The organism is Streptomyces sp. NPDC037126, assembly GCF_055605965.1.
The window spans coordinates 228,209-272,109 of record NZ_JBVJTD010000015.1 but is presented as its reverse complement, the minus strand read 5'-3'; the positions used below and the strand labels follow the sequence as shown (position 1 = coordinate 272,109).

The window sequence follows — 43,901 nt, the reverse complement described above, 5'->3', positions numbered from 1 at the left end:
ACCGCCACGCCGGTGGCCGGGTCGGCGACCGCGGAGACGTCGGCCTCCATGCGCTTGGAGCAGCCGGTGTCGGTCTGCCAGCTCGGCTTCGGGTCGTAGGCGGAGCAGCCGGAGCCGGTGCCCTCGGTGGAGTTGGTGTGCCACACCGACTCGCTCCAACCACGGGAGTTGGAGGCGGTGGTGAGCGCGGTGCCGCCGACGGCGGTCACGTACTGGGAGGTCGCCGGGTACTCGGCGCCGTAGGCGGAGTCACCGGAGGAGACGGTGATCGCGACGCCCGGGTGCTTGAAGTACTGGGTGTCCTCGCTGGTCTGGGTGGACGCCTCGGAGCCGCCCCAGCTGTTGGAGACGAACTTGGCGCCGAGGGAGACGGCCTCGTTCTCGGCGGTGCCGAGGTCGGAGTCGGTGGCGGAGTTGGCCTCGACCAGGTCGATGCTGCAGTTCGGGCAGACCGCGCTGACCATGTCGATGTCGAGCATCTCTTCGCCGGCCCAGCCGCTGTCGTTGGTCGGCAGCGAGGTGGTGGAGCCGGTCTGGCTGACCTGCTTGAAGCAGCCGTTGGCCTTGGTGCAGGAGGACAGGCCGTAGGTGGAGCGGTAGGTGGCCAGGTCCGACTCGGCGTTGGGGTCGTTGTAGGCGTCGACGATGCCGACGGTCATCCCGGAACCGGCCGACGTGGGCAGGTTGTAGGCGCTGTGGAGATTGGCTGGGGAGAGGCCGGAGGGGGCCGCGGCGGCGAGCGCCGAGGCGAGGCGCTGCTTGATGTCGGTACGGCGCTGGGCGAAGCAGGACGCGTGGCCGGGCTCGGCGGTGGCGCACAGGTGCTGGGTCGGCACCTTCTGGCCGGCCTTGCCGGTCGCGTGGAAGGTCTGCCGCTCGGGAGCGGTCAGCGCCTTGTTGTTCTGCGTGACCTTGGAGGTCTGAGAGTGGGTCGCGGCAGGCTGGGCGCCGGCCGTCGGTGCGGCGGTGAATCCGGCGACGGTCAGAGTGAGGGCGGGGAAGGCGACGGCGACGAGTCTTCGCAGACTCCGTCTCCGCCCGCTCGGGCGTGACTCACGCATGGGGTGCTGCCTCCGGTTGACGTGGGGTATCGCACTGGATGGGCAGGCCCGTGATTGCGCGTAGCGGCGGTGGAACCGCGCAGTCAGGAGCATGACACTCGCACGCGCCCTGCACGCCGGGTGAGCGTGACATGACAGGACGCGAGGGGAACGTAGACCGGAACGGGGCCTACCGGGCAGTACCGGGCCGAATTCTTTGCTTCTCCATAGAATGCGATTGGTCCCCTCATGGGGGCCGGCGCGTGCTGGCCAGGCGTTGGGCCCAGAGTTGGCCCTGGTGGGTCTCGATAGCGTCTTCCGTGATGGGGCTCATTCTGCTGATCAGCCTGAACTCCCTTCCGGGCCGCACAGCAACCGCAAGCGCTCCTCTCACCGTTGTCCAGCGTCTGTGGCACCCGCGACGAGCCCAATGACCCGTGCTCTCCCAACGGCGACGGGAGTTTCGCGGCACGCACCCCGGGGGGCGGTGCGGAAGATGTGGCCGATGAAGAAGTTCATGATCCAGATGTAGTGAGCAGAACGCTCGATCTTCTGGCGATGGTCCGACTGAGACCACGGCACAACCGTTCCCGTACTCTTCCTCAGAGCCGCCGCGCAGGACCGGCTTCGGAGGGGGCACGGACAACCGCGAGGGAGACGGCATGGGACCCGCTGACCGGCAGAGCGCCGGGGACTGGAACCGGGTCGGCGACCCGCCCCGGCCCAGAGGTGGTCGCATGAGCGAGTACGGCCACGACTACGGGTACGGGAATCCTCCTGAGTCGATACCTCACCCCGGCTACGGGCCCGATGCCGGCGCGGGCCACCTTCCCCCCTCTCAGGAGACAGGCCACGGGCACGCAACTGCGACCGCCGCCGAGCACGGCTCCGGTCACGGCCCCGAAGCGGGAGCCGGCGGTCACGGACACGGCCACTCGCACGGCCACAGTCACAGCCACGGGCCCGCGGCGCCGGTCTCCCGGCACCTGCGCAAGGTCATCGCGGCGATCCTGATCCCCTTCACCGCCGCGGTCGTGGTGGGGCTCGTCGTGCTGTGGCCGGGCGGAGCCCCGCCGCACAAGCGCACCGGTGTCGGCTTCGACCAGCAGACCCAGCAGGCGACGGTCACACGGGTCGTCGAGGTGAGCTGCAAGTCGGTGAACGCCTCCGGCGAGACCCCGACCGGCGACACCTCCACCGCCGAGGGCAGCTCGGCGCAGCAGGAGGCGAACGGCACCTGCCACAAGGCGACGATCCGGATCGACACCGGCAAGGACAGGGGTCGTACCTTCACCGAGATCGTGCAGCCCGACCAGGCGCGGCAGCTGCACCAGGGCGAGAAGGTCGTCACCGCCTACGAACCCTCCGCGCCCAAGGACCTGCAGTACTCGGTCACCGACGTCAACCGCCGCTTCCCGATGGGCCTGCTGGCCGGCATCTTCGCGCTCGCCGTCGTGGTGGTCGGCCGGCTGCGCGGCGTCATGGCACTGGTCGCGCTGGCCATCAGCTTCCTGGTGCTGAACTTCTTCATCCTGCCGGCGGTCCTGCAGGGCTCGAACCCGCTGCTGGTCGCGGTGGTCGGGTCGAGCGCGATCATGCTGATCGCCCTGTACATGTGCCACGGCCTGTCGGCCCGCACCTCGGTGGCAGTGCTCGGCACCCTGCTCTCACTGGCGCTGATCGGCCTCCTGGGCTCGGTGTTCATCGGCTGGGCCGCCCTCACCGGCAACACGGACGACCAAACCGGCCTGATCCACGGCCTGTACCCGAAGCTCGACATGAGCGGCCTGCTGCTCGCCGGCGTCATCATCGGCTCCCTCGGCGTGCTCGACGACGTCACCGTGACCCAGACGTCGGCCGTCTGGGAACTGCACGACGCCAACCCCACGATGGGCTGGCGCGGACTGTACCGGGCGGGCATCCGCATCGGCCGCGACCACATCGCCTCCGTCGTCAACACCCTCGTCCTCGCCTACGCGGGCGCCGCGCTGCCGCTGCTGCTCCTCTTCTCCATCGCCCAGAGCGGCGTGACCACGGTCGCCAACAGTGAGCTGGTCGCCGAAGAGATCGTGCGCACACTGGTGGGCTCGATCGGCCTGGTGGCATCGGTACCGGTCACCACGCTCCTCGCCGCCCTGGTCGTCTCGGCAGACCGGCCCGGTCCGCAGACGGACACGGCCGCAGCGGGCGCGTCGGCCACTGGCCGAGCACCTGCCAGCCGGGGCGGACGTCGACGGAAGCGTTGAGACCGTGTCCTACATGGTGGGACAGAGGAGCACCGGCTCACCTTCGACTTCTCCGGCTTCGTCCTGCTGTGCCATGACGACCTCCAAGACGACATCGTCGCCCTGGCCACCTGGTGCACGGTCAAGACCCGTGGAGCCCTGAAGACGCAGTACCGGCACCTGGCAGCCTGCCGTTCACCGGTCACCTACCCGATCAAGCTCGCCGACATGATGCGGACCCCGCTGCCGCCGCACACCCCGCCGCAGCCCGCGGGCATCCCGCCGCTTCACGCGGCCGGGGCTTCCTCGAAGTGGCTCGGTCTGCCGTCCTGCACAATCAGGCGGCCCCTGGGGGCGGCTTGCTGGTGGGGCAGGAGGGTCCACGTGCCGTCCCTACGGTGGAGGGCCGTCGAGTGCCAGGGGGTCGTCCAGGCGTCCGGCGCGTCGAGGAGGCGGATGCCGAATTTCGGGGCGCCGGTGGGCTGGGGGTGGATGGAGAGGCGTACGGCGCGGGGGTGGTGTTCGGCGATCAGGGTGCCCCAGGCGCGGCTGCGCTGGATGACGCCGTACGCCCGTTGTCTGCATGCGCGTTGGAGGGCGGAGCGGGTGCCGGTCCAGCCGGCGGTGTCCTCGACGAGGAAGCGGGTGATGCCCCGGTAGAGGGCGAGGGCCTGGTCGTCGCCGCGGACCTCGGCGCGGAGGGCCTCCAGGGTGGGGGCGTAGCGCGCATGGATGTGGGTCCGTTTCGTGTCGTGCGGGAGATCGCCGAGGACGTCGCGCAGGTCGAAGACGGACAGTCTGTCCAGTCCCATCCGGTCCATCTGTATGCGTAGGTCGTCGGCGTAGGCGTCGATGTGCTCGTCGGGAACGCCGATGAGGTCGCCGAAGACGTGGCCGTCGGAGCAGATGATCACGCGGGCACCGGGTGGGTAGACCCGTTCGATCGTGGTGCACAGGGTGTTCAGGAAGGCCAGAGAGAGGCGTTCACCCTGGTCAGGCAGGTGGCCGAGGACTTTGGTCGGGTTGGGGGACTTGCACGGGAAGCCGGGCAGAGTGAAGACGACAGGGGCGCCGTCGCGGATGAAGCGGGCGATGCGGCGGACCTGATGAGGAAGCGCTTCCACAGGGGCGGGAAGAGGAGCGTGGTCGCGATCGGTCGTGCGGTGGTGGGGCAGGAGCAGGTTCAGGATCTCCTTGCCGATGCGGGTGGGGAGGGCGTCCGACGCGACCGTCAGTGGCATGTCGTTTCTCCGTGAGGACCAGGCAGTACGAGGGCACGTCGGCATGACGCCGTGGCGGGACATGCGAGCCAGGCGCCGATGCTCGGTGTGCGGGTGGGTCAGCTGGGGCCGGGCCGACTGGTGGAGCGGGACCCGGTCAGCGATACGTCGCTGTCAGAGGCGGCGGTCGTAGTCGGCGGGCAGGTGGTTGGTGCCGCGGCCGAGGACGGCCGGGATCCACTCGATGTCCTCGTCTCTGATGGTCAGATGGAGGCCGGGGAGGCGGGTGAGGAGGGTGCCGAGGGCGATCTGGAGTTCGGCGCGGGCCAGGGCGGCGCCGGGGCAGAAGTGGATGCCGTGGCCGAAGGCGAGGTGGGGGTTGGGGCTGCGGTCGAAGTCCAGGGTGTCCGGGTCGGAGAAGCGGCGCGCGTCGCGGTTGGCGGCGCACAAGGAGACGATCACGGAGTCGCCGGCCGGGACCTTCGCGCCGTGCAGGTCGCTGTCCTGGTCGAAGAAGCGCCAGGTGGTGAGTTCGAAGGCGCTGTCGTAGCGCAGGAGTTCCTCGACGGCGCGGGGCAGCAGGCCGGGGTCGTCGCGCAGGCGGGCCAGTTGGTCGGGGTGGCGAAGCAGAGCGATCAGGGCCGTGGTGATCTGGTTGGTGACCGGCTCCTGGCCCGCGACGAGCAGCTGGAAGATCATCGAGTCCAGCTCTTCCTGGGAGAGTTCGCGGCGGTCGCGGGCCACGACGAGGCGGCTGAGCAGGTCGTCGTCCCAGTGATCGCGCTTGTGGGCGACGACGTCGGCGATGTAGCTCTGCAGGCCGTGCAGCCGGGTTTCGTACAGCGGGCGTCCAGGGTCGGTGGGGCCGACCGGCTGGACGACCTTGCCCCAGTCGCGGTCGAAGCGGGCCGCGAGGTCCTGCGGGAGGCCGATGACTTCGGCGAGGGCCTGGAAGGGGAAGTGGGCGGCGAAGCCGGTGACGAGGTCAGCGGGGCCCTGCTCCGGCAATGCGTCGACGAGGGAGTCAGCGAGGTCCTGGAAGCGCGGGCGGAGCTGCTCGATGCGCCGCGGGGTGAAGGCGTCGGTGACGAAGCGGCGCATCCGGGTGTGCTGGGGCGGGTCCTGGTGGAGGAGGTGCACCTGGAGTTGGGAGTGCTGGGGCTCGGGCATGATCGAGGCTCGGGCCAGCCAGCGGTCGTTGCCGCGGTCGTGGTTCTTGCCGAGGCGGTCGTCGTTCAGCGCAGAGTACGCGGCCTCGTAGCCGGTGACGAGCCAGGCTTGGACGCCGCTGGGGAACAGGACCCGGTGGACCGGACCGGCCTCGCGCATCTGCTCGTACAGAGGGTAGGGGTTGGCCTTGTAGGGGCAGCCCATCAGTGGGACCGGGTCGGGCAGCACGTCCGCATCGGTGGCGGGTATCGGTTCCTGGAGAGTCACGGAAAGGCTCCTCAAAGGGCGAGTTCGGGCTGGTAGTGGTCCAGCCACAGGGCGAGGTCGACGACGCGTTCGAGGCGCAGGCGGTGGCCCCACTCCAGCCGGTCGGGCGGGGTGTCGAGGCAGGGCTTGATCCGGGTCTCGTCGGCCAGGGCACGGACCTGTTCGGCGGCGAGGGCGTCCCGGGCCATCTGCTGAAGGCCGCGGTTGTAGTCGGGGTGATGGGTGGCCGGGTAGTGGTTCTTCGGGCGGTGCAGCACCGATTCCGGGGCGAGGCCGGCACCCATCGCGCGCAGGAGGCTCTTCTCGCGGCCGTCGAAGCTCTTCAGCGCCCAGGGCGTGTTGAACGCGTACTCGACGAGCCGGTGGTCGCAGTACGGGACACGGACCTCCAGGCCCTGCGCCATGCTGAGGCGATCCTTGCGGTGCAGGAGCTGGCGCAGCCAGCGGGTCAGGGACAGGTGCTGCATCTCGCGTTGGCGGTGTTCGGCGGGCGTCTCGCCTTCCGTGTGCGGTACCGCGGCCAGGGCGGTGCGGTAGGTGTCGTCGCGGAACTCGGCGATGCACAGGTCGAGTTCGGGGTTCAGCGGCACGGCGGCCTCGTCGCCCGTCACCAGCAGCCACGGGAAGGTCTGTGCGGCCAGCGCCTTCGGGTTGTGGAACCAGGGGTAGCCACCGAAGACCTCGTCGGCCGCCTCGCCGGAGAGGGCGACGGTGGAGCGCCGACGGATCTCGCCGAACAGCAGGTACAGCGAGGTGTCCATGTCGCCGACACCGATGGGTGAGTCGCGGGCCACGACGACGGCCTTGCGGTGCTCCGGGTCGAGCAGGGCGCGCGGGTCGAGTACGACGGTGCTGTGGTCGGTGCCGATGAAGGCGCCGGCTTCGGTGGCGTAGGGCGTGTCGTGGCCGGTGCGCAGGACGTCGCCGGTGAACTGTTCCGCCTGGTCGCTGTAGTCGACGGCGTAGGAGCGGATCCGGGCGTCCGGGCCTTCGCGCCGGCGCAGTTCGTCGGCGAGCAGGGCGGTCAGGACGGTGGAGTCGATGCCACCGGAGAGCAGGCTGCACAGCGGGACGTCCGCTTCGAGCTGGCTGCGGGCCGCGGTACCGACCAGGGCGCGGATCCGCTCGATGGCAGTGTCCTGGTCGTCGGTGTGACCGGCGGCCTCCAGCTGCCAGTAGCGGCGTTCGCGGATGCCGGCCCGGTCCAGGACGAGCACGCCGCCCGGTTCGACCTCCCTGACTCCGGACCAGACGGTCGGGCCGGTGTTGAACAGCAGGCTGTACGCCTCCCGCAGCCCGTCCGCGTCCACCCGCGGCCGTATCTCCGGATGGGCGAAAAGCGCCTTCGGCTCGGACGCGAAGGCCAGGCCACCGTCGACGGCCGCCCAGAACAAAGGCTTCACCCCGAGCCGGTCACGGACCAACACCAGCCGCTGGGCGCACTCGTCCCATACGGCGAAGGCGAACATGCCCTCCAGGTGCTCGGCCACCGCCTCCCCCCACTCGGCGTACGCGCGCAGCACCACCTCGGTGTCACTGCGCGTGCGGAACTCGTGGCCGCGGGCGCGCAGTTCGGTGCGCAGTTCGTGGTGGTTGTAGACCTCGCCGCTGTAGGTGAGCACGAGGTCCGGCCGGTCGGGCCGCTCGGTCATGGGCTGTACGCCGCCTTCGAGGTCGATGACGGCCAGGCGTCGGTGGCCGATCGCGGCGCGCTCGCCGAGCCAGACGCCTGCGGCGTCGGGTCCGCGTGGGGTGAGGGTGGCGGTCATGGCCTCGATGACCGGGGCCTGGGTGCGGGCGTCGCTGTGGAAGGACACCCAGCCGGTGATTCCGCACATGGGGAGGACTCCTCGGTCAGGAACGGTGGGCGGCGGAAGCGTCGCCGGTGGACATCTCTTGCTCGAACGCCGGCCTGCGTCCCGGCAGTGCGAGCAGGGGTACGGCGAGACAGGCGGCGGTTGCCGCCAGGGTCAGCCCGGCCGTCACGCCGTCATCGCCTCCGGTCAGGCCCCAGGCGGCGGTGGCCAGGGCCGGGCCGAGGGTGAAGCCGAGGCTGCGGGCCAGCTGTACGGAGGAGCCCACGGTCGCCGTGCGGTCCGGTGGGGCGGCGCCCATGACGAGGGCCTGGGTCGGGCCGCCGTTCAGGCCCATGCCGAGGCCGGCCAGCGCCAGCCGCCAAGCCACGTCCACCGGTGACCAGTCGCCCCCCAGCGGAACGAGGAGGAGCAGACCGGCGGCGGTGAGGGCGGCGCCGGTGACCGCCACCGGCCGAGACCCGCACCGGTCGGCGAGACGACCGCCAACCGGCCCGGCCAGCCCCATGCCGAGCGGGAAGGCGAGGACGGTCAGCCCGGTCGTGGTGGCGCTGACGCCGTCGTCGCGCTGGAGGTGCAGGGCGACGACGTAGTGCATCGCCGCGAACCCGGCCGCCAGCGCGAGCACCGCCGTATGCGCCCGGATCAGCCCCGTCGCCCGCAGTACGCCGGCCACCGGACGGCCGCCCGGCCCCCGCAGCCACCACCACAACGGCGGTACGGCGGCGAGCGCGAGCACCAGCGCCCCCGGGCTTCCCGGCGCCAGGGTCAGCGCCAGCAGCAGGGCGGCCACGCCGGAACCCACCAGCACGGCATCCGCCGCCGACCGCCGGTCGGGCAGGCGCAGGCCCCCGTCCCTCGGCATCGCCCTCCACGCCACGACCAGGGCAAGTAGACAGAAGGGGATCTTGACCAGGAAGACGGCGCGCCAGCCCAGGTGGTCCAGCAACAGTCCGCCCACCGCCGGGCCGGCCACGGCACCCAGCGGGCCCAGCGTCGCGGGCACGCTCATGGCCCGCGCGCGCAGTTCCGGCCGTACCGAACGCAGGGCGAGAACCGGCATCAGCACGAAGAGCACTGCCCCGAACGCGCCCTGGGCGAGGCGGGCGGCGATCAGCCAGGACGCCCAGGGTGCGGCGGCCGCGAGCGCGCTGCACAGACCGAAGCCCGCGGTCGCGACCAGCAGGGCCGAGCGCATCCCGACCCCGTCCAGCCACCGGCCGACCGGCAACAGCAGCGCGACCAAGGGCAGTTGATAACCCAGGACCGCCCACTGTGCGGTCCTGGCGGAGACGTGCAGGCCGTCGGCGATGTCCGCCAGGGCCACGTTGACGATGTTCATGTCGAGCATCGCCACGAACGACAGCAGGCCGGCCACCGCAACGAGCAGCCAGCGGTCCTCGCCGCCGACGGGTATGTGGCCGGGCTGCTGCGAACCGGGACTGTGGCCTGTCACCGTTGCCGCCCCTCACGGTCGTGGGTGGGCTGCCGGACGGCAGCCTCGTCCCACAAGTCGGGAGGGATCGCACACGAGTTCCCGAGCGCGTCCAAAAATCATGGCGGGCAGGCTGAAACTGCCCGCGCCGATCAGTCGCGGCGGCCGCCACGTGGTGCCTTGCCCGGCACGGCCGACTCCACCAGCAGGTACAGCAGCACGCAGAAGAGGAGCCCGGCGGCACAGCCGACGGCCGCGCCGAGCGCTCCGTCGACGACGGCTCCCAGCCAGCCGTACCCGGCTACGAGAACGGCGACGGTGGCCGTGAGCAACGGCCAGGCTCCCCCGTTGATCCGTGCCCGGCCGCGCCGGATCGTCCTGGGCTCAGGGTCCCAGGGCCATACCGCGTGGGAACCGCCGTGCACGTCGTGCCGGAGCCGCGCCATGCGACCGCCCTCCCCCACCGTGCTGAACACGCCCGCTGCCCGGTGCGTGCCGCGGAGGGTTCTTTCCCTGCCGCCGGACATCGAATCGGCGTGCCTACGGCGGAACTCCGGGCTCCGCTCAGCCGACTACTGAGGCGACGGTGTCGACCTGAACATCCTCGTTCGGGCGTCCGTACGCCACGCCAAAGCCCCGTCCGCATACAGGAGTTAATCCATGGACCAGAAGCAGTACAACGTCACGGGAATGACCTGCGAGCACTGCGCGGCGAGCATCAGGGAAGAGGTCTCCGAGGTACCCGGGGTGAGCGAAGTCGTGGTCGACCTCGCCGCCGACGCCGTCACCGTGCACGGCACGGACCTTGACGACGAGCGGCTGCGCGCGGCGATCGTCGAGGCCGGGTACGACATCGCCGACTCGATCGCCGCCTGAATCCGGGCGGACGGCTGAGTGGGCAGGACGTGACCGGCGTCCTGCCCGAGCCCGTTCATTCCCGGTTGGGTGTCTCCAGCGGCACGACTGTCGGTGCCTCGTCCGCCGGCGTCCGGTGGTCGAAGGCGATAAGCGGGTCACCGGTCAGGGGATGGTCCACCACCGCCGCTCGCACTCCGAAGACCTCCGCCATCAGCGGGGGCGTGAGGACTTCCCGCGGCGGGCCGGAGGCGACCACCGATCCGGCGTGCAGGACGTGGAGGCGGTCGCAGACGGAGGCCGCGGCGTTCAGGTCGTGCAGCGACACCAGGGTCGTACGGCGCTGGGCGCGCAGGAGCGCGAGCAGGTCGACCTGGTGGCGGATGTCGAGGTGGTTGGTCGGTTCGTCCAGCACCAGGATGTCCGGGTTTTGTGTGAATGCCCTTGCCAGCAGCACGCGTTGGCGTTCACCGCCGGAGAGGGCTGTGAAGCGGCGTCCGGCCTGCTCCGCCATGCCGACGTCGGTGAGCGCCTGCGCGACGATGTCCCTGTCGGAGGCGTCCTCCCCGGCGAAGGCCCGCTTGTAGGGCGTACGGCCCATGGCGACGACCTCGCGCACGGTCAGCTCGAAGTCGCTCCCGCGCTCCTGCGGCAAGGCCGCCACGTGCCGCGCCGACTGGAGCGGGGTCATCTCCCGCAGGTCGGTGTCGGCCAGCAGGACCCGCCCGGCGGTGGGCTTGAGGTGCCGGTAGACGGTGCGCAGGAGCGTGGACTTGCCGCTTCCGTTCGGGCCGACCAACCCGGTGATCTCGCCCTCGGCGGCGACGAGATGGGCGCCCGCGACGACCCTACGGCCCGCGTAGGCGACGGACAGGTCCTCGATGTCGATCCTCAACTGCCGCTCCCCAGACGCCGGTCCAGCAGATACAGCAGGGCCGGAGCCCCCAGCAGCGAGGTGACCACGCCGACCGGCAGCTCCTGCGTGTCCATCGCCGTACGGCACACGATGTCGACCACCACCAGGAGCAGGGCCCCGAACAACGCGGAGACCGGCAGGAGGCGTCGGTGATCGCCGCCGACGACCAGACGGCAGACGTGCGGCACCATCAGCGCGACGAACGCGATCGCGCCGGAGACCGCCACCAGGACACCGGTCAGCACGCTGGTCACGGTGAACAGCTCGCGGCGCAGCCGGGTGACGTCGATGCCGAGTCCGGCGGCCGTCTCGTCGCCCATCAGCAGGGCGTTCAGGCCCCGGGCGCGGGCCTGGAGCCACAGCACGGCGGCGGGTACGGCGACGGCGGGTACCGCGAGCAGTTCCCACGTCGCTCCGCTGAGGCTGCCCATGAGCCAGAACAGGACGCTGTGGGTCTGCTGCTCGTCCCCGGCCTGCAACACCAGGTAGCTGGTGAACCCGGACAGGAACTGGCCGATGGCGACCCCGGCCAGCACCAGCCGCAGCGGCGCGAACCCGCCGCCGCGCCGGGCCACCGCCCACACCAGCGCGAACGTCGCCAGCGCGCCGACGAAAGCCGCCCCGGACAGGCCCAGTCCCAGTGCCCCGCCGGCGCCGAGGCCGAGGACGATCGCGGTGACCGCGCCGAGGGAGGCGCCGTTGGAGATGCCCAGCAGGTAGGGGTCGGCCAGCGGGTTGCGCACCAGGGCCTGTACGGCCGTTCCGACGACACCGAGTCCCGCGCCGACGAGAGCGGCGAGCAGGGCGCGCGGGACGCGCAGCTGCCAGACGATGAGGTCGTCCGTGCCGGGGCGGGGCGCCTCGCCGGACAGCCGCCGCCACACCACGCTCCACACCTCGCCCGGCGGGATCGACGTCGAGCCCCAGGCCACGGCGGCCGTCAGCGCGGCCAGCAGCACCACGGCCAGAACCGCCGCCAGCGGAGCGGCGGGCAGGCTGCCGCGCTCCTCCGCGGCCGCGGCTTTCCGGCGCACCAGGGTGAAGGCCACGGTCAGGCGACCTTGCCCGGGTAGAGGGTCTTGGCGATGGCCTCGACCGTGTCGGCGTTCTCGACTCCCGCGATGGTGGTCTGCTCGGAGCCGATGCGCAGGAAGTGGCCCTCCTTGACCGCCTTCAGGCCCCTGGTGGCGGGGTTCGACTTCAGCCACTGCTCGGCCTCGTCGAACGCCTTCTTGTTCGCTGCCTCGCTGCCGCGGTTGCGGACGCCGAGCTGGATCCAGTCGGGGTTCTTGGCGATGACATCCTCCCAGCCGACCTGCTTGTAGTCGCCGTCGCAGTCGGCGAAGACGTTGCGGGCTCCGGCCAGGGTGATCACGGCGTTGGCGATCTGGCGGTCGCAGGTGACGGAGGGCTGCTTCGTACCGGCGTCGTAGTCGAAGAAGAAGTAGGTCGGCCGGTTGCTCTCCGCCGTGCCGCCGACCGCCTTCTGGACGGCGGCCACCTTCTCCTTCATCCCGGCGACGAGTTTCTGCGCCTGAGCGCTCGTGCCGGTGACCGCGCCGAGGGAGGTGATGTCGGCCTCGACAGCGGACAGGTCGGTCACCGGGGTCTTGCTCTGGGCGGCGCAGGCGGTGGACTTCAGGTAGATGTGCTTGATCCCAGCCGCCTTGAACTCATCCGCCGTCGGCGCGTCGCCCACCCCTCCGCCGCCCATGCTTCCCATGGAGGCGAAGGTGTCGATGTAGAGGTCGGCGCCGGAGCCCAGCAGCTTCTCCTTGGGAATCACGGTCTGGCTGAGCACCTTGACCTTCCGCGCCTGCGCGTCGAGCGCGCCGGGCAGCGTGCCCTTGCCGGGCGGGAATCCCGTGCCGATCACCTGGTCGCCGGCGCCGAGGCGCAGCAGCAGCTCCAGACTGGAGGCGTTGCTGGTGACGATTCTCTTCGGCGCGCTGGAGAAGGTGGTCCTGGCCCCCATGCAGTCCGTGACGGACACCGGATAGCCGCCGGAAACCGCCTTCCCGGCCTGCCCCGTGTTCCCGTCCGCCGTGTCCTTCCCCCCGCCGCCGCAGCCCGCCACCAGCAGGCCGCCGAGCACGACGGCCGCGGTACCGCCCCACACACGAGAACGCATCGAACAACTCCTGGATCCACTCGGTACACGGGCGAGCTTTCGTCACCCGCTCCAGTAGTCGGAGCGAAGGTGCCTTGAGTTCCCGGCCAGTTGGCGATCCGGCTCAGGTGAACCGCTCCCGGTGCTCCAGCGGCGGCGAGGGTGCCGGCGCCGTTCTTCCAGCCGGCACCGGCACCCTTCCGGGGCGTCAGGCCGCCGGCGCGGCAGCCTCGGCCGCCTCGTCCAGCAGGTCCATCAGCGTTGCGCGGGCGCGGGCCACGCGGGAGCGGACCGTGCCGATCGGGCAGTCGCTCACCTCGGCGGCCTCCGCGTAGGGCAGGCCGAGCAGCTGCGTGAGGGTGAACGCCTCCCGGCGGTCGTCGGGCAGCGAGGTCAACAGATCGAGCAGTGCGATGCCGTCGTCGAAGCCGGGCAGGTCGCACGGCTGGGCCAGCTCGACGGCCAGCTGCCAGTCCGGTACGTCGGCCAGGCGTGGCCGGGCGGCGGCGTACCGGTAGCTGTCGATCACCGCACGGCGGGCGATGGACAACAGCCAGGCCCGCGCCGAGGAACGCCCCTCGAAGCGGTGCAGGCTGCCGAGCGCCCGCAGGAACGTGTCCTGCGCCAGATCGTCCACGGCCTGGGGGTCGCCGCACAGATGGGCCACGTAACGCTGGACGTCCCGGTGCAAGGCGCCCACGAACTGCTCGACCGCGTCCGCGTCACCGCCCCGGGCGGCCAGCGCCCAAGCGGTGATTGATTCGTCGAGCGCTGCCGGGGTGTCACTCCGGGAGCGCGAGGTGGGCAGGGCAGAGGTATTCACCTGGTGTCCTTCTCGGGTCAACCGTGATCCGGACCTGGGCGCGCCACAGCGCGCGGTCCGGTGAAAGTGGGAGAGACGGCCCTACGGCGTCGCTGTGGCGCTACAGCGCCTGTGCGGTCGTACGGCCGTGGCCCGAGGCGCGACCGGGCAGCCGGGCAGCCTCGGGAAACCAGCTGTCTTCAGACGACAGCCGTCCCCACCGGCGGACCCCGAGACGTGATCGCGTGGACGAGGAGGAGAAAACGCGGCGCGCGGTCCGAGCGGCAGCGCCGCACCCGGACGCGTGGGCGGTCAGGGGTGACCGGAAGGGCGAGCACCAGCCGCAGTGGGGCTGCCAGCCATCCGGCGGCGGCCCGCAGGATCCGGAAGGTGGCCTTCTCGCCGTACGCCAGCCACAGGCCGCACAGCACCGCGGCGAGCAGGTGGGCGGCGAGCATGCCGAACGACGGCGAACCGCCGTCCATGGAGTGTCCCATGTGATCCATGGGGCTCATGCCCGTGTGGCCCCTGTGCATGGCGCCCATGTCCATGGAGCCCATCCGCATCGGGCCCATGCCGATGGAGCCGTCCATGGAGCCCATGCCGCTCATGTCCATGGATGCGGAGCCGTCGGACGTGCCGGACGTCGACTGGGCGTAGGAGAACGCCTCGTGGAGCACCGTCTGGGCGGCGATCACGACCGTCACGATGAACGGCAGCCCGCGCTCACGCCCCGCCAGACACCAGCCCACGGCACCGGTCACGGCCCCGCCGGCGGCCAGCGCCCACGCCGGCACGTCGCTGCCGGACATCAGGACGTGGCCCAGGGCAGCGAGCAGCACGCACATGGCCGCGAACACCGCGGCCCGCATCGCGCGAGCACACCACCCTGCTGTCATGGCGCCTCATCCTCGCATCCGGGCTTCGGTCGTCATGCGTGGGTACGGACATTCACGGGGGACCGTACTCAATCCGCAGGGTGTGATCCAGCCCACGACAACGGACTGGAACTCGACGACACTCTGCCCCGACGTCTAGGAGACGACTCCTCCGGCACGAGGGTGGGCGATCAGCGGCCGCTGTTGCTCGGGCGGATCACGACCGCGATCGTCTCGACCGGCGCGCTGCGCTCGAAGTACAGCGTGAACGGCACGAGGTCACCTGCCCGCCAGCCTGCCCCGGCCCGCAACGTCACGTCCACACCGCGCGGCGACATGGACAACCCGCCGCCCGCCGGGACGCCGGCCGAGGGCATGTCCGACTTGTAGGCGGCCCGGCCGCCCAGCATGCGGTGCCCGCTGAGGGTGATCCGGCCGTGCGTGGCGGTGGACGTCACTTCCACCAGCCGGTCGTCCGCGCCACCGACGTTGGCGATGTTGAAGAGCGCCGCGGTGTCCGTGCTGTCCCCGTACGGCAGGAGGACCCGCCCGTTCGAGACGGTGATCCGCGCCGGGCTGCCCGCCTTCCCGGCCCCCGCCCAGGTCGTCAGGCCGCCCAGGGCGAGGCTGCACGCGGCCACGGGCGCGAGCGCGGCGAGAAAGGTGTCAGTCAGTCGACGGCGAGTGGGTCGCCAGAGATTCCGCTCGGTCATCGGGTGCGCCTCCGGGCGGGGACGGGCAAGGGCTGCCAGGCGCGCAGCCGCAGGCTGTTGCCCACGACCAGCAGCGAACTCACCGACATCGCCGCGGCGGCGAGCATCGGATCGAGCAGGCCGACCATGGCGAGCGGCACGGTCACGACGTTGTAGCCGAAGGCCCAGACGAGGTTGGCCCGGATCGTGCCCAGCGTGCGCCGGGCGAGCCGGACCGCGTCCGCCAACGCCTCGATGTCCCCGCGTACCAACGTCACGTCGGCGGCCCCGATGGCCACGTCCGTGCCGCTGCCCATGGCGATGCCCAGGTCGGCGCCGGCCAGGGCCGCGGCGTCGTTCACTCCGTCGCCGATGACCGCGACGCGGTGGCCCTGCTCCTGCAGGTCCCGTACGAGGTCGGCCTTGGCCTCGGGGGTGCAGCGGGCGTGCACCTCATCGATACCCAGGGCTGCGGCCACGGCGCGCGCGGGTGCCTCACGGTCACCGGTGGCGAGCACCGGCCGCACGCCGAGGCGCCGCAGCCGGTCCACGGCCCGGTAGCTTCCGGACCGTACGACGTCCCCGACCTCGATCAGCGCCTCGGCCACACCGTCCACCCGGACCAGGACGGGCGTGTGGGAGGCGGCCTCGGCCACCGGCAGCGCGTCCGCCAGGGCGGTGGGCAACTCGCCGTCCGCGGCGAGGACTTCCACCAGCCGGCCCTCGACCAGGCCGCGCACGCCCCGCCCCGGCACTGCGGCGAACTCACTCACGTCCGGCAGCGTCCCCTCGGGGAGTTCCCGCCGGGTGTAGGAGGCGATCGCGCGGCCCAGGGGATGCTCCGAGCCGTGCTCGACGGCCCCGGCCAGTCGCAGCAGCGCCTCCTTGCCCGGTCCGTCGGGTACGACCGTGACGCGGGCGACGGTCATGTGGCCGGAGGTGAGTGTGCCGGTCTTGTCCAGGACGACCGTGTCGATGTGCTGGAGCCCCTCCAGTGCCTGGGGTCCGCTGACGAGGACGCCCAGTTGGGCACCACGGCCGGTCGCGGCCATCAGCGCGGTCGGCGTGGCCAGGCCGAGCGCGCACGGGCAGGCCACGACGAGGACGGCCACGCACGCGGTGACGGCGGCCTGCGGGGCGGCCCCGGCGCCGAGCCAGAAGCCGAGACAGGTGACTGCCAGCGTCAGCACGACGGGGACGAAGGCGCCTGCCACCGTGTCGGCCAGCCGCTGCGCCCGCGCCTTGCCTGCCTGGGCCTCGGTCACCAGCCGGGTGATCCGGGCGAGCTGTGTGTCGGCGCCGACGGCCGTGGCCTTCACCAGCAGCAGCCCGCCGGCGTTGACAGCACCGCCGACCACCGCCGAACCCGGCCCGACCTCGACGGGTTCGCTCTCGCCGGTGACCAGGGACAGATCGACGGCTGAACTGCCTTCCACGACCTGCCCGTCGGTGGCCACACGCTCCCCCGGCCGCACCACGAAAGCCTGCCCCACCCTCAACCGCGCGACCGGAACGAGCTGTTCGCCGTTGTCGTCACGGATCGTTACTTCCTTGGTGGCGAGTTGGGCCAGCGACCTGAGTGCCGCCCCGGTCCCACGCCTGGCCCGCGCCTCCAGGAAGCGCCCCGCCAACACGAACAGAGGTACGCCGACGGCCGCTTCCAGATAGAGGTGCGCCGCGCCGTCCGAAGCCGAGGGCACCACAGTGAACGGCATCCGCATGCCGGGCTCTCCCGCACCGCCGAGGAAGAGCGCGTAGGCGGACCAGGAGAAGGACGCCACCACACCCAGCGACACCAGGGTGTCCATGGTCGCCGCCGCATGCCGAAGCCCACGCGCCGCACGCACGTGGAAGGGCAACGCGCCCCACACGGCGACCGGCGCGGCCAGCGCGAAGCACAGCCACTGCCAGTTGCGGAACTGCAGCGCGGGCACCATCGACAGCACGAGCACGGGCACTGCGAGCAGCGTGGTGATCAGCAGCCGGCCCCACTCCTGGCGAGCATCCTCGGACTCGCCCGCGTCCGTGGCCTCGCGCGTCTCGGGCTGTTCGGGCGTTTCGGGAAGGGCAGCCGTGTAGCCGGCCTTCTCGACGGCGGCGACGAGTTCCTCGGGGTTGATCCCGGGCGGGTGGTTCACGCGCGCCCGTCCAGTGGCCAGATTGACGGTCGCCGTGACCCCTTCCAGCTTGCCGAGCTTCTTCTCGACGCGCCTCACACAGGCCGCGCAGGTCATGCCGCCGACGGTCAGGTCCGTCGTCACCAGGCCGACGGCCACAAATTCCGCACTCATCAGTGGCCACCCCCGGGCATGTTCTCCATGCCAGCCGTGCCGCCGCCCCCGCCGTCACCCCGGCTGGTGCCGGTGCCGTGCATGCCGGGCGCGACGGGTCCTGCGGCGGCACCGACGGCGTACGACACCGTGAACACCAGCGCCAGCAGGAGAAGGAATCCGCACAGGGCGGGCGGAGGCACCAGCTTCCGCAACACCGCACCCGCGCCGGAGGAGATTTGCCTGGACTCGTCCATCAACCGCGTCTCCAGATCACGTCGTACGGCGTCGGTCGGATCGCGCCGTACTGCATCAGGAGTCGGAGCCGCCGGGGGGCGAGTTCCGGAGCAACATTGTGGTCCGCGTCACGTGAGGGACAACTGTGCCGGGGGTCGCGGCGACGGATCGATGCCCTGCCGACGGCTACCGTCGGCAGGGCAGGTTGCGCTACTTCGCCTGGGATCCGGCAGAACGGCCGCGCACGACGGCAAAGCCCGCCGCGGCCAGGCCCAGCACGCCGACGACCAGCCCGGCGATGCCGAGACCGCGGGCGGTCGAGTCGCCGGCCGATGCGGTCGGCTTGACACTCTCGGAGCCCTTCGAACTCGCCGTCGAAGCGGTCGAGGTGCCACCGCCGTCCTCCGCGCCCTTGGCGGTGAGCTTGAGCACGGGTGCCGGGTTCTCCGGCTCCTGGCCGCCCTGTGCCTCCTCGATCCAGCGGACGATCTTGCCGTCGGAGTAGGTCTGCAGGGTCTTGAAGGTCAGCTGGCCGGTGCCGTCGGGCAGCTGGCCGAAGGCGACATTGAAGTCCTCGTATTGCCCGGGTGCGATCTTCCCGCCGGTGAAGGTGATCTCGGAGGCGGCGTCGGTGATGGTGCCGTCGTCGGTCTTGACGGGCGTCTTGAGCTTGGTGTCGGTGACCTGGGCGGTCCAGCCGTCCTGCGGATGGACCAGGACGCCGAGGACGGGGTGGTCGGTGGGCAGGAAAACCTGGACCTCAGTGGTGGAGGCGTTGTCCTCCTCGTTGGGGACGCGGAAGGTCAGGACGCCGTCGGTGGCGCCCTTGGCGTAGCTCTCGGGGTGGACGGTGACGTGCGCGGAGGCGACGCCTGCCGCAGCGAGGAGTCCCGCGGCGGTCAGGGCGGTCACGGCGGCCGCGCGGCGCAGGGTGGTGCGGGTCCTGGACATGAGGTGAGGGATCTCCGTACGGAACAAGGGATGTCGGGTTCAGATCGCGTACGACATCCCGGGCGGCGGCCCCCGCCGGTGAACGGCGTACCTCAGCCGTACCTGCCGCAACACCCACGGCTCGCCGGCGGCCCTACGCACAAGCCCCGGCCCGGCCGGTGCGCGCCACGCCCCGCCGGCCACCTGCCACCAGGCGGCAAGCCCCGGCACGAACGCGACCGCCCACCGCAGCAGCGACCACAGTGCCGCCTCACCGCGCCGCAGCCACCAGGTCAGCAGCAGGGCCGCCCCGACGTGGGCGGCGGTGGCATGCGGTGTCAGCGCATGGGGCGCTTGGACCATCCGCATGCCGTGCATGACCATCGAGGCGTGTTGGGGCTCGGCGGCGTGGAAGACAAGGTGCAACCCTCCTTGGGCGGCCAGCGTCCCCGTGCCGATGGCGGCCAGCGACCGCTCGCGGCCACCCAGCAGGCAGCCCGCCGCGAAGACCGGCACGAACGAGGCGACCTGTACCCACACAGGCGGCGCCATGCCCGTGGCCATGGCATGCCCTCCGGCAGCGAGCAGCACGCACAGCACGGCGAAGACCGCCGCGCGCACGCTCCGCACCGCCAGGGACACACTCACGGCACCTGATGCTGCCACGCGCCCAAAGGATCTCTCCCCCGGCCCAGGCATACGCATCACCACCCACGGACTGTTACCCGGTCGACCCGCCTCCTCCTTACGAGTCGGACGCGGATGCCGTTCAGTTCCCGGCCGCCTTGGCGAAATCGAAGCACCGGTAGCACTCCCTGGAGCACCCGCGCACACCCGCCGCCCCCGCGCCCCCTGCACAGGACGGGGTCGCGCGTCCGCCGCATCCGCGCCGGGTATCCCCGGGACAGTCCCCCGCGGCCAACCGGTCCGGCCGTTTCGTCCGGGACATCGGAGTGCCGCAAACCCAATACCACGGAGGTGGTCACCATGACCGACACCAGCGGGCTGCAACCCGTCGCCACGTTCTGCGGCAACTGCAACTGCGGCTGTCCCCAGCTGTTCGTCGACCCGGCCGCCCCCACCGACCGCCGCATCGTCCTGACCGACGACTTCGGCCAGCAGGTCCAGATGAGCGCCGACCAGTTCTCATCGATCGTCGCCGACGCCAAGGCAGGCAAGCTGGACGGCATCGCCTGACCGACCGCCGCAGGGCAACGCGAAGGCGGCCCACGTTTGGCGACTCCCTGCTCCAGTCGCTGCATGACGCCGGGCCGCCCGACCCTCGCGGCCGACCAGGTGTTCCACATCACACCAACGGCCTGGAACTCACCGTTCCGCTCAGCCGACAGCTGACGTGACACCCGTACGCCGCAGGAGCAGCCCATGCCCGTCGAACCGCCCACCACCGCCCCACCCCGCACGGCCAGCGACGCGGACGAGCCGACGACCCTAGGCCCTGCTTCCGCGGCGGCTCCCTCGGTCCTGCGCACGCTGCGCCCGCTGGTGCTGCGCCTGCACTTCTACGCGGGCGTGTTCGTCGCGCCGTTCCTGCTGGTCGCGGCGATCACCGGACTGCTGTACGCGGGCTCCTTCCAGGCCGAGAAGATCGTGTACGCCCATGAGCTGACCGTCCCGGTCGGCGACCACAAGTTGCCGATCTCCCAGCAGGTGGCCGCCGCCCGCAAGGCCCACCGCGAAGGCACCATCTCCGCCGTGCGGCCGTCACCGCAGCCGGATGCGACCACACGCGTACTGCTGTCCGGGGTGAAGGGCATACCCGCCGACCACACACTCGCCGTGTTCGTGGACCCCTACACCGGCAAGGTACGCGGCGCACTGGAGCAGTACGGCTCCACCGGCGCCCTGCCGCTGCGCACCTGGATCGACGAACTCCACCGCGACCTGCACCTGGGCGACACCGGCCGCCTGTACAGCGAGTTCGCCGCCAGCTGGCTGTGGGTGATCACAGGTGGCGGGCTGGTGCTGTGGTTCGGCCGGCGCCGCGCCCGCCGCAAGGTGCGCGGCACCACGGGGCGGCGGCGCTCCCTGACCCTGCACGGCACGGTCGGCGTATGGGCGGCCGGCGGCCTGTTCTTCCTGTCGGCGACCGGCCTGACCTGGTCCACCTACGCCGGAGCGAACATCGGCGACCTCCGCGAAGCCCTCGGCCAGTCCACCCCCTCCGTCACCGCGACGGTGAGCAGCGGGCACGAGGGACACGGCGCCATGGCGGGCATGGACATGAACGGCAAGGACATGGGCTCGCGCCCCGGCGCACGATCCGACGTGGGACTGGACGCCGTCCTGAAGACGGCCCGCACCGAGGGCCTGTCCGACCCGGTGGAAATCGTGCCGCCCTCGGACTCCAACTCCGCCTACGTCGTACGGCAGATCCAGCGCAGCTGGCCCGAGAAGCAGGACTCGATCGCCGTCGACCCGGCCACCGGCAAGGTCACCGACGTCCTGCGCTTCGCCGACTACCCGCTGCTGGCCAAGCTCACCCGGTGGGGCATCGACGCCCACACCGGCACCCTGTTCGGCCTCGCCGACCAGATCGCGCTGGCCGTCCTCGCCCTGGCCCTGATCCTCCTCATCCTCTGGGGCTACCGCATGTGGTGGCAGCGCGGCCACAGATCCGCCTTCGGCCGCCCGATCCCCCGCGGCGCCTGGCGACAGGTGCCGGTGTACGTGCTGATGCCCTGCGTCGCGGTGGTCGCCGTCCTCGGCTACTACGTCCCACTGCTCGGCATCCCGCTCGCCGCCTTCCTCGTCGTGGACCCCCTCCTCAGCCGAATCTCTCGCCGCCGCACCGGACACGCACACGCCTGAACCGACCGGCCAGACCGACGAGCCCACGCCGCACGGCGCCGCCGGGAGGATTTCCGTGAGGGGCAGGCGAACAAGGACCAACTCGTCCGCGGCCGGACCTGCCTAGAAGGACCGACGCTTGCCCAATCCGCTCCGCAGGATGGCGAAAGCTGCAGCAGGAAATTCGCCGCCCCAGCCCGGAACGCCTCCTTCTGGTGCCGAATGCCGGACAGCGGAAGAGGCTTCTGCGAATGCGGTCAGGGGGGTCACCGTCGGAAGCCGGGCCATGACGAGAGCGTCCCCGCGTACCGGCGCCCAGGGCGGGTCGGCCGTCTCGTCGATACGTCTCGTCGGCACTTTCGCAACACCCCCTACATGGCGTACTTGAAGTCGATGCGGCAGCGAACAGCTTCAGCGGCCTGCCGGTCCGACAGGCCGAGCAGGAACTGCAGCACACAGACAGTGGCCAGTTGAGCAGGCGAGAGACCCGGACGCCGTCACGGGGATACCAGTCGGCGAAGTCCTCGTCACACCAGAGCCCATCCAGCCGGTCACGCACCCATATCGCCGTCGTGCCGCCCGGGTTGCTCGCCCGCGCGACCTGCGCAGTCAGAGGCGGGACGTGCTCACCGGAACGGGGACGGAGGGACAACGGGCATCTCGACAGCAGCATCGGGTGATCGGAACTACCCGAGCTTGCCCGTTGACCATGCTGCCGCACCGCGAAACTCCAAGATCCCCGACAGAATCAAGCTAGTGGCCTGTGACCTCGATCGTGACCTTCCACCTGTGTCCTGACGGGGTCGTGCTGGTCAGCACTGCCGTGCCGTCCGTGGCACCCATGAACATCGCGGGGGTGACGCCGACCGGCGCGGTCATCACGCCCGTGTTTGCGGGCGCCAGCACGCCGTTCCCGCTTGCGTGGACTGGTTGCCACCGGCCGCTCTTCCCTGCGGTCAGGAAGACGTCCACCCGCTGACCGTGCGGCAGGCAGTACACGCCACTGTGCTGCTGGGTCAGTTGCCCAGCTGAGTGCGGCAGCACGGCAGCCGGCAGCTTCGCGCAGGCTGGATGAGTCGACGCGGTCGAGGTGTGTGCCGGGGTCGCCGCCACGGCGTGTATGCCGGCGGTGCAGGCGGACAGCAGAGCGGTGACCACGAGAGTCAGGGCGGGCAGGGCTCGGTTCACGATCGTGCTCCTCGGATGAGGCCGGAGGCCGAGACCGCACCGGTGATGGCTACGGTCTCGGCCTCCGGATTCGGCGGCGGTGTCAGTGCTGGTTGCTCGCGCTGGTGTAGGAGACGACGCAACCGCCCGCGCCACCGTTGAAGTTGTTGCTCCACAGCGACTGCACGGCGAAGTTCGCGCCGTTCAGGCTGGCGATGGTGGACGCGCCCTGGCCGCTGGAGATCCAGGCGCACTTGTCGCCGGTCTCGTAGCCGGTGCTGTCCGTCCAGCCGCTGCTGGGTGCCGGGTCGGTGAGGGTCTCGGCGTACTCGTGGCCGCCGACGATGGTGATGCCCTCGGTGGTGCCGTTGACTCCGGACGAGCCCGTGGAGACGAAGTTGGCACCGCACCCCGTACCGGCATCCGTGATGTACGGCATGTTGGTGTAGGGCAGGTCGGCCCCTGAGCCGGTGGTGGTGTGGTCATGCCAAGCGCAGTACTGCGTCTTGAAGCCGCTGGGCGCGACCCCGTGCGGCAGGTCCACGATGACCTCGGCGTTGTCGCCGGAGACCCCGAAGTGAGCGGCGGCCTTGACCGCCTCGGCGGCTATTGCGGCGTCGCTCGGTCTGTTGGCGACCTTGGTCGAGCTGTCGAGCCAGGTGCCACCCACGGGGTTGGAGGCCGGGTGGCCCACCGCCGTGCCGGCGCCGTTGCACTGGGTGGTGCCGACGGCCACGCCCTGGCAGTACTGGGTCTGCGAGTTGGACCAACTGTCACCGCTGCCGTAGGCGTGCTGGAAGAAGTTCAGCTGCAGCGCGGCCTCGCCCGAGGGGTCGTTGGTGACCGTGGAGCCGGTGCCCCACTGGTTTCCCCAGTAGACGATGTAGATCTGCGGGTTGGTGACGACGTTGCCGCCGCCGTAGGAGAGGTTGCCGGCCGTGGCAGTCGCGGCCTGTGTGCCGTGGGTCTTCATCTGGTGGTGCGGGGCGATTTCGCTGGCCCCGGCGGGTGCGGCGGCGGCGAGACCGACGACGGCGAGCGCGGTGGCGCAGCCGGCGGCAAGTACAGAACGAAGCACGGTGGTGCCCTTCTCTGTCGGGTGGACTTGCGGGAGGGCTGTGCAACGCCGCTGGCCAGGCGGCTCGTTGGTGTCACCACGTTGGAACGTGCCTTGCGCCGGGAGACGTTAGGTGATCGTTCATCTGTCGTTCAAGACTGCCTCATCAGCCTCAGAGCGAACTCAGAGGTTCGGGTAACACAGCTCAACGGGGCAGCGGCCCGCTGTCGTAGCTTCCGCCGCCGACGTCCCGACTCCCATTCCGGGCGCATCACCGGGATAGCGGCCGGGCCGAACAGTTGCCGCGTCTACGCTGGCGGAGCCAACGGCGGCGTGTGTCCGACCAGGTGGAAGACCTCCCGGGCCGCACAGCGTTTGAGGCGTGGGACGATCTCGCGTCGGGTCGGTTCTTGCCCTCCCTGATGCGGCGCGCGGCAGCCCTGGTGGGCGGGCCAGGACGGACGGTTCGGTGCGGGCGTGGTTGTCAGGGTGCTTTCGTGGCCTCGCAGTGCTTCTTGATGAGGTCGTAGGAGCGCACGCGGGCGTCGAGGTCGTAGACAGGTGTGGTCAGCATGAGTTCGTCTGCTCCGGTCTCGGCGGCCAGTTGCGCGAGCCGGCGTACGACGGCCTTGGGCGTCCCGCACGCCTGCTGTGCACGGAAACCGGCAAGCGCCTGCCGTTCCTCTGCCGTGAAGGGATGGGCGGCGGCATCCGCGGGCGTGGGGAAGGGAATCTCGCTCAGACCTTTGAGCAGCCCGGCCTTGACGACGTCCATGGGCCCGGCTCGCCACGCCGCTTCCTGCTCCGTTTCAGCGCATATCGCCTCCACGCACACCACAACCCGGGGCTGCTCGCACCAGCGGGACGGGATGAACGCCGCCCGGTAGCGCTCCAGCACCGTGAAGGTGTTGTCGGGCCGGATGTGGTGTGCGACGGCGATCGGCAGGCCGAGTCGCGCGGCGAGGGCGGCACCTGCGGTACTGGAGCAAAGCAGCCATGGCTCCGGCAGCGGGCCGAGCGCCACTTCGTCGACCAGAAAGGACAGGATCGCGGCGACGTCGTCGTGGTACTGCGCGTCCGTCGCCGGTCCGGCTCCGCGGCGCAATTCCCGCGCGGTGGCCTTGTCGAAGGTGCCAGGGCCGCGGCCGATACCCAGGTCGATGCGGTCCGGGTGCAACGCGGCCAGTGTTCCGAACTGCTCCGCCAGCGTGATGGGCGCATGGTTGGGCGCCAGCACTCCGCCCGACCCGAGCCGGATGGCTGAGGTCGAGGCCGCCGCATGAGCGATCAGCACCACCGGTGGGAACGCGCCGATCGCGGGCGAATGGTGGTGCTCGGCATACCAGATCCGGTGATACCCCAGTAGTTCGAGCCTGCGAGCGAAGGTGGCGGTGTCACGCAGGGTCTCCACGCCACAGGTCCCTGATTCGACCACCGCGACTTCCAGCGCTGAAATCGGCACATCGATCATGCCGTCAGCATAGGGATCGGTGTGCGCCTCAGGCGCGGTTGTCCCCACCGCTACGGTGCCCGGGCCGGTAGGTGAAATCTGTGCGCCAGTTGCCTCCGGTCCACGATCGCCACACGGCAGACCGGCGGGGCTTCGTCGTGCAGTCAGGTGTCACGCGCGAATTACAGACCCCGTGGACACCTTCCCGGCTCAGGATCCCGAAACTGGACATACATGTCCGCATAGGACTGGATGGACGGCCCTGGACGGCTTCTACGACATGTGCCATGTAGCACCGAGGGAGGTTCCCATGACCAGGACCGGAGCCTGTTCTGGCCCGTCAAAGCGGTATTGCAGGGTTTCGACGTTCTTCTCACTCACCCGCTCACGCTCCCACATCTCACACTCTATGCAGGAGCGGGGGTGGAGACGCTCGCCAGACCTCCCCAGGTATCCGCTGCCTGACGAAGATCCTCCACATGCGGCTTCACATACCAGCGCTTCGTGGTCTTGACGTTGGTGTGCCCGGCCCAGCGGGCCAGGAGGTGATCAGGCACCCCGTTGTTCGCGAGGTACGTGCAGCAACTCGCGCGAGCGTCGTACAAGCGGACCCGCCGCAGCCCGTGCTCGTCCATGACCTTGTACACCCGCTCACGCAACTGCCGCACGTTGAGCGCCCTGCCGAGTTCATCCACGAGCACGTACCCACTGTCCTCGTACCTCTCCCCCGCCGCCAGCTTCTCGGCCACCTGCATGGCCCTGAAACACGTCAGCGCATCCCTGACCAGATCGGGCAGGGGAAGCTGCCGCTCAGCGGCGAGAGACTTCGTGTCCTTCTCCACCGGCGATGGAGGACCTCAGGGACCGCCTCGGACTCGGTAGGGGGCCGGGATACCAGGCCGCCCGGGAATTCGTCCACACCGGCAGGCGCGTCCCGGCGGAAGCGTCGACGGGCACGGCGGCGCGGCCGGTGTGTGTCCGCCCGTCGGGCATCGTCCACCGGACCGTCGCACCAGTGGTGCTCACGTACGGTCCTCCTCCAAGCCCCGGTCCGCGACCATCGCGGCCAGCACGCCCGCGGTCGCGCCCCTCCAGCACTTCTTCCAAGATCCACGCGATGAGCAGCAGCCACGCCTCGACGAAATCGCTCGTCCGCCGAAGCGGACTGCGCCTGAACCGCCGCAGCCGAGTACGGACCGGTCGCTGCGGCCGTGTCTTCTTCGTCACGAGCCAACACCCCGTCACGAGCACCAGCACCTGTTTCCGGTCTCCTGCGGAACCGTGGGGAAAGAGCCGGTGATCGAGAAGCCGCGGAGCGCGGTCAGTGCTGCGAGCTGCCCATCTCCATGGTGAAGAGCACCGGGTCAGTGTCGAAGCCTCGGATCATCTCGCGCATCTCCCGCACTCCGGAGGAGTCCCGGGTGAACTCGGCGACCGTCGCGGCCGTGAAGTCGGCGACCTGGGCCAAGCCGTCCGTCGCAAGCTGCCGGTATCCCTGTACGACGACCACCCCAGCGTTGGAGATGTCCCCGAACGTCCGGGGTCCACCGTCCTGGTGGATGGCCACACCGACCACCACACGCCCGTACGCGGGCGACAGCCGGTCGAACTCCAGGACCATCACCTCGACGAACCCGAAGCCCATGCCGGCCGGGCTGTTCCGGGTCATGTTGATGGTGCCGTCCGGTGACCGGCTGTCGTAGTGCACGACGTATGCCGGCCGCCCGTAGGGGTCGTCCACCGAGTAGGTCGCGGCGACAGATGTTGAGATGCCGCGGTGCTTCACCCAGCGGGCTCGGGTCCCACTTGAGCCGTACCTCGACCTTGCCCAGCCCCCCCCCGCTCCCACCACTCACCTTTGGTCGCTCCCTCAGGACCACAGCGAGGCTTTCCCGCACGAACAAGTATGCGTTCCTGATGACTCATTGACGCTTCCTTGGCGCTCTGCTCCACCCCCCGCCCCGAATCGGGCCGACATCACCCATGACGTCTCTCGAGCTCGCGCCGAGCACAGGGACGCGCCAGTCACGGCTGCCGCCGACCGGCCAGTCTTCCCCGCAAGGCTGTCGTCCCGGCCGTCAGGAGCGCATGATCCGCCCGAACTGCACGCTTCAACGGGATCGAACGACTTTGCCTGCAGCGGTCCATCAGCGACTGGTCGAGGCCAGTCACCACAGGACTGGTCATCGCCTGGCCCACCAGCATCCCGCACAGTGCCGTGAGCAGCTCCGCGTAGGGTCTGTGTGATGTCGTGATCAATCGGCTGCTCGTAAGAGGGCGTTAAGTCCGTTTCTGATAGCGGCCGCGTCCGGGTTGCTCGAGGAATCCCTGGCGGACGAGTCGCCCCAGGCGGGAGCGGGTGACGTTGATCGAGGGCTCGTCAGTGGGCAGGCCGAGGTGCTCGTGCAGATCGCGGACGCGGAACACCTTCCCGGGGTGCTTGTTGAACGCGGTCACGATGCGCTGGTAGACGGTGGCGGTCTCCGCGGGGGCCATTGCGTGGTCGGGAGGGGTAAGGCTGTCGATGACCTCGCGGGTGGCGGCGAGCTCGGCCAGACGGGCTTCGGCCTCGGCGAGGGCGGTGGTGAGCCGCCCGATCTGCTCGCGCAGGTTGTCGGCTCGTGCAGCGGTCTCATCATGTTCGGTCTGCAGCAGCCGCAGGAGCTCGCTGACGTTCACGCGGCCAGCTCCACGTCGTCCCGCCAGGTGAGGGTAGGGGCGGTGAGGCGGCGGAGCATGCCGGCGGTGGAGGCCCAGTAGACGCGGGAGGCCGCGTTATCGGGTCGGTGGTCGTAGTCGCGGGCAAGGCGCCGGTGCAGCATGAGAGTGCCGTTGACCTGCTCGACCACCCACCGCTTCGGTTGCGGGACGAAGCCCTTCCCTTCGTCGTCGGGGTTGCGGCGGACCACCTCGACGGTGATGTCCTGCACCGCCCCGTGGATGATCACGGCGTCTTTGAAACCCTGGTCGACCAGGACCTTTTCCAGGCGCATCCCGCATCGTTCGGCCGCCTGGTCCAGCAGAGCGATGCCGGCTTCGTTGTCGTGCGCGCTCGCGGCGAGGATCACCACACCGATGATCAGGCCCAGCACGTCGACGGCGAGTCCCCGCTTCCTGCCAGGCGTCTTCTTGTTCACGTCCAGTCCCGTCGTCTTCTTCGGCACCCCGGCTGCCACGCGGACGGACTGGGTGTCGATGATGACCAGGGACGGGTCCTCTAATCGTCTGGACTCCCGTACCTGGCAGCGCAGGATCTCCTGGATCCGCTGGTCAAGGCCGTCCTGGCGCCACAGGGTGAAGTAGTAGAACACTGCCGACCAGGCAGGGAGGTCGTGTGGCAGGAGCCGCCACTGACAACCCGTCCGGTTCTGATAGAGCAGCGCGTTCACGACCTCGCGCAGGTCGCAGGAGCCCGGGTTCCCGGTCGCCGACCGCGCTACCCGCTCCTGCTTCCACGCGGTGACCAACGGCTCGATCAACGCCCACTGCTCGTCGGACAGGTCGGTCGCGTACGGCATCCGTTCCATGCCCGCGACCCCATCATGCACACGACATGACGTGAGCGTGGAACCGTCCCATCACCCACGAACGGGCGACACCACATCATCAGAAACGGGACTTAACGCCCTCTAAGAGGTCTTCGAACCAGATCATCGAGGCGCGAAGTTCGAGGCCGGCGAGGTAGCGGGCTCCACCACCTTCACGAACAGACCAAAGTGGCTCTCATTCCCGTTGCCCAAGTTGCTGCCTTTCACCCTGTCGAACAGCAGGCGTGCCGGTCGCATCGGGCGCGAGGGGGTCATGGGCGGCGGCGTCGGAAGACGACCATCCGTAGGACAGTGAAGCGCACCATGGTCACCAGGGCGAAGCTCGGCGCAAGTACCAGGGTCTCCGCTGCTGGTGAGGCGGTGGGCCGGTAGTGACGGAAGAGCAGGACAGCGCCTGAGGTGACCAGGTACGCCAGGGAGAACAGACCGCCTGCGGTCAGATGCGCCTGGAGGACCCGGACCCGGGACTCGCGAAAGGTCAGTCGGCGGTTGGCCTCCGTGTTGAGGACGGTGACGACAAGAAGGGCGGTGAAATTGGCCAGGATGGGCTGCGACCACTGGCGCAGAACCCAGTACAGCGTGGCCTGGGCCACAGTGGAGGCGACGCCGATCACGACGAACCAGAACACTTCCCGGGTCAGCGCGGTGCGGCCGAGCCAGGTGGTGGCGCTGCGTCGTGCGCTGAGGCGTCGCACCCCAGCATCATGAGGCCACCGTGCGACCCGCCGAGCCGTACGGAGCGCCGGTTCTGCCGTTCGGCTGACGACGGACACCCGCATGCACGACAGGCACGGAGAGCCGACCCGATCTGTTCCAGTTTGTGGCTGACGATTTGACAGGCACTGACGGAGCCACGGGTTCGATCCCCACGTTGAGGGACGGTCCAGGGACGGGGGAGGCAGTCGTTGGACAGTGGTGGACGGCCACCGGCTGCGGGCTCCGGCGGGCCGCAGCGGCGGGGATCGGACGAGGGTCACGCGCGGGGGCGCCTCGAGCGCGTTCGCGCTGCCGCGGCGGCGCGGGCCACCAAGGGGGCCGCTCATACCAGGGCCCTCGTGCGCCGGGTCGAGCGGACTCCTCCGCCCCCGGGTCCGTTCCGTCCTGGATTCTGGCGCAGTCCGATCCGCGGGCCTTGGCTGACGTCGGTGTTCGGACTGGTCCTCCTGATCGGCATTCCGCTGCTCTTCGTCACCGGACTGCTCTCCTACGCCTCCTACAACCCCGACCTGAGCCCTCTCAACGACGAGACCCCCGACAAGGGCGTCCTCGGCTTCTACCTCTTCAGCTGGCCCACGCACCCGTACTGGCTGTACCGGCTGCTGCAGGGCGTGCACGTGACGCTGGGTGTGGTGCTGGTGCCGGTGCTGCTGGCCAAGTTGTGGTCGGTGATCCCGAAGCTGTTCGAATGGCTGCCGGTGCGCTCCATCGCCCACGGCCTGGAGCGGCTTTCGCTGCTGATGCTGGTCGGCGGCGTCATCTTCGAGTTCGTCACCGGCATCGTCAACATCCAGCTCTACTACGTCTTCCCGGGCTCGTTCTACCGCCTGCACTTCTACGGCGCCTGGGTGTTCATCGCCGCCTTCGTCGTCCACGTGTGCCTCAGACTCGGTCGGATGACGCGGGCACTGCGCTCGCGCAGCCTGGGCGCCGAACTGCGGACCGACCTCGCCCACACCGTGCCCGAACCACCCGATCCCGACGGCCTGGTGGCAGCCTCTCCCGTCTCGCCCACGATGACCCGCCGCGGCGCGGTGGGCATGGTGGGCGCGGGATCGCTGCTCCTGTTCGTCGTGACCGCCGGACAGAGCATCGGCGGCCGGCTGCGCGCCACCGCGCTGCTCGCACCGCACAACCGCGACCCGGGCAGCGGCCCGAACAGCTTCCAGATCAACAAGACAGCGGCGAAAGTGGGCGTCACCCCCGCGCTCGTCGGCCCCACCTGGCGGCTGGAGGTCCACGGACACGGAGCGCCGCGGGTCTTCACCCGCGATCAGCTCCTGGCGCTGCCCCAGCACGCCGCCGCCCTGCCGATCGCCTGCGTGGAGGGATGGTCCACCGAAGACCAGCACTGGAGCGGCCTGCGGCTGGCCGACCTCGCCGCTCTGGCCGGACTGCCCGACGCCGCAAGCGTCCTGGTCCAGTCCATCCAACCCCCCGGCCCCTTCACCCGGGTGGTGCTGCGCGGCAACCAGATCCACGACCCCCGAGCGCTGCTCGCCCTCCGCGTCAACGGCGCTCATCTCTCACTCGACCACGGCTACCCGGCCCGCGTCATCGTCCCGGCCAACCCCGGCGTGAACAACACCAAGTGGGTCCACCGGCTCACCTTCAGGGCGTGACCATGGCACGATTCGTCCGCTGGTACGGCTCCGGCCCCCTGCATCTGCTCGTCCTGGTCGCCTCGTTCGCCCTGACCGGCTACGCCATGGTGCGCCTGTTCGCCGTACGGCCCTGGGAGGTGGCGATCTGGTTCGTCGGTGCGGCGATCCTCCACGACCTCATCCTGCTGCCCCTGTACTCGCTGGCCGACCTGTCGGCTCTCTCCGTGCTGCGGCACCGAGCCGCCGACGGACCGAGGGTGCCGTGGATCAACCACCTGCGCGTCCCCGCCTTCCTGTCCGGTCTGCTCCTGCTGGTCTGGTTCCCCCTCGTCCTCCGTCTGGCGGTCCCCTACCCCGGCGACACCGGGCTGTCCGACAGCGCGTACCTCGGACGATGGCTGGCGATCACCGGCGTACTCTTCGCAGCCTCCGCCGTGGCCTTCGCGATAAGACTGCGCCGCGCGCGCCGGGCCGGCCGCGGCGACGAGGACCGACCTGCCGCAGGGCATGGCGCAGCACCGTGACAACGGACGAGGACGAGCTGTACGACGCCGACGGGGAGCCCTATGCGCTCGCCCTGCGACCCGGCCGAGAACCGGTGTACCTACGGCTGGCCGACGGGCGCCGGATCCGGATGCCGGTACATCGCTGGCACGAGCAGCCCACCGCGGCCGACAAGACAGTGCTGGAACGCTGCGCCGGCCCCGTCCTCGACGTCGGCTGCGGCCCGGGCCGCATGTGCAGGGCACTCCTGAGCCGGGGAGTCTTTGCCCTCGGGGTCGACATCACACCCCGCGCGGTTGCACTGACCACCACTCTGGGCGGGCTCGCACTGTGCCGATCGGTCTTCGACCGGCTGCCGGCCGAGAGGGGCTGGCAGACGGTGCTGCTCATCGACGGCAACATCGGCATCGGTGGTGATCCTGGTGGCCTGCTGCGCCGCTGCGGCGGCCTCGTCGCCCCCACCGGGCGCCTCGTCGTCGAGGTCGACCCCGACGACGTCGAGGAACAGTTCACCGCCCGGTTCGAGGACCTCCACGGCCGGAGCGGTCCGTTCTTTCCCTGGGCGCGGCTCGGGCGACGAGCGCTCCGCAGGATCGCCGCCGGCCTTGCTCTCAGCGTCACCGATCAGTGGACGAGCGGGCACCGCTGCTTTGCCACCCTCTCTCACCAGGGGTCATCCTGTGACCGCCTGACACGGGCCTCGCAGTGACGGACATCGGCCGGGCAGAGTCGGACGACCGGGCCGCTCCACGATGGCGCCGCGATGCTGCTGCTCTGCCACTACAGTCATGGGGGAGGAAAGTCTGTTCGCATCGAGTGAGAAGGCAGTGGCTTCGGCAAGGTAGAAAGGACACATGCCGGAGCGCGAGCCCCCTGCGGGAACCATGGACGACGTTGATGCGGTCACCCGGGCGGTCCTGACCGCGTCCCGGCTGCTGGTAGCGGTCTCCGCCCGTTCCCTCGCCGAGGTCGAGGAGCGCGTGACTCTCCCGCAGTTCCGGATGCTGGTCGTGCTGGCCACCCGAGGGGAGACCAAGCTGGTCGCGCTCGCCGAGCTGCTCCAGGTTGCGCCCTCGACCGCCATGCGCATGGTCGACCGGCTCATCGCCGCCGGACTCGCCGACCGCAAGGCCAATCCCGCCAACCGCCGCGAGACTCTGCTGCGGTTGACCGAGGAAGGCCGGCGCACCGTCGAGGAAGTCACCGCCCGGCGTCGCGCCGAGATCGCTGACATCGTCGAACGACTCCGCCCGACCGAGCGCCTCGCGCTCGTCGAGGCCCTCAACGCCTTCAACGAGGCGGGAGGCGAGCCCTTGGCCCCGGCGGCGGACGACCCCGAGCCGCACCCCCTGGGCTGGATCGTGGACGGAGCCATGGCGCACGACGCCTGACACGGCACGGCAGCCGGTCATGGCATGGCCGGGCCCGTGGCGCCTACCCCGATGCGTCGGGAACCCGAATCGCGGCGATCACACCAAGCAGGCACACGGCGCGCCCGTACAGGTGTTGCTCCACACGATCCCGGCCGACACGCCATGGGATGCCGTCATGACCGCTGGGGAGAGGATCAGCCAGAAGCCGAGCGGCACCAGGGTCCAAGCGAATCGGTGCATCCGCTGGGGCGCGAGGGGGGTTCCGAGAGCGACCAGGGCGACGCGAGCCCCATGATCAGGTTGTTCGCGGTGAGATACGGGTTCGTCCTGTAGAAGTGGATCACTCAGGGCGAGACCGTCGTATAGATGCCGGCCAGCAGCATGAGCCCGTCGACGACGATTGCCGGGCTGCTTGTGGTCGCCACCTCGCGGCCAGCCCTCATCCCGGTCGATGCGGACACGCGGAATTCGGCCGAGTGACGTGGGTACGACATAGCAGTCACCCCCTCTCACATGGCGACGTTTCTAGTATGCAAAGAAAGTCCGTATTGGTCTGTCCGTGGCTGTCGCATCCGCTCCTTCCAGCCGGATCAGACCAGCCGGCCATTGACCGCCAGGCCGTGAAGAGCCCTGGTGGGTGCTCAGGCAGTCGCGTGCACCGCGCGCAACGCGCTCTGGTGGCTGAGCCAGCCCACCGGCTTGCCCTGCTCGGCGTCGAGCACGGGCACCCCGGTCCCGGCGGCCGACAACAGGGTGTGCAGCGCCTGCGCGAGGGGCTGGTCGGCGGTGACCGGTGCGGGCGGCGCGGCGAGCTGGCCGACCAGCGCCGGGGCGCCTTCCGGCTGTTCCGCGAGTGCCTCGGCCACCGCCTGCGCCGTGACGATGCCGACGTACCGGCCGGTGTCGTCCACGACGGGGAGGGCGCCGTGGCCCGAGAGGCTGAGTAGGTCGGCGGCGTCGGCCAGGGAAGTGGTCGCGGGCAGGGCGGAGGGGAGCGGTTCCATGACGGTGCCGACGTGCTGGGCGCCGATCGCCGCCCCGGGGGCGGGGCCTTCGAGGTCGATGCCGCGGCGGCGCAGCTTGAGGGTGTAGATGGTGTCGCGGGAGAGCAGGCGGCTGGTGGCGGTGGCCAGCACGATGGCCAGCATCAGGGGCAGGATGATCGAGTACTCGCCGGTCAGCTCGAACAGGATGACCACGGCGGTGATCGGCGCCCGGGCCGCGCCGGAGAAGGTCGCGCCCATACCGATCAGGGCGTACGCGCCCACTGCCCCGGCCGTGCCGGGTATCAGGTCATGGACGCCGATGCCATACGCCGAGCCGAGCATCGCGCCGATGAACAGGCTGGGCGCGAAGACACCGCCCGAGCCGCCGATGCCGATGGTCAGGCTGGTCGCCAGCATCTTGCCGACCAGGAGCAGGAGTAGGAAGCCGACGGCGTAGCCGCCCTCGGTCGCCTCCTCCAGGACCGGGTAGCCGACGCCGTACATCTGCGGCAGGGCCAACAGCACCAGGCCGAGCGCCAGTCCGCCGACCGCCGGGCGCAGCCACTCCGGGCCGCGCCACAGCCAGTCACACGCGTCCTCGACCAGGTACAGGAAGCGCGCGAAGCACATCCCGACCACAGCGGCGACCACGCCGAGGAAGGCGAACAGGCCGTACTGTGCGAGGTGGTCGACGTGGAACGCGGGCAGGTTCAGGAAGGCGACGTCGCCGAAGGACGCGCGTCCGATGATGCTCGCGGTGACGCTGGCCAGCACGGTCGCGCCGAAGGCTTCCGCGCTGAAAGTGCCGAGGATCAGTTCCATGGCGAAGAAGACACCGGCCAGGGGAGCGTTGAAGGTGGCCGCGATGCCGCCCGCCGCTCCGCATGCGACCAGGAGCTTCGTGCGGCCCTCCGTCGCCCTCGTCACGCGGCCGAGGGTGGAGCCGAGTGCCGAGCCGATCTGCACGATCGGCCCCTCGCGGCCCACCGAGCCGCCGGAACCGATGGTCAGCGCGGAGGCCAGCGTCTTGACGACGGCGACCTTCGGGCTGATCCGGCCGCCGCGCTGGGCCACGGCCAGCATCACCTCGGGCACACCGTGCCCACGGGCCTCCTTGGCGAACCGGTTCACGAGCGGCCCGTAGAGCAGGCCGCCGATCACCGGGGTGAGCAGCACGAAGTACGGGCCCAGCCACGGCACGTGCGGATTGCTCGCGCCGGGGGAAGCGGAGTAGTCGGAGTGACCGGACAGCAGACCGGTGAAGGTCTTGATGCACCAGCGGAAGACGACCGAACCGACGCCCGCTCCGGCGCCGACCACCACGGCCAGCGCCATCACACCCCAAGGGGCGTTCCGCAGGCTCGCGATCGCCGGCGCCGGTGTAAGGCTCTTTGCCGTCGTGTCGGCTCCTTGCTCTCTGTCCGTTGCTGCCCGTATGCCGCTCATCGATTCCCCTTCCTTACTTTTGCATTATGCAAAGGATGTCAAGGGTGCGCACCACCTGCCCGCCCCTTGGGGTCGAACAGTTCTCGGCGCCCGCTCCTCGTCCGCGCCAGTGGTGCTTTTGTTGGCATTTCCGTGGTTCGGTCGGCCGGTACTGCGTGGGACATGCCTCCTTCCCGGTCCTCGCATCCGTGGCAACGGCGGCCGACTCTCGTCTGGTCGCCAGACCGCTCCGGTGCGTGCTCGCCGTCCGCCAGCCTTCTTGACGCATGAGCTTTGCATGATGCAAAAATTAGGTGACGGAGAGAGGTGGTGCACACCGATGAGGGTCGTCATCTGTGGGGCCGGGATCGCGGGACTCGCGCTGGCCGGCCGTCTGCACAACGTGCTCGGCTGGGAAGTCGTCGTCCTGGAGAAGGAGCCGCGGCACCGCACCGACGGTTACATGATCGACTTCTTCGGGACCGGATACGACGCGGCCGAGGCCATGGGCATGCTGCCCTCCCTGGAGGAGCTGAGCTATCGGGTTTCCGAGGCGGCCCTCGTGGACGACCACGGCGAGTGCCGGGTCGGGCTCCGCTACGACCGCTTCGCCCGCTTCCTGGACGGGCGCCTGCTGAGCATCATGCGGCCCGACCTCGAACTCGCCCTGCGGGAGCGGCTGTCCCTCGCGGTGCGTCTGCGCTTCGGCGTGGGGCCGGCCAGCGTCGACGCCGAGCCGGACGGAGTGCGCGTCACCCTCACCGACGGCGACAGTATCGACGCCGACCTGCTCGTCGGCGCCGACGGTATCCACTCCACCGTGCGCGCCCTGGTCTTCGGCGAGGAGGCACGGTACGTCCACCACCTCGGCTACCACACCGCCGCGTTCACCTTCGACGATCCCGAGGTGCACGCGGAAGTGGGCGACCGGTTCTGCCTCACCGACACCATCGGCCGACAGATGGGCCTGTACGCGCTGCGCGATGGCACGGTCGCCGTGTTCGTCGTGCACCGCGCCACAGACGCTCCTTGCCCCAGGGACGTGCAGGCGGCGTTGCGCCACGAGTACGGCACGCTCGGCTGGCTCGTACCCCGCGTCCTGGCGAACTGCCCGCCGTCTTCCCGGATTTACTACGACCATGTCGCGCAGACGACCCTCCCGGCCTGGAGCCGCGGCCGGGTCGTCCTGGTCGGTGACGCCTGCCAGGCTGTCTCTCTCCTCGCAGCGCAAGGTGCCTCCCTGGCGATGGGTGCCGCATACGTCCTCGCCGACCAACTCGCCCGCACCTCCCGCATCGAGGACGCACTGCACGGCTACGAACGGCTCTGGCGGCCCGTCGTCGCGCACAAGCAGCGCGCTGCCCGGCGCGTGGCCCGCTGGTTCGTACCCGAATCACCACGACACCTGCGGGTCCGCCGCGCCGCCCTGCGGCTCTCCAACCTGCCCGGTGCGGGGCGCCTCGCCGGCATCTCACTCACGGGGAGGCAGGGGCCACCCCTGCGCCGACTCGCCTCGATTCCGTCGTGGGTGACCGAGAACCGTGACTCCGGCGCCGTCCAGGAGGGAGCCAGACCACTCAGACCGTGAACACGTTCGGGGTGTCGCCGGCCACGCGACCCGGAAAAGTCCCGATGTCCACCAGCCCGAGCACCATGACCGCCCGCCTACGCAGAGCCGTCGAAGCCGCCCACTGGCGGTCACTGGCCGAGGCCGTGTCCGCCCGGCCAAGAGCACTGCCGCCCTCAACTTTCCTATCTTGTAGTGACGTTCGGGGGCTCATCGGGCAGGTGAGGGACGAGGCGGGTACCGCTGTGGGAGCTGGTGGGGGCCTGGACACTGAGCGGGCCGCTGTGGGTGGTGGCGATGGAGCGGGCATGGCGGGGCCCGGGCGGTTGCCGCGGGCCTCCCGCACGCTGGAGCCGGATGTGGACGTGCGCCGCCGAGCATCGTGCTGCGCAGAGGGCTCTGGGAGGACTGTGTGACTGCTTCGTCGCCCGCCACCGATGCACCGCCGGCCCGGTACGACGACCTGCGTGCTCTGGTGATCAACTGCACCCTCAAGCGCTCGCCGGAGACCAGCAACACTCACGGGCTGATCGACCGGAGCACAGCGATCCTGGACGCGCAGGGCGTGCACGTCGATGTCGTGCTGTCTTCGGTCCGGGTACTGAAGGATCTTGGTGGCATCCCCGGCTAGGGGAACCAGCGCACCGCCCGGGACGCCGGTTGCCGGCGCGACCACGAGAACGCCGAACACTGATAGGGACACCAGCGGCAGGGGCAGCCGCTCGCAGCGCGGGGGACCCGACGTACGCCGACCGGACGCCGAGCGCGGCACCAGCTCGTGCCACTCGGTCGGAGCAACCGTCGGCAACCGGCACGTGCGATCCACCGGTCGTGCTGATTGGCTGGAGGTGAATCCGCTGTTCAGGAAGGCTGGGATCCATGTCACCCGTCAGGCACCTGGAGAGACCTGCGGCGCGGGCGACTGCTCACGTCGTCCCGGCCGGGCGGCGCTCGGCCCGAGGTGGACGGGCTGCGACGCATGAGTGCGCGACCGATCGGTGACCACGCCCTGCTGTCAGACTGCCGCTCAGCCGCGCTGGTGACCTCCGACGGCTCGGTGGACTGGCTGTGCGTGCCTCGGTTCGACAGCCCGGCGATCTTCGCCCGGCTCCTCGACGAGGACGCCGGCCACTGGTCCGTCCGCCCTGTCACCGGCCCGGTCGACATCAGCCGCCGTTACGTCGAGGGCACCCTGGTTCTGGAGACGGTCTTCCGCACGACCGGGGGCACGGCGGTCCTGCGGGATGCCCTTGCCCTGGGACGGCGCGAACGCGGGCACGCGCTCGGCACCGCCTCCCCCGGAATGCTGCTGCGGCAGATCACCTGCACCGAAGGGCGGGTGGACATCGAGATCAGCTACGCGCCGCGCCCGGAGTTCGGACTCGTCCACCCACTCCTCTCACCCGTGCCGGGTGGGCTCGCGGCGTACGGGGGCGCCCATGTTCTGCTGCTGTCGAGCCCCGTCGACCTGCGGATGAGCGGTTCCACGGCCCACGGCCGAATCCCGCTCACGGCGGGGCACCACCTCGGATTCGCCCTGCACGTCGGGACGGCGTGGGAGAAGGAGTCGGCGGCCTGGCGGACGGGACGGATCCGGCGTCGCATGTCCGACACCGTCGAAGGCTGGCGCTCCTGGTCGAAGCTCCACCGCAGCTACGTCGGCCCCTGGCAGGACGAAGTGAGCCACAGTGGACGCGTGCTGCGGGCCCTGACCTTCGCACCCACCGGGGCCATCGTCGCCGCGGCCACCACCTCTCTGCCCGAGAAGACGGGCGGAATGCGTAACTGGGACTACCGCTACACATGGGTCCGCGACGCCAGCTTTACCATTCAGGCACTTGCCACGGCCGCCTGCGAGAAGGAGAAGAACCGGTTCTTCGGCTTCCTCGCCCGGGCCGCGGCAACCCAACTCGACCGCGGCGCCGACCTGCAGATCATGTACGGCATCGGAGGAGAACGTGATCTGAGCGAGCGGCCCCTGCCTCACCTGGCCGGCTGGCGCAACAGCGGCCCCGTTCGGATCGGCAACGACGCCTGGCGCCAACGCCAACTCGACGTCTACGGCGAACTCCTCGACGCAGCAGCCCAGACCCTTCCACCCGATGAGCCTCTCGACCCAGCCACCCGCACGTTCCTGCTCCAGGCAGCCGAGACAGCCGCCCAGCGGTGGACCCAACCGGATCAAGGCATTTGGGAAAGACGCGGACCCAGCAGACACTTCCTCCACTCGAAACTGATGTGCTGGGTCGCCCTGGACCGCGCCATCAGCATGGCCCCTGCCCTCCAGGCCGACGAACGCCTGCCCCACTGGCAGCACGAGCGCGACCAGATCCGCCAAGCCATCGAACAACGCGGCTGGAACCCCTGCCTGGGCGCCTTCACCCAGGCATTCGACACCGACGACCTCGACGCCTCCGCACTGATGCTCCCCATCGTCGGCTTCCTGCCACCACACGACCCCCGCATCCAGTCCACCGTGCTGGCCATCGCCACCCAACTGACCGACCACAACGGCCTGGTTCGCCGCTACCTCACCGACGAACTACAGGAAGAAGAAGGCACCTTCCTGCTGTGCACCTTCTGGCTTGCCCAAGCCCTCGCCCTCACCGGCCACACCACCCGTGCACGACACGCCTTCCAAACCGCCCTCGCACACGCCAACGACCTCGGCCTGCTGGCCGAGGAGACCGACTCCACCACAGCAGAGGCCCTCGGCAACTTCCCCCAAGCCTTCAGCCACATCGGACTCATCAACGCCGCTCGCGCCATCCGCGATGCCGAGCGACAAGACATCCACGCCTAGGAAATGTTGTCGACAGGGCGGCCCGTGGCCACCGATCGCTCGAAGTCAGGTCAACCACATGCTGAGGTGGCCAGGTGGCCTTGCCGCCTCGGCAGAGGATGCCCGCGTGGGTCAAGGCGTCGATGATGCCGTGGGTTCGGGCGGCCTTGATGTCGTGCACTGCGCCGGGCCGGGCAGCTGGGGCCCGGAGCAACTCAGCGGGGGCGGCGTCGGCTTCATGCCTCTCAGGCAGGCACCCAGTGCGACAGTCAGAGCGGCAGCGCCATAGACCCATGCCTGCAAAGGGAACCCGGGCAACAGTCGCCCGGCGAGGTAGAGGACCGTGCCGGCGAGTGTTACGGCGAGCCACTCCCAGCGGCCGTCCAGAGCTGCGAGGGCGATGACGAGCAGGGAGTACCAGGGGTAGTTGGGTGAGAACAGCAGCAGGGCCGTGCCGGTCACAAGGAGGGCACCGCTCCAGGGGCGTGTCGGGTCACCGCGCCACCATACGAACAGGGCCGTCAGGGCGAGCAGGACGACAGCGGCGATTCCGGCGGCCGAGTCCGGCAGGATCAGCCGTAGCAAGGCGAAGCGGCGTACGTCGCCGGGTTCGTAGCCCTCTTCGTTCAGGTAGCCGGGGAGATAGCCGAGGACGCTGGTGCCGGAGGCCAGGACGTAGGGCAGGTAGGCGAGCGCGACCGCGCCGAGAGCACCTGCAGTCACGCTCCCGATGCGTCTTGCGCTGCGCTGTCCGGACAGGACGCCGGGCAGCGCCAGTACGGGCAGCAGTTTGACGGCGATGGCCGCGCCGAGCAGTGCGCCGCGACGCGCCCCGGTGCTGGCGGTGCCGAGTGCCAGCACGGTGAGCAGGACGCCGAGGGTGTCGATGTGGGCGTTGTTGACGGCCTCGAAGGGGACGGCCGGGCACCAGCCCCACAGTGCAGCCCGGGCAGGGGCCCGTTGCGGGTCACCGCGTCGTCGCAGGACGGCGAGCAGGGCGATGGTGGTGCCGAACGCCAGTACCGCGCCGCCCACTTGGAGCGGCTTGTGACGAGTACCCGGTGGCGAGAGGGCGTGGACGGCGAAGAACCAGCCCTCCGCGACGGGCGGGTAGATCGTCGGCACACTAGGCCGGTTGATGCGGACGCATGCGCCGCTGTCGGTGCGCCTCAGTCCCCAGCCGTCGCAGGCTCCGCTGGTGGGAAAGAGCCACTCGTCCCGCAGATGGGCGAGTTGGGGGGCGGCCGGCGGGTGGGCGTAGGGGGAGATACCGGCCGCCTGCACGCGGCCGTCCCAGGCGTAGCGGTACATGTCGTCGCTGGTGCGGGGCGGTGCCGCCAGGCCGGACAGGCCGACGGCGGCGGAGCCCGCGAGCACCAGGAAGGTCGCGGCGCGCGCGGGGAGTTTGCGCACGGTCCAGACCCCGGCGGCGAACAGTGCCCAGGCGATGGCGTATCCCACGAGCAGGCGGCCCGGGTCGCTCTGGTTGTCGCCGGCGTGGAGGGTGCCGATGACAACGGCGCTGAGTGCGACGAGCACCGCCACGACCAGGGTGGTACGCGTACGGCCGACGCGGCGGTTCACCGGCTCTGCGGGGTGGTCGGGCAACGGCTCGGCGGGCCGGGGAGCCGACCGACGCGTTGGGACGCTGTCGGTCATGGGTGGTGGGGCCTTTCGGTGATCGGGGGCTGCGCGTCGGGGTGATTCGCGCGCGGGCGGCGTAGTTCCGTGAACGGGCGCTCGTCGGCCGTCCATCTGCCGGTCAGGATCCAGCCGGCGGAGTCTGCGGCGTTCACGAGGGCGGTGGTGCCGAGCCTGGCCCAGGGGAAAGGCCGTCCGTGGTGGCCGTGGGCGTCCTCGACGCGCACGGTGAGGCGCTGGTCCACGTCCTGCGGGGCGGCTTCGACCAGCAGGAGCCCGCCGGGGGCGACGAGTTCGCGCATGCGGCGGAGCAGGGCGACAGGATCGCCGCCGATGCCGATGTTGCCGTCCAACAGCAGCACGGTGCCCCAGCGGCCTTCGCCCGGGAGGCGGTCGAAGGCCGAGCGCTGGATGGCGGCGCCACCACTGCGCCGGGTACGCTTCACGGCGTCCCGGCTGAGGTCCACGCCCAGCGCCGGTACGCCGCGGGCGGCCAGTGCGGCCACCATGCGTCCCGGTCCGCAACCCATGTCCAGGACGGAGCCCGTACATCGGCGCAGCACGCTCGTGTCCGCCGCGTCGGGAGGTGCACACCAGCGCTCCACGTCCAGCGGCAGCATGTGCTCCTCGCCGTAGTCGTCGGGGCGATCGGGCTGTGACAGGCGGCGCAGGAACAGCGAGCCTCGTCCGGTGCGCAGGGCGTGGGCATAGGGATCGTCGATCCACGGGGTGCCCGGTTCCACGGGCACGGCGGGGCGGACGGGGAGCGTCGACATGCGCTTCCTGGCCCTGACCACCGTCGGGTTCTCCGCCCGGGGCTCCGCCACGGCCGGTTCCGGCCGCTCGGCCACGGCGGAGTCGATGCCGACCGCCGTCCCGCTCATCGGACCACCTCTGCCATCGAGTTGAGGACGGCGGCGAAGCGGGAGCCGCGTGCGCAGGAGGCGGCGACCGCGGCAGCGTCGGCTGCGGTGTCCACGTCACGCAGTACCGGCAGGTCGGTCACGGCCAGTCCTGCCTCGACCAGGCGGATGCGCTGGATCGCGCCCGTACGGTCCGTGGACATGGGAACCCCACGGACCAGGGCACCGGCCCGGGCGGGATCGGCGAGGCCGAGCGCCCAGAACCCGCCGTCCGCGGCCGGACCGAACCAGGCGTCGTGGCCGTCGTGGCCGACTCCAGCGATCATGTCGGCGGTCAGTTGCGGGGTGTCCATGCCGACCAGCAGCGTCGGGCCGTCACAGTGGGCGAAGGCGGCGACGATCCGCTCGTCCAGGCCGCCGGGGCTCTGGGGTACGACGTCGTAGCCGGGCGGCAGCCAGGAGCCAGGGGTGCCGTCGAGAGCGAGCACGCGACGGCGTGCGGGGGCTTGCAGCAGGGTGTGGAGCGTGTCGGCGAGGGCGGCCTCGGCCAGGGTGGCTGCTTCCCGGGGTGTGTAGGGCGGCGTGAGCCGGGTCTTGACGCGGCCGGGCACGGGTTCCTTGGCGATCACCAGCAGGGTCACCGGGGGCAGGGCGTTCATCGTCCGCCTCCCCGCACGCCGGTGACGGCGGTCGTGGTGGCGGGCGTCTCGGCGAGCACGGCACGCATGTCGTGTACCGCCTGCCAGGTGCCTCGCCAGGTGCCGGTGACCTTGGAGCGGCCGGTGCGCGGGTGGTAGGGCACCTCCGTCTCGCGCACCCGCCAGCCGGCGTCGGCGCCGCGCACCACCATCTGCAGCGGGTAGCCGGAGCGCCGATCGGTCAGGTCGAGGGCCAGCAGGGCTTCGCGGCGGACGGCGCGCATCGGGCCGAGGTCGTGCAGGCGCACCCCGGTGCGCCTGCGGATGAGCCGGGCCAGCTCCAGGTTGGCCAGGCGCGCGTGCACGGGCCACGCCTTGGGGGACGTGGGGCGCCGCCGGCCCAGCACCAGATCGGCGGTGCCTCCCAGCACGGGTGCGGCGATGTCCGGCAGCAGGGCGGGGTCGAGGGAGGCGTCGCAGTCGCAGAAGCAGACGACGTCTGCGGTGGCCGCCATCAGGCCGGCGTGGCAGGCGGCGCCGAAGCCGCGTACCGGCTCTGTCACCACGTGGGCGCCGAGTGCACGGGCGATGTCCGCCGAGCCGTCGGTGGAGCCGTTGTCGACCACGATGGCGCGCCAGCCGGGCGGGATCCGGTCGAGCACCCACGGCAGGGCCTCGGCCTCGTCCAGACAGGGCAGCACCACATCGACCCGGGCGGGAGAAGAGGGGGAAGTCTCGATCACCCCACTCACCCTACGAATACAAAAGGGACGTAAGGGACTTGGCGTCCTTACGGATCTCTGACGTCGGCGGCAGTCCTTACGGATCTCTGACGTCCGCCACCACTCCCCCTGCCAGCCAAGGGGCGGTGTGAGACTCGATACCGTGAAACGCGTACTCGTCGTGGACG

The 43,901-nt window shown here is 70.4% G+C and carries 40 protein-coding genes and 4 pseudogenes (1 of these 44 cut by a window edge); 12 read left to right on the top strand and 32 right to left on the bottom strand.

Annotated elements, in window-relative coordinates; genetic code table 11:
* Window positions 1-1,061, bottom strand: a 1,061-nt coding sequence (locus ACZ7FF_RS29890; RefSeq protein WP_470815887.1) for a S53 family peptidase, incomplete at its 3' end; no start/stop codon positions are given.
* Between the two features lie 716 nt (window positions 1,062-1,777).
* Between ACZ7FF_RS29890 and ACZ7FF_RS29885 the strand changes: the two genes are divergently transcribed.
* Complete coding sequence (locus ACZ7FF_RS29885) at window positions 1,778-3,286, top strand: YibE/F family protein (protein ID WP_470815909.1); 1,509 nt, start codon at window positions 1,778-1,780, stop codon at window positions 3,284-3,286.
* 266 nt (window positions 3,287-3,552) lie between these two features.
* Here the strand turns inward: ACZ7FF_RS29885 and ACZ7FF_RS29880 are convergent, their stop codons facing one another.
* The 5 genes from ACZ7FF_RS29880 to ACZ7FF_RS29860 form a co-directional block, all read right to left on the bottom strand.
* Window positions 3,553-4,506 carry an L-tyrosine/L-tryptophan isonitrile synthase family protein gene (locus ACZ7FF_RS29880; RefSeq protein ID WP_470815886.1) on the bottom strand — a complete coding sequence of 318 codons (954 nt, stop codon included), beginning with the start codon at window positions 4,504-4,506 and terminating at the stop codon, window positions 3,553-3,555.
* Between the two features lie 153 nt (window positions 4,507-4,659).
* Window positions 4,660-5,922 (bottom strand): cytochrome P450 family protein, encoded by a 1,263-nt coding sequence (locus tag ACZ7FF_RS29875; protein ID WP_470815885.1) that lies wholly within the window; start codon window positions 5,920-5,922, stop codon window positions 4,660-4,662.
* Window positions 5,923-5,933: 11 nt separating this feature from the next.
* Window positions 5,934-7,760 (bottom strand): asparagine synthase (glutamine-hydrolyzing), encoded by a 1,827-nt coding sequence (asnB, locus tag ACZ7FF_RS29870; RefSeq protein WP_470815883.1) that lies wholly within the window; start codon window positions 7,758-7,760, stop codon window positions 5,934-5,936.
* Window positions 7,761-7,776: 16 nt separating this feature from the next.
* Window positions 7,777-9,192 (bottom strand): MFS transporter, encoded by a 1,416-nt coding sequence (locus tag ACZ7FF_RS29865; RefSeq protein WP_470815881.1) that lies wholly within the window; start codon window positions 9,190-9,192, stop codon window positions 7,777-7,779.
* A gap of 131 nt (window positions 9,193-9,323) precedes the next feature.
* On the bottom strand, window positions 9,324-9,617 hold the full coding sequence (locus ACZ7FF_RS29860) for a hypothetical protein (RefSeq protein WP_470815879.1): 294 nt from the start codon (window positions 9,615-9,617) through the stop codon (window positions 9,324-9,326).
* A 214-nt stretch (window positions 9,618-9,831) separates the two neighbouring features.
* Between ACZ7FF_RS29860 and ACZ7FF_RS29855 the strand changes: the two genes are divergently transcribed.
* Window positions 9,832-10,047, top strand: a complete 216-nt coding sequence (locus ACZ7FF_RS29855) for a heavy-metal-associated domain-containing protein (RefSeq protein ID WP_470815877.1) — start codon at window positions 9,832-9,834, stop codon at window positions 10,045-10,047.
* 55 nt (window positions 10,048-10,102) lie between these two features.
* Here the strand turns inward: ACZ7FF_RS29855 and ACZ7FF_RS29850 are convergent, their stop codons facing one another.
* From ACZ7FF_RS29850 to ACZ7FF_RS29805, 10 genes are all read right to left on the bottom strand, one after another.
* On the bottom strand, window positions 10,103-10,921 hold the full coding sequence (locus ACZ7FF_RS29850) for an ABC transporter ATP-binding protein (protein ID WP_470815876.1): 819 nt from the start codon (window positions 10,919-10,921) through the stop codon (window positions 10,103-10,105).
* Window positions 10,918-11,991 (bottom strand): FecCD family ABC transporter permease, encoded by a 1,074-nt coding sequence (locus ACZ7FF_RS29845; protein ID WP_470815874.1) that lies wholly within the window; start codon window positions 11,989-11,991, stop codon window positions 10,918-10,920. The genes ACZ7FF_RS29850 and ACZ7FF_RS29845 overlap by 4 nt, the downstream gene beginning before the upstream one ends.
* A gap of 2 nt (window positions 11,992-11,993) precedes the next feature.
* Window positions 11,994-13,073 carry an ABC transporter substrate-binding protein gene (locus ACZ7FF_RS29840; RefSeq protein WP_470815873.1) on the bottom strand — a complete coding sequence of 360 codons (1,080 nt, stop codon included), beginning with the start codon at window positions 13,071-13,073 and terminating at the stop codon, window positions 11,994-11,996.
* A 187-nt stretch (window positions 13,074-13,260) separates the two neighbouring features.
* The gene (locus ACZ7FF_RS29835) at window positions 13,261-13,875 is read right to left on the bottom strand and encodes a sigma-70 family RNA polymerase sigma factor (protein WP_470815871.1); all 615 of its coding nucleotides are present in this window, start codon (window positions 13,873-13,875) and stop codon (window positions 13,261-13,263) included.
* 179 nt (window positions 13,876-14,054) lie between these two features.
* The gene (locus ACZ7FF_RS29830) at window positions 14,055-14,753 is read right to left on the bottom strand and encodes a hypothetical protein (RefSeq protein ID WP_470815869.1); all 699 of its coding nucleotides are present in this window, start codon (window positions 14,751-14,753) and stop codon (window positions 14,055-14,057) included.
* Window positions 14,754-14,923: 170 nt separating this feature from the next.
* Window positions 14,924-15,373 carry a copper chaperone PCu(A)C gene (locus ACZ7FF_RS29825; protein ID WP_470815868.1) on the bottom strand — a complete coding sequence of 150 codons (450 nt, stop codon included), beginning with the start codon at window positions 15,371-15,373 and terminating at the stop codon, window positions 14,924-14,926.
* Between the two features lie 68 nt (window positions 15,374-15,441).
* A complete protein-coding gene (locus ACZ7FF_RS29820) occupies window positions 15,442-17,715 on the bottom strand; it encodes a heavy metal translocating P-type ATPase (protein WP_470815866.1) in 2,274 nt (757 codons plus the stop codon).
* The gene (locus tag ACZ7FF_RS29815) at window positions 17,715-17,951 is read right to left on the bottom strand and encodes a hypothetical protein (protein WP_470815864.1); all 237 of its coding nucleotides are present in this window, start codon (window positions 17,949-17,951) and stop codon (window positions 17,715-17,717) included. Before ACZ7FF_RS29815 ends, ACZ7FF_RS29820 begins: the two co-directional genes overlap by 1 nt.
* Before the next feature lie 190 nt (window positions 17,952-18,141).
* A complete protein-coding gene (locus ACZ7FF_RS29810) occupies window positions 18,142-18,882 on the bottom strand; it encodes a YcnI family protein (protein WP_470815863.1) in 741 nt (246 codons plus the stop codon).
* Between the two features lie 39 nt (window positions 18,883-18,921).
* The gene (locus ACZ7FF_RS29805) at window positions 18,922-19,509 is read right to left on the bottom strand and encodes a hypothetical protein (RefSeq protein WP_470815861.1); all 588 of its coding nucleotides are present in this window, start codon (window positions 19,507-19,509) and stop codon (window positions 18,922-18,924) included.
* Between the two features lie 339 nt (window positions 19,510-19,848).
* On the opposite strand from ACZ7FF_RS29805, the gene ACZ7FF_RS29800 reads away from it, so the two are divergent.
* On the top strand, window positions 19,849-20,058 hold the full coding sequence (locus ACZ7FF_RS29800; protein WP_388636063.1) for a hypothetical protein: 210 nt from the start codon (window positions 19,849-19,851) through the stop codon (window positions 20,056-20,058).
* Window positions 20,059-20,244: 186 nt separating this feature from the next.
* Complete coding sequence (locus ACZ7FF_RS29795) at window positions 20,245-21,690, top strand: PepSY-associated TM helix domain-containing protein (protein ID WP_470815860.1); 1,446 nt, start codon at window positions 20,245-20,247, stop codon at window positions 21,688-21,690.
* Window positions 21,691-22,040: 350 nt separating this feature from the next.
* Here the strand turns inward: ACZ7FF_RS29795 and ACZ7FF_RS29790 are convergent, their stop codons facing one another.
* From ACZ7FF_RS29790 to ACZ7FF_RS29750, 9 genes and pseudogenes are all read right to left on the bottom strand, one after another.
* Complete coding sequence (locus ACZ7FF_RS29790) at window positions 22,041-22,124, bottom strand: hypothetical protein (RefSeq protein WP_470815908.1); 84 nt, start codon at window positions 22,122-22,124, stop codon at window positions 22,041-22,043.
* A gap of 298 nt (window positions 22,125-22,422) precedes the next feature.
* Complete coding sequence (locus tag ACZ7FF_RS29785) at window positions 22,423-22,857, bottom strand: hypothetical protein (RefSeq protein WP_470815859.1); 435 nt, start codon at window positions 22,855-22,857, stop codon at window positions 22,423-22,425.
* 82 nt (window positions 22,858-22,939) lie between these two features.
* Window positions 22,940-23,914: a hypothetical protein gene (locus tag ACZ7FF_RS29780; RefSeq protein ID WP_470815858.1), complete on the bottom strand. Its 975-nt coding sequence runs from the start codon at window positions 23,912-23,914 to the stop codon at window positions 22,940-22,942.
* Window positions 23,915-24,377: 463 nt separating this feature from the next.
* A complete protein-coding gene (locus ACZ7FF_RS29775) occupies window positions 24,378-25,364 on the bottom strand; it encodes an MsnO8 family LLM class oxidoreductase (RefSeq protein ID WP_470815856.1) in 987 nt (328 codons plus the stop codon).
* Window positions 25,365-25,750: 386 nt separating this feature from the next.
* Window positions 25,751-26,185, bottom strand: a complete 435-nt coding sequence (locus tag ACZ7FF_RS29770; RefSeq protein ID WP_470815854.1) for a tyrosine-type recombinase/integrase — start codon at window positions 26,183-26,185, stop codon at window positions 25,751-25,753.
* A 479-nt stretch (window positions 26,186-26,664) separates the two neighbouring features.
* Window positions 26,665-27,217, bottom strand: a pseudogene (locus tag ACZ7FF_RS29765) (TerD family protein).
* A 406-nt stretch (window positions 27,218-27,623) separates the two neighbouring features.
* On the bottom strand, window positions 27,624-28,022 hold the full coding sequence (locus ACZ7FF_RS29760; protein ID WP_470815853.1) for a hypothetical protein: 399 nt from the start codon (window positions 28,020-28,022) through the stop codon (window positions 27,624-27,626).
* Window positions 28,019-28,870 carry an IS5 family transposase gene (locus tag ACZ7FF_RS29755; protein ID WP_470815851.1) on the bottom strand — a complete coding sequence of 284 codons (852 nt, stop codon included), beginning with the start codon at window positions 28,868-28,870 and terminating at the stop codon, window positions 28,019-28,021. Before ACZ7FF_RS29755 ends, ACZ7FF_RS29760 begins: the two co-directional genes overlap by 4 nt.
* Window positions 28,871-29,142: 272 nt before the next feature.
* Window positions 29,143-29,586: a GtrA family protein gene (locus ACZ7FF_RS29750; RefSeq protein WP_470815849.1), complete on the bottom strand. Its 444-nt coding sequence runs from the start codon at window positions 29,584-29,586 to the stop codon at window positions 29,143-29,145.
* Between the two features lie 441 nt (window positions 29,587-30,027).
* Here ACZ7FF_RS29750 and ACZ7FF_RS29745 point away from each other — a divergent pair, with 441 nt between their 5' ends.
* From ACZ7FF_RS29745 to ACZ7FF_RS29730, 4 genes are all read left to right on the top strand, one after another.
* On the top strand, window positions 30,028-31,230 hold the full coding sequence (locus ACZ7FF_RS29745) for a molybdopterin-dependent oxidoreductase (RefSeq protein ID WP_470815907.1): 1,203 nt from the start codon (window positions 30,028-30,030) through the stop codon (window positions 31,228-31,230).
* Between the two features lie 2 nt (window positions 31,231-31,232).
* Complete coding sequence (locus ACZ7FF_RS29740; RefSeq protein ID WP_470815906.1) at window positions 31,233-31,736, top strand: hypothetical protein; 504 nt, start codon at window positions 31,233-31,235, stop codon at window positions 31,734-31,736.
* Window positions 31,733-32,425 (top strand): class I SAM-dependent methyltransferase, encoded by a 693-nt coding sequence (locus tag ACZ7FF_RS29735; RefSeq protein ID WP_470815847.1) that lies wholly within the window; start codon window positions 31,733-31,735, stop codon window positions 32,423-32,425. The genes ACZ7FF_RS29740 and ACZ7FF_RS29735 overlap by 4 nt, the downstream gene beginning before the upstream one ends.
* Window positions 32,426-32,570: 145 nt before the next feature.
* The gene (locus ACZ7FF_RS29730) at window positions 32,571-33,107 is read left to right on the top strand and encodes a MarR family winged helix-turn-helix transcriptional regulator (RefSeq protein ID WP_067310741.1); all 537 of its coding nucleotides are present in this window, start codon (window positions 32,571-32,573) and stop codon (window positions 33,105-33,107) included.
* Between the two features lie 78 nt (window positions 33,108-33,185).
* Here the strand turns inward: ACZ7FF_RS29730 and ACZ7FF_RS29725 are convergent, their stop codons facing one another.
* Both ACZ7FF_RS29725 and ACZ7FF_RS29720 read right to left on the bottom strand, forming a co-directional pair.
* The gene (locus tag ACZ7FF_RS29725; RefSeq protein ID WP_470815844.1) at window positions 33,186-33,602 is read right to left on the bottom strand and encodes an SPW repeat domain-containing protein; all 417 of its coding nucleotides are present in this window, start codon (window positions 33,600-33,602) and stop codon (window positions 33,186-33,188) included.
* Window positions 33,603-33,730: 128 nt separating this feature from the next.
* Window positions 33,731-35,410 carry a chloride channel protein gene (locus ACZ7FF_RS29720; RefSeq protein ID WP_470815843.1) on the bottom strand — a complete coding sequence of 560 codons (1,680 nt, stop codon included), beginning with the start codon at window positions 35,408-35,410 and terminating at the stop codon, window positions 33,731-33,733.
* A 430-nt stretch (window positions 35,411-35,840) separates the two neighbouring features.
* Here ACZ7FF_RS29720 and ACZ7FF_RS29715 point away from each other — a divergent pair, with 430 nt between their 5' ends.
* From ACZ7FF_RS29715 to ACZ7FF_RS29705, 3 genes and pseudogenes are all read left to right on the top strand, one after another.
* Window positions 35,841-37,088 (top strand): FAD-dependent monooxygenase, encoded by a 1,248-nt coding sequence (locus tag ACZ7FF_RS29715; RefSeq protein ID WP_470815842.1) that lies wholly within the window; start codon window positions 35,841-35,843, stop codon window positions 37,086-37,088.
* 391 nt (window positions 37,089-37,479) lie between these two features.
* Window positions 37,480-37,650 (top strand): annotated as a pseudogene (locus tag ACZ7FF_RS29710) (flavodoxin family protein); the annotation flags it as partial.
* A gap of 396 nt (window positions 37,651-38,046) precedes the next feature.
* A complete protein-coding gene (locus ACZ7FF_RS29705; RefSeq protein WP_470815840.1) occupies window positions 38,047-39,870 on the top strand; it encodes a glycoside hydrolase family 15 protein in 1,824 nt (607 codons plus the stop codon).
* 94 nt (window positions 39,871-39,964) lie between these two features.
* Here the strand turns inward: ACZ7FF_RS29705 and ACZ7FF_RS29700 are convergent.
* The 5 genes and pseudogenes from ACZ7FF_RS29700 to ACZ7FF_RS29680 form a co-directional block, all read right to left on the bottom strand.
* Window positions 39,965-40,063: pseudogene (locus tag ACZ7FF_RS29700) on the bottom strand (IS5/IS1182 family transposase); the annotation flags it as partial.
* Between the two features lie 29 nt (window positions 40,064-40,092).
* Window positions 40,093-41,508, bottom strand: a pseudogene (locus ACZ7FF_RS29695) (glycosyltransferase family 87 protein); the annotation flags it as partial.
* Window positions 41,505-42,374 carry a class I SAM-dependent DNA methyltransferase gene (locus tag ACZ7FF_RS29690; protein WP_470815838.1) on the bottom strand — a complete coding sequence of 290 codons (870 nt, stop codon included), beginning with the start codon at window positions 42,372-42,374 and terminating at the stop codon, window positions 41,505-41,507. The pseudogene ACZ7FF_RS29695 and the gene ACZ7FF_RS29690, both read right to left, overlap by 4 nt.
* The gene (locus tag ACZ7FF_RS29685) at window positions 42,371-43,012 is read right to left on the bottom strand and encodes a TIGR04282 family arsenosugar biosynthesis glycosyltransferase (protein WP_470815836.1); all 642 of its coding nucleotides are present in this window, start codon (window positions 43,010-43,012) and stop codon (window positions 42,371-42,373) included. Before ACZ7FF_RS29685 ends, ACZ7FF_RS29690 begins: the two co-directional genes overlap by 4 nt.
* Complete coding sequence (locus tag ACZ7FF_RS29680) at window positions 43,009-43,734, bottom strand: glycosyltransferase family 2 protein (protein WP_470815834.1); 726 nt, start codon at window positions 43,732-43,734, stop codon at window positions 43,009-43,011. Before ACZ7FF_RS29680 ends, ACZ7FF_RS29685 begins: the two co-directional genes overlap by 4 nt.
* 142 nt (window positions 43,735-43,876) lie before the next feature.
* On the opposite strand from ACZ7FF_RS29680, the gene ACZ7FF_RS29675 reads away from it, so the two are divergent.
* A protein-coding gene (locus tag ACZ7FF_RS29675) for a response regulator transcription factor (protein ID WP_470815832.1) crosses the window boundary here: on the top strand, window positions 43,877-43,901 show its 5' portion. The gene runs 704 nt beyond the window's last position; the window shows 25 of its 729 coding nt (coding positions 1-25); its start codon is at window positions 43,877-43,879; its stop codon lies beyond the right edge, outside the window.

Bases quoted from the DNA above. Each gene is read 5' to 3' on its own strand.
- ACZ7FF_RS29885 (WP_470815909.1), top strand. From the start codon at position 1,778: ATGAGCGAGTACGGCCACGACTACGGGTACGGGAATCCTCCTGAGTCG.
- ACZ7FF_RS29880 (WP_470815886.1), bottom strand. From the start codon at position 4,506: ATGCCACTGACGGTCGCGTCGGACGCCCTCCCCACCCGCATCGGCAAG.
- asnB (WP_470815883.1), bottom strand. From the start codon at position 7,760: ATGTGCGGAATCACCGGCTGGGTGTCCTTCCACAGCGACGCCCGCACC.
- ACZ7FF_RS29860 (WP_470815879.1), bottom strand. From the start codon at position 9,617: ATGGCGCGGCTCCGGCACGACGTGCACGGCGGTTCCCACGCGGTATGG.
- ACZ7FF_RS29855 (WP_470815877.1), top strand. From the start codon at position 9,832: ATGGACCAGAAGCAGTACAACGTCACGGGAATGACCTGCGAGCACTGC.
- ACZ7FF_RS29840 (WP_470815873.1), bottom strand. From the start codon at position 13,073: ATGCGTTCTCGTGTGTGGGGCGGTACCGCGGCCGTCGTGCTCGGCGGC.
- ACZ7FF_RS29830 (WP_470815869.1), bottom strand. From the start codon at position 14,753: ATGACAGCAGGGTGGTGTGCTCGCGCGATGCGGGCCGCGGTGTTCGCG.
- ACZ7FF_RS29820 (WP_470815866.1), bottom strand. From the start codon at position 17,715: ATGAGTGCGGAATTTGTGGCCGTCGGCCTGGTGACGACGGACCTGACC.
- ACZ7FF_RS29815 (WP_470815864.1), bottom strand. From the start codon at position 17,951: ATGGACGAGTCCAGGCAAATCTCCTCCGGCGCGGGTGCGGTGTTGCGG.
- ACZ7FF_RS29810 (WP_470815863.1), bottom strand. From the start codon at position 18,882: ATGTCCAGGACCCGCACCACCCTGCGCCGCGCGGCCGCCGTGACCGCC.
- ACZ7FF_RS29800 (WP_388636063.1), top strand. From the start codon at position 19,849: ATGACCGACACCAGCGGGCTGCAACCCGTCGCCACGTTCTGCGGCAAC.
- ACZ7FF_RS29795 (WP_470815860.1), top strand. From the start codon at position 20,245: ATGCCCGTCGAACCGCCCACCACCGCCCCACCCCGCACGGCCAGCGAC.
- ACZ7FF_RS29775 (WP_470815856.1), bottom strand. From the start codon at position 25,364: ATGATCGATGTGCCGATTTCAGCGCTGGAAGTCGCGGTGGTCGAATCA.
- ACZ7FF_RS29755 (WP_470815851.1), bottom strand. From the start codon at position 28,870: ATGGAACGGATGCCGTACGCGACCGACCTGTCCGACGAGCAGTGGGCG.
- ACZ7FF_RS29740 (WP_470815906.1), top strand. From the start codon at position 31,233: ATGGCACGATTCGTCCGCTGGTACGGCTCCGGCCCCCTGCATCTGCTC.
- ACZ7FF_RS29730 (WP_067310741.1), top strand. From the start codon at position 32,571: ATGCCGGAGCGCGAGCCCCCTGCGGGAACCATGGACGACGTTGATGCG.
- ACZ7FF_RS29720 (WP_470815843.1), bottom strand. From the start codon at position 35,410: ATGGCGCTGGCCGTGGTGGTCGGCGCCGGAGCGGGCGTCGGTTCGGTC.
- ACZ7FF_RS29715 (WP_470815842.1), top strand. From the start codon at position 35,841: ATGAGGGTCGTCATCTGTGGGGCCGGGATCGCGGGACTCGCGCTGGCC.
- ACZ7FF_RS29705 (WP_470815840.1), top strand. From the start codon at position 38,047: ATGAGTGCGCGACCGATCGGTGACCACGCCCTGCTGTCAGACTGCCGC.
- ACZ7FF_RS29690 (WP_470815838.1), bottom strand. From the start codon at position 42,374: ATGAGCGGGACGGCGGTCGGCATCGACTCCGCCGTGGCCGAGCGGCCG.
- ACZ7FF_RS29685 (WP_470815836.1), bottom strand. From the start codon at position 43,012: ATGAACGCCCTGCCCCCGGTGACCCTGCTGGTGATCGCCAAGGAACCC.